We start from the raw sequence: 57,671 nt of genomic DNA on the forward strand, positions 1-57,671 counted from the left end.
GTAGCTTTTATCATAGCTGTGACGTATTTTAATCAAGAAAAAAGCATACCGATCCTTTTGTTAATTTTAGGAGCGGGGCACAGTATCATTTATTTCTTCATTAGAAAAGTAGAGTTACCTTTATCTTAAAGGAAAAGTATAAATGTACAAATAGAGGGAGAAATTCCCTCTATTTGTATGTTGATTTCTACAAGTCATTGGTAGCTTATTCATTCGTTTTTCTATAAAATAAAAATGAATGAAAAAATCGAAATATATTTTTACATAAAGGAAGGATTGGAACGTTTGAAGAAAAATAGAAAAAAGAAAAAGACACATGTTCCTGTTCGGATGAATTTGTTGTTTTTTGCCGTCTTCTTATTATTTTCTCTTCTTGTTCTTAGATTAGGACTTGTTCAAATTGTGAATGGGGAAAGCTATAAAAAAGAAGTAGAAAGAACAGAGGATGTTGTGGTAAATACGGGAGTACCAAGGGGAAAGATTTATGATCGATTCGGAAATGTAATTGTTGATAATATACCGTTAAATGCAATTACTTACACTCGTACAACTAATACATCAATAGAAGAAATGTTCGATGTTGCGACAAAGCTTTCAGCCTATATTGAAAAGGACACTAAAGAAGTCACAGAGAGAGATAAAAAGGATTACTGGCTACTCAATCATAATAAAGAGGCCGACCAAAAAGTCTCTAAAGAAGAGCTTAAAAAGCTTCAAAACAATGAAAAGCTTTCAGAAGAAGATGTGAATTCAAAGGTATATCAAATGAAACTAGACCGAATCACAGAAGAGGAGCTATCTTCATTATCAAATAAAGATTTAGAGGTAATAGCAATTTATCGAGAATTCTCAAGGGGATATGCACTAAATCCTCAAATTGTTAAAAATGAAGGTGTCACACCTGAGGAATTTGCAGTAGTAAGTGAGCATCTTAGTGAGCTTCCAGGAGTGAACACGACAACAGATTGGAAACGTTCTTATGTGTTTAATGATACGTTAAGAACAATTCTTGGAAACGTATCCTCTTCTCGTGAAGGATTACCCAAGAATTTAGTAGATTCCTATTTAGCTAGAGACTACAATCGGAATGACCGGGTAGGAAAAAGTTATATTGAGTTACAATACGAAGATATTCTTCAAGGTCAAAAAGAGCAAATTAAAAATGTAACAAAAGGTGGAAGTGTATTAGAGTCTGTTTTAATTCAAGAAGGTCAACGAGGTAAGGATATGGTGTTGACCATTGATATGGAGCTTCAGCGTGAAATCGAAAAAATCATCGAGGAAGAATTACGGAAACAAATTGTAAATCGCCATGAATCACCAAACTTAGATCGTGCCTTCGTGGTTATGATGGATCCAAATACAGGTGAAATTCTTGCAATGGCTGGAAAACAGTATGTGAAAGATTCTGAAACAGGAAAGTATGAAATGAGAGATGCTGCCCTTGGCACATTTACTTCCTCCTATGAAGTGGGATCGGTTGTTAAGGGTGCTACTGTATTGACGGGTTATATGACTGGGAAGTTAACTCCAGGAGAAACGCTTGTTGATGAACCGATCATCTTTGGTGATGATCGACCAAAAACTTCTTGGTTTAATCGTTCTGGAAGAATACCGATGACTGATCTATTTGCACTTGAGAAATCTTCAAATTCCTATATGTGGAAGATCGCTTTAAGAATAGCTGGTCAAGAGTATGTACCAAAACAAAATATCGTAAATAATCCTGAAGCGTTCGATATACTGCGAAATCACTATGCTCAATTTGGATTAGGCGTTTCAACAGGAATTGATTTACCAGGAGAATCTTCGGGTTTAATTGGTGATGTGTCTACTCAAGGGTTGTTACTCGACTTGGCTATTGGACAGTTTGATACGTATACGACGATGCAATTAGCACAGTATGTATCAACAATAGCAAATGATGGATATCGTGTTCAGCCTCATATTATGAAAGAAATTCGTGAACCAATTAATGAAAAAGATAGTCTTGGACCTATTTTATTTGAAAAAGAAACGAATGTGTTAAATCGTATTGATGCCACTCAATCTCAAATTGAGCATGTACAAAAAGGGTTCTATCGAGTGTATCATTACCCAGAAGGAACAGCTTACCATCAATTCAAAGATGCACCATATAATGCAGCTGGAAAATCTGGTACGGCAGAAACTTATGTAGATCGTAAGTTAAATTACAATACAACACTTATTGGATACGCACCATTTGATCATCCAGAAGTAGCTTATGCAACTATGGTGCCTTCCTCCCACATACAAGGAAGTGGAATAGCAGATCCTTACGTTAACAAATACATCTCAAAACGAGTCATGGATAAATATTTTGAGTTGAAGAAAGAACGAGGGGAAAAAGATAAAGAAAAAGACCCAACATCTATTGAGAAAAAAGTTGAAAATGCCGAAGAGGCAGAAGAACAACAAGGAGAACAGAGAGAGCAAAACAATTAACGATAAAACTGATTTTAATGAGAACTTCTCATTAAAATCAGTTTTTTTAATACCAGAAAAAAGACCTATTTAGTTGAAAAAATGTAATAATCAGGATAGGGTGTCCCTACATTTTCTACAAAAAAGATTAGATTTTATGAAAAAAAGATAATTTTTTTATTTTTTTTTTGTTTAAGTACATAATTTTAAAAGAATGCACAATACTAGTGTTTATAAGGGTTTAAAAGAAAAAAACACCTTATGGATACGAAGAATAAAATAGAAAAATGTCGAATTTACAAAACCTTTACAAATGGTTAAAACCCAATTAACACTCATCTATTAATCTAGTACTCGTAGGACAAAACAACCAAGTTTCTTAGGGGGAATTTAGGAATGAAAAGCTTTAAGTATCTAGCAATGTCAACAATGATTGGTTCAGCACTTCTTTTAGGAGCATGTGGTTCTCAAGGCGGTAACGGAGAAAATGGAGAACAACTTTCAGGAAATGTAAAAGTAGACGGTTCTTCTACAGTTGCTCCAATCGCAGAAGCTGTTAACGAAGAATACTCTGCAGTTCAACCAGATGTTAAAGTATCAATCGGTGTATCTGGTTCTGGTGGAGGATTCGAAAAATTCATCGCTGGTGAAACGGATCTTTCAAATGCATCTCGTCCAATTAAAGATGAAGAAAAACAAAAGCTAGAAGAAGCTGGAATAGATTTCACAGAATTCAAAGTAGCAAATGATGGTTTAACCATCGTTGTGAACAAAGAAAACGACTGGGCAGAAGACTTAACTGTTGAAGACCTTAGAAAACTTTGGTTAGAAGATGGAAAAACAAAAAAATGGTCTGATATCAACCCTGAATGGCCAGATGAAGAAGTGAAATTCTACGCTCCTGGTACTGATTCAGGTACGTATGACTATTTCCATGAAGAAATTTTAGAAGAAAAAGATATGGTGAAGAAAAACATTCAGCTTTCTGAAGATGATAACGTACTGGTACAAGGTGTAACAGGCGACAAAAACGCTATAGGATTCTTTGGATATGCTTATTACCTTGCAAATAAAGATCAACTGAAAGCTGTGAAAATTGGCGGAGTTGAGCCTAATAACGAAACAATTGAAAGCGGAGAATACACTCCACTATCTCGTCCACTATTCGTTTATGCGAAAAACGAATCAATGAAGAATAACGAAGCTGCTTATGATTACATGAAATTTACTCTAGAAAATGCAGGAGAAATGGCTGAAGCTGTTGGATATGTAAAGCTAGAAGATAGCATGTATGAAGAAGCATTAACTAAATTAGAAGAACTTAAGAAATAATTAGCTTAGTCAATGTCATGAATAACGGATGAGAAGCGAATATTTGCTTCTCATCTTGTCATGTGGATGAAAGGGGTTTACATTTTATGGGTTCAAGTTCGAATAAATCATACTCAGTTTCCGAGATGATTCAACAAAAGAGTAATAAAAAACTTACTCATACAACTGAAAAAGCTATACCGTGGATCTTATTTTGTATAGCTGGGGTGTCAGTATTAACAACCATTGGTATCGTCTTTACTCTTATTTTTGAAACCTTCGAGTTCTTTAATCGAGTATCGTTCTTTGACTTTATTACTGGAACGGAATGGTTTCCTTTCTCCATTCAGAATCCAAGCTACGGAATATTACCTTTAATCTCTGGTACATTAAAGATCACCGGAATTGCAGTATTAGTAGCCGTACCGATTGGATTGGCATCTGCCATTTATTTGAGTGAGTATGCTACGGATCGTTCAAGAAGGTTCATTAAACCGATACTAGAAATCTTAGCTGGAATCCCTACTATTGTTTATGGATTCTTTGCTTTGACATTTGTCACACCAGTATTGAAAAGTATGATCCCAACTCTTAGCATTTTTAATGCTTTAAGTCCTGGGATTGTTGTAGGAGTTATGATTATCCCGATGATTGCTTCATTATCTGAGGATGCTATGTCGTCTGTTCCAAATTCCATTCGTGAAGGTGCATTAGCTATTGGAGCGACTAAATTTGAGGTTTCAATGAAAGTTGTGCTTCCAGCGGCTGTTTCAGGGATTGTGGCATCTGTTGTTCTCGCTATTTCACGTGCAATTGGTGAAACGATGATTGTAACGGTAGCGGCAGGGGCAACACCTAACTTAACTTGGGATGTTACAGGATCGATTCAGACGATGACTGCTTACATTGTTCAAGTAAGTACAGGAGATGCTGGATATGGAACAACCATTTATTATAGTATCTATGCAGTTGGTTTCACTCTTTTTGTCTTTACATTAGGAATGAACTTACTTGCTCAATACATCTCTAAGCGCTTCAGAGAGGAGTATTAATATGAAGTATATTAATCAAGATATTGTCAATAAAAAGATGTCTTCAAGATTAAATATTAATATGGCATTTAAAGGGATATTTTTAGCTTCAACATTGTTTGGTCTTGTTGTACTGGCTGTATTACTTTATCGGGTATTCACTCAAGGAATTGGTTATCTGGATTTGGACTTCCTTATGAATATGGGCTCTAGATTTCCAGAAAAAGCAGGAATTTATGCAGCCTTTATTGGATCACTATGGTTAATGGGTGTTATTGTTCCAGTTTCATTCATATTAGCTGTTGGAACGGCTATTTATTTGGAAGAGTATGCAAAGCAAAACAAAATTAATCAATTTATAAAGATAAATATTTCAAATCTTGCTGGAGTTCCTTCAGTCGTATTCGGTTTACTAGGTCTAACGATTTTTGCTAGAGCCTTTCACTTAGGTCACAGTGTATTAGCAGCCGGGTTAACAATGAGTTTGTTAATCTTACCTGTCATCATTGTTGCTGCCCAAGAAGCCATTCGTTCTGTTCCGCGTGATCTTAGAGATGCTTCTTATGGAATGGGAGCAACCAAATGGCAAACCATTATTAGAGTTGTTTTGCCAGCCGCCATACCGGGTATCTTAACAGGAAGTATATTAGCGTTTTCTCGTGCAATTGGTGAAACCGCACCACTTGTTGTTATTGGTGTACCGACGATTTTATTATTTACACCTGGTTCTATCCTGGATACGTTTACGGCTCTTCCAATGCAGATTTATGATTGGACGAAGAGACCTCAAGAAGCGTTCCATCATGTAGCTGCTTCAGGAATTATCATCCTGTTAGTGTTACTATTATTTATGAATTCAATTGCCGTATTAATTCGTAATAAATTTCAAAATAGATATTAAAGTGTAGAGGGTTTAAATGGATGAAGGAGGCTTTACTAATGCAAACAACAGTAAAGAAAAACAATAGTACGGTTGACTTAAAAGGAAAAAAAGAACCAGTCTATCAAACGAAGCAACTAAATCTTTGGTATGGTACAAATCATGCATTGAAAAATATTGATCTTGATATTATGGAAAATGAAGTTACTGCTATTATTGGACCATCAGGTTGTGGAAAATCGACTTATATTAAAACGTTAAATCGAATGATTGAACTGATTCCATCAGTGAAAACTTCAGGAGATATCATCTACCGTGAACGAAATATTTTTGATCGAAACTATCGTGTAGAAGAATTACGTACTAAAGTAGGAATGGTGTTCCAAAAACCTAACCCATTTCCTAAGTCGATATATGACAATATTGCATACGGACCACGTATTCATGGTATTAAAAACAAGAAGATACTTGATGAAATTGTTGAAAAAAGTCTACGTGGAGCAGCTATTTGGGACGAAGTGAAGGATCGATTAAACCAAAATGCTTATAGTCTTTCTGGTGGACAGCAACAACGTATCTGTATTGCTCGTTGTCTTGCTATTGAACCTGACGTGATTTTAATGGATGAGCCTACTTCTGCGTTGGATCCTATTTCTACATTAAAAGTGGAAGAGTTAGTTCAAGAATTGAAAAAAAATTACAGTATTATTATCGTTACCCATAATATGCAACAGGCAGCACGAATTTCAGATCGTACAGCCTTCTTCCTTAACGGTGAAGTTATTGAATTCGATCAAACGGATAAAATTTTCTCAACTCCATCGGATTCGCGTACAGAGGACTATATTTCTGGACGATTCGGATAATTGATCATTCAAAAAGATGAAATGCATTCAGTTAATTCATCTTGCTTTACTAAATACAGCTATATATTGGAAGGGGTATGGATATGTCAGTTAGAGGACATTTTGATGCAAATTTAAAAGTATTGCAAGACAAACTTATGGATCTTGGTAATAGTGCAAAGGTAGCGCTTGAAAGAAGTATTAAAGCATTAGAAGAAAAGGATATTGATACGGCTTTAGCGATTATTGAGGGAGATCAAAAAGCAGATGATTTAGAGGAAGAAATCAATGATTTAGCGATCCTTCTTATTGCTAAACAGCAGCCGGTTGCAACAGATTTAAGAAGAATCATTGTTGCTATTAAAGTGGCAGCAGATCTAGAAAGAATTGCGGATTTTGCAGTGAATGTTGCCAAATCAACCATTCGAATTGGAAATGAGCCTTTAATCAAGCCAATTCATCATATAAAGGAAATGCATGCCATAGCGTCTGAAATGATTCAGCTTACTCTAGAATCATTTGTTGAAGAAGATGTTGCAAAAGCAAAGAAGATTGCGGATATGGATGATAAAGTGGATGATTTATACGGTGAAACGATCGTAGAATTGCTTACATTAAACAAAGAAAAGCCTGAATTCACGGCTCAAATCACACAGTTATCCTTTATCTGCCGTTATCTTGAAAGAGCAGCAGATCATGCAACAAACATTGCAGAAGGCGTCTTTTATTTAGTAAAAGGCCGTCGATACGATTTAAACGAATAGTGTGATAAAACAAGAAAGCTTTCCCAATAATTGGGAAAGCTTTCTTAATGTTTTATTTAGTAATAGTAGACGCTAATGCCTCTAAAGTCATTTGAGAATGAACAAGAAATTCACCGATTTGAATCTTATTAGCATAATCATTTTCTACAATATATTGTACGAAGGCTTCTTCATCTTGGATGATATTTGCTTGTTGCAACCTTTTAGCAATTTCTTCAGGTGTCATTCCAGATTCAATTACTAGAGTTAATTGGAATTTCTCACCTGCTTGTTTTTCTTCTTTTTTCTCTTTTGTAGATTCCTGTTGTTTCTGATTATTAAGTGTATCAATTTGATTTTGTAGGTCTTTTATTTGTCTTTTGTTTTCTTTCCAATCCTTTTCTTTAACAATGATATAGCCATCCTTAACAGGATTTTCTATTTCAATGAACTGCACCCCTATTAATAAAATGACAGTTACGAAGAGAATACCGGAGGAAAACGCTCTGGTTGATTGTTTGTTCATTAAATGACTCCTTACTTAGTGCTTAGAAAGAATTTGTTTTACATCCGTAATGGAAAGTGCAGATTGCTTAGCGATTTGATCCAAACTGATACCTTGCTGATGTAGTGCAATTACTTGATTTTTAACCACTTCATGAATAGGCGCTTTCTTACTAGATGAAGATTTTTTCATCTGTATCCCCCCATCCATCATGAGTTCTTCTTCTAATATACGTAATCTCTTCTTAAGCTGGTAGTTTTCTTGTAAAACATTCATAGATAACTCTTCCACTTCTTTTTCAATTGCAGCATAACGATCCTTCTGAAAAAAAGAAAGTACGAACAATAGAATTGAGATACCTAATAATCCTAGTAATAATAAATCCATTTGATCACCCTCATGTTGTTTACTTCTCTTTAGTTATAGCATAGATAACAGTCTATCTCTAGACGAGGAAAGGAATATTTTGTTGAATAGCTGAAAAAAATGTAAAAAGTTATTTTATTGATGGACTAGAAAATTGTCGGAGAATAAATGGAAACGCTTTAAACGGGATTTTTCATTTAATTTTATAAAAATATGGTGTCATTAAGGTTGGTGTAGTCGTATGTAACAAGATACGACAAAATGCGTTTATTGTAGGTTCACTGATAGGGTGGTACGATTAAATTAACGTTAATTGTCATAATATTTAGATGAATTCATATACTAATTGGTTGTTCTTTAGGAGGTATAAAATATGATTAAAGAAATTATTCAATTAAGAGAACAAGGAATGTCCTTTCGGAACATTGCTAAGGAACTAAACTCTACTGTTGGAAAAGTACAGTATGCATGGGTGAAATTTCAGAAATCAAATCAAATACCTGCAGTGACAACTGAAACAAAAATACAAAAAAAACGGGTAGGGAAGTCTACAATTGGTCGCGTGTCTTCTACAAAACCTCTACTAACTAAGCCAATGACTAATGAACTCACCATCACATATTCCACATCCTCCCGTATCTATTGTTATTGGAATATTTCCTTTACGTGGGTAAAAAAAGTGAAAGAACATTTTGATTTGGATTCAACTCAGCCACTCGTTCTCCGCTTATACGATATTACTTCTATTTCTTTTAATGGTCACAATCAACATTTTCATATGGACTCACTCGTTCCACAAACAGAAAGTGACTGGTTTATAAATGGGCTTAAGGAAAATAGGAGCTACTGTCTGGACGTTGGCTTTAAGTTACAATCAGGAGATTTTATTGCCATCACTCGTTCAAATGTTCTTCATACACCTAGAACATCTAATTTTCAAGAACAACATAGTTTGAAAGAATTAAAGGAATTTGAACAAGGATTGAGCAAAGAACCTAAATGGGTAGAGCATGTTAGCACCTACTCTTATTATGTAATGAATCAGGAGGATAAGGCATGAGCAAACATACATTAATGCTGTTCCCGGAATTTAATGAATCTCCTTTTAAGGAATTAGAAGGTGATCAAAGTTCAATAGATTACTTCTCATCCTTACTAATAGAAAACAGCCAGCTGATTCATTTTCTTCAGCGCAATAAAGGACATGCAATTCCAGTAGTCTTAAATCCACTATTATTCTCATTGTGGACAAGTGAAAAATTTGTGAAGGAAGTTCAGTCTTTGATTGAATCAAAGCTTCTTCAGTCTCAGGAGAATGAACCAGTAAATTGGCAGTTAATCTATTCTGAATGGACGAAGTGGGATAGAAACCTGGTTAACGCTTATAAGGAATTAATGATGGAAGGGAAGGCTATCGTCATCCCTACAACCATTAACACATTCCCTTTGACTCATTTTCGTACCCCCCGAGGGATGGAAGCACAAATACGAATAAGCACTCTTTTGTATAAGGAATTTCTCCAAATGGCACCTAAGTTATTTTGGTTGCCACAGGCTGCATATGTTCCTGGGATAGATTTATACCTTTTACAACAAGGGATAGAGTACACCTTTATTTCTTCCTTTTCCTATGAACAGAGTGAAAAAGAGGAAAGCTTTAAGAAATTAGTAAGGAGTCCGAGGGGGTTGAAACTCCTCCCTGTTTCAGAGGCGACCGTGACTTCCATTCACACGTCAATTCATGGATTCAAAATGCTCCGTTTTCAAAAAAACATGGAATTAGATCAACTACTGGCTCAAAATGTGAGTAATTGTTCATTGGTAGAATGGTTGGAATTTTCGTCGTCCTTATCAAGGGTTGGATTTGGGTATCTAGGAATGGAGAAACAAACACCAATTCTTACTGATACTGAAATGAAGAGTATTCGTGCAATACACCGAATGGAAGAACAATTGGAGAATTTATATTCCTCCATCACAACTGAGACAAACCACTATGTTCATCAACTCACCAGAGAATGGATGGTTTCTTTAGAAAGAAGAAATCAGGAGATTGATAAGATATCCACTCATTTTGACCAACTAAAAAACTCAATCTTGGAGGGGCATATCCAAGAACATTTGTACCTTCATCGAAAAAACATGGTGCCATATCCTACTGATGAAGTTCTTGAAAAGCTCTTTCCTGTAAAAGGAGAGAGCAGTGCACACGACAAAGCGGATTCTGTTCTGATCCTCTCCTGGGAATATCCACCTAATATTGTAGGAGGACTCTCTAGACATGTATTTGATTTAGCTAACAATCTTGTGAAAAAAGGAAAGCATGTACACGTATTAACAACAAGGTCTCACAATGCCCTTCCACTTGAAAATATGGAAGGGGTCACAGTTCACCGGGTTCACCCTTTGCACCCTTATGAAGAAGATTTTTTTAAATGGGTATTTGATTTAAATCAAGCATTTATTGACTACGCACATAGTTTAATCAAGGATGAAAAAATCACTCTTATTCATGCCCATGATTGGATTGTTTCTACATCTGCCATAAAATTAAAAGAATATTACACAATTCCTCTAATTACAACGATACATGCAACTGAACATGGTCGAAATCAAGGGATATATACTGAATTACAGCAAAAGATTCACCTTGAAGAACAGCTTCTTATCCAGGCATCTGACCACATTATTGTTTGTAGTGAACATATGAAAGAGGAGGTTAATAGTTTATTTACGGTGAAATCACCAATGGTTGTTATTCCTAATGGAGTAGAGTTAGACCAACTTGATCAAATGACTGCACTGTATTCCCATGAAAATATATCAGTACCTTACTTCTTCTCCATTGGAAGAATGGTACATGAAAAAGGGTTTGAAACGATTATTCGAGTAGCATCTTCATTGAAAGCCAGAGGGTACATGGTTTCATTTGTAATAGCAGGAAAGGGGCCGATGTTGGAACAGTATCGTCAGCTCGTTATAAATGAAAGAGTAGATGATATGGTAGAGTTCGTAGGATATATTTCTGATGAAAAGAGGAATAGCTACCTAAAAAATTGTCTTGCGGTTATCTTCCCAAGTCTGTATGAACCATTTGGAATTGTAGCTCTTGAAGCAATGGCATTTCGTAAAGGAGTAGTTGCCTCTAATATTGGTGGGCTAAAAAGCATTGTCAAACATGAGCAAACGGGGTTATTGTTTGAACCAAATGAAGAGCAAGGCTTGTTAACTCAGCTCGTTTCCCTTTTGGAATACCCTGACAAATCATCTCAATTAGGTAAGAGAGGGTATAAAATGGCAAAGTCCATGTTTAGTTGGGATCGGATAGCTGATCAAACGAAACATGTTTACGAAGATGTTCTACTTCAGGCAAAAGTCGAAGGTATTAAAAGGTGAAGGGCGTAATATTGGCTGGGGGGATAGGGAAACGACTGAGGCCCTATACCATGTCGATTGCTAAGCCGATGGTTCCGATACTAAATAAGCCTATCATTGAGTACAGTATCAATTTATTAAGAGCAAATGGAATTAAAGATATTTTCATCACAACCTATTATAAAAGTGAATCCATAAAAGAATATTTTGGAAATGGAAGAAAATTCAATGTGAAGATTACGTACTTAGAAGAAGAAAGACCTCTTGGAACAGCAGGAGGGATATTCTTGGCTAGAAAGATGCTTCGCGAACCTTTTCTTGTACTAAGTGGAGATGCATTCACTAATATGCCGTTAGATCAAGTTATTCAATTTCATTATGATAAAAAAGCAATTATGACGGTTGTATCTAAAGATGTCGATAATCCAAAAGAATATGGCCTTTGTTATACGAATTCCAATAGAAAGTTGGTAGACTTTATTGAAAAACCAACAGAATGGACCGGAAATGAAGTGAACACTGGAGTGTATATAGTAAATCCACTTCTTCTTGATAAATATATGTGTCAAGGAGCTTGTGATTTTAGTCAGGACCTCATTCCCAATCTGTTAAAAAATAATGAAGAGGTATATGTGTATAAAACAAGTGCGTATTGGCGGGATATCGGAAATCCAGAAGAATACAAAAAGGCTCGTGAAGATGTCATAAAAGGGCTTATTACACAGGATTCATGTAAAGTGAAACAAGAGCCTTCCGTGCAAATTAATTCTTTAGAACCGTTTATTACAAGAATTCAGGTGGCATGTCCTGATGTGAAAAAGCCGATTGTTTTTGCAAAGCTATTTGAAACCGTTCCTCCGTCAGTGAATAAAGATGAAATAATCATCGATCATAAGGATGGTGGACGGACAAAAATTATTAGCGATCCAAAACGAGGGTTTGTCATATATTCAAGTGCTGATAGAAGAAATCTCGCTAGAGAATTGGCTCGGTATTACGGAAAGAAAATAAAAATATGGCAAAAGGTGTAGAGGCTAATGAGGGAGAATCGAGAATTAGAAAATAAAAAACAATTTTATATTCAAGGAATAGCCTGGAGTAAAAGCCATTCTTATATATCCCTACAGTCAGACCAAGTCAATGCAGTATCTAACATGAAGGTAATCGTTAAAGAAGGAAAGGAACCTTGGGGAGAATCCCTATCCTTTGAAATAGAGAATATCACAAAATCAGAGCAGCGTTTAAAGGTTTTCTTTCTTATTGAATGGTTAGCCTGTAAGGAAGATACAATAGGTGTCCTTTCTTTGTATAAGGATACGTTTTGGAATTATAGCGGAAATCAAGTAGCTGTTACGAATATTGTTTCGTGTGCAGAATCTGTTAAGAAGTCGATTTATCCAATGAATTTAAAAGGTCTAAAACTATGGAAGAAATCATTAAATAAAGGGAGTCTTTTTTATTATCCTATTACCAATGGTCTTAATATGATGGTCTATATGCTTGATTATCGATTTAAGCCTTTTGAAGTGAAACAAGGGAAGGTTTATGCCATAGAAGGTGGCATAAAAGAAGATGTTTTAAATTTAAGTAATAGAATAAAAAACGGACTAGCATTTCCCTCAAAAAAATGATATTATAGAAAAGTCGTATGAATAGAACATGATAGTGAATGTTTGGAGGGAAATTATAATGCGTGTAAACATAACTTTAGCTTGCACTGAAACTGGTGAGCGTAACTATATTACTACTAAGAACAAGCGTAACAACCCAGACCGTCTTGAGCTAAAAAAATATTGCCCGAAATTAAAACGTGTAACTCTACACCGCGAAACAAAGTAAGCAGCCGGATTTTCTCCGCTGCTTTTTTTTATCTTTGATTTTAGCCTTTTTCGTAAGATTTCCTCGCAAAGTTTGTTGTTTTATTATATGAGTTGATCCAATTTGATGGTGAGAGGAGTTGCTTCGCTCCCTGGGTCTCGGCACACACGTAATTCCTCAGGTGTCTACGAAGTCCCTTCACCATCTATACATTTTCAAAATGAAGTATAATAAAAGTAGATAAGTGAGGTGGAAGCAAATGTTAAAAAAAGATTTGAGAAATCGCCAGCTTCAAAAGTTAAATGATCTATCTTCTTTATTATTCCAACAAAAAGTCTTTTACATAGAACAGCTTCTATATCATTCAAAAGAATGGATACATAGTAGTACAATTGCAATCACTGTTTCTAAGCACCCTGAAATCAATACATGGAATATTATAAAAAGAGGATGGGAGGAAGGGAAAACAATAGTGACTCCAAAGTGTTATCCAAAAAGTAGAGAATTGAAATTTTTTGAGTTAACTCATTTCGGCCAATTGGAAAAAACCTATTATGATTTATATGAACCAAGTCCTACAGAAACGAAAATGATACCTCTTCAGCACATTGATCTTATGATTGTCCCAGGCATTGCCTTTACTAAAACAGGCTACCGTCTTGGATTTGGGGGAGGATATTATGATCGACTCTTAACAAAATTCAAAGGAACAACTTTTTCCCTTGCCTTTAAAGAGCATATTGTAGAAGAACTTCCGATTGAATCATTTGATCTGCCTGTTGGCCAACTCCTAACAGATGGAGGAAGGATTGATTGTGGGTGTTAAACAAATTGGTTTACTAATATTCATTATCTTCATTTCCATTGGAGGGTGGAGGACAAAGAATCTAAGTTTGTCTGGAAGCTTGATGGCCCTTTTGGTTGGATGTATGATTGGGTACTCATATGGTATGGAAGGGTTACTAATTTTAGGAGTGTTTTTTCTATCTTCAAGCATATGGTCCCATTTATTCAAACAAGGGAAAATAGGAATGGAGGAAAGGCTGGCAAAATCATCAGTTAGAGATTGGCAGCAAGTTTTAGCGAATGGTGGACCGGCTGCCCTTTTCGCATTTTTATATAGTGTAACAGGAAATGATATTTGGACTTTTTCATTTGTTACTTCCATAGCTGCTGCGAATTCGGATACTTGGGCTTCTGAGATAGGGCCACTGAGTAAAGGGGACCCACTATCCATTCGTACTTTTAAACGTGTCCCTAAAGGTACTTCTGGTGCTATTTCGTTCATTGGCACAGTGGGGGCTTTGTTAGGATCTGCCATTATTTCTTTCGTGTTTTTTTTCATCCTTTATCCTTTTGATAGCAAACTTTTTTTACTGATTTCTTGTGTTGGCTTTCTTGGTAATGTAATTGATACATTATTAGGGGCATATTGGCAATTGGAAAACCAGTGCTGTGTTTGTCATCAACGAACAGAACGAAAGGAACATTGTCATCAACAAACTGCCCGAATCAAGGGGTACTCATGGTTGAATAATGAATGGGTTAATGCTTCTTCATGTTTAGTAGCAGGAGTCATCATCTTTTTCATATTAATTTAGAAGGCTGAATTCCTACTCAATGTTGATTGACAATAGGTTTAGTGAATAAACTTGTTTAAACTTATTTTATCTTTAACTTTTCTTGGATAAGGTTGTTCATTATAATCCAAACTATTAAAAGGAGGGATTGTAATGAACGGATGGATAAAGATTGTCATCGTAGGCGTTTTGGTTCTCTTTCTTGTTCCAAATCGTTATAAGTTATTAAATGTTCTTTTAGGTAATTTCCTCATTCGTAAATTTGTCGTACAGGCAGCTATGGGGATACCAGGGGTTCGTTCAAGATTTGTACAAAGTACATTTCGTTAAGAAAGACATCATAATTTGATAGGAAAAGACTGTATCAGGAGGCTTATTCGATGCCAGGATACAGTCTTTTTAGTTTACAGTATAAAAATAGGAAGGGTATAGTAATAAGAAGAACTACTTTGTTTATCATTAAAATTGAAGAAAGTAGGAAATGATTTGGATTTAAGATATAATTATTTATTTTGGAAAGTTGCCTATTACCTTGTAGAGTCCAAGGGATATCGGATATTGAATATTTCTTCCAATCAACAAGAGATTTGGTTGGAGAATACTGTAGAAAAAGATGCGGGTGTCATCAGAATCATTCAAAAAGACCTGGATTGGAGTAACTGGGTACGGCGTGATATTGAATTAACTTCCATGAACGGAGAAAAGATTCGAAAATCATTAGGTAAACGTCATTTATCTGTGAAGAACATCTATATTTCAACATTTCCTCCAGTAGATGAACATCATACCCTTTTTGATTCGCCTGTTTCTTTTAAAAAAACAACTGTTCAATCCCTCTTAGTACAAGGGGATAAAAGCTTTGAATCACTAAATGAAGATTCAGTATTCAAAAATGGGAAGTGGGAGCTTCCAGAAGAAGTAATGGAAGAAAACGTTGAATGGATAAAGGGGAGAGCACTCGCCTCTTCAGCAGATAAAATCCAAAAGGAAAAGCAATTATTTGAACGAGGAAAGCCTTTCTTTACATATCTCTTCATAGGTATTCAAATGCTGATGTTTATTCTATTAGAACTTAATGGAGGAAGTCAGAATCCCCAAACACTCATTAAATTCGGTGCAAAATATAATCCTCTTATCATTGAAGGAGAATGGTGGAGATTCATTACGCCTGTTTTTTTACATATTGGATTGTTGCATTTATTTATGAATACTTTGGCTCTCTTTTATTTAGGGACGGCAGTTGAAAAAATATTTGGGAGAACTCGATTTATTCTGCTGTATCTATTTTCAGGTGTAACAGGCTCTATTGCTAGCTTTGTGTTTACTCCAAATTTGTCAGCGGGTGCTAGTGGAGCCATCTTTGGCTGCTTCGGTGCTTTATTGTATTTTGGTGTACTTTATCCGAAGGTGTTCTTCCGTACAATGGGGATGAACATTATCACAGTCATTTTGTTGAATTTGATTTTAGGATTTACCATCCCTGGAATTGATAATGCTGGACATATTGGGGGACTCGTAGGTGGATTCCTTGCTGCTGGAATGATTAGTGTCCCAAATGTTTTTCGACCTATCAGGCAGTTTTTTATTTTAGTCATCACTGTCGTGGTTCTCTTATTAGTAGTATTAAAGGGATGGAATGTCGATCCTTCAAAGTGGGATATTCAAACAGTAAATGGTGTAGCACAAGCGAAAATTTCCAATGAGCAATGGGAAGAGGCAGAGAACATTTTAAATAAGGCCGTTGAAGAAGGATCTCCAAATGCAGAGACATATTTTTATTTATCTTATACTGAAATTAAGCTCCATAAGATAACTCGTGCACGAGAGCACTTGAGCGTTGCCTTAAATGAAAATGGGGATTTTCATGAAGCTCACTATAATCTGGCGTTAATCTTAATTGATGCAGGAGAAAAAGAAAAAGCCCTTGAGCATGCACAAAAAGCATATGAATTAAATAGGCAGAATGAACAATATGAAAAGCTGTTTAACGAATTGAAGAGGGGTTTCTAAGTAGAAGTAATTATTTGCTTTAACAACGATGCCTCTCCATTTTTATCTATTAAGAGAACTAAGAGTTCTGTTTTATCTTTTTTAATTAATAATAGGGGGATGGTGCTATCAATTGAGTCAACAGTTGTGCCATCCTTCTTTTGAATTCCTAAATAATAGTTTTTATATAAACCTTCCCACAGGTTCCCAATCAGTTTATTCCACTCACTTTGATTAAACCCTTCTAAAGGTTTGTTTTCAATCTGTGGTAATTGTGTTAAGGGTATTGATACATAGTCGTTAATGGGAATATTCATGGAACGAATTCCAGATTCCCACCAATAATCTAATTGCTGTGTGGTCACCTTATCAAGAATATTTTTCCATTCCTTTTCTTGACCTGTACTTGGATTGCGAAATGCATTTAACGGACTGAAATTAGAATCGATAACATATAAAGTGTCTTCAGACATTTTTTGAGCACTGGTATATTCTGAATCACTATCGTGTATTTCTGAGTAATGAAAAGACACTCCTTGAAGTAGACTGCTTTCTTTGCCTTTTAGAAGAGATTCCTCAACAATTTGATCTGTATTTTGTTCCCACTCGCTCATTTTTCCTTTTAACCTGCCATTAACATATAAAAAACCTACATCTTGACGTAAATAAGCAGAAGAATCGAGCTTCGAGGAAATTTTCCAATTCACCTCATAATGATCGTCTTTCTTCTCAGGTTGCAACATGAGTAAGGTAGTGGCTGATTCATACTGTACATTTTCATTAATAGGAAAAAAAATAATGCTTTCTTTTGCTTGAGGATTGTATATGAATTGAATTCCAAGAGCTACTAATCCCATGATAATGAGAAAGGGATAGGCTTCTTTAAGCTTTTGCATCATAACCTTCACTCCAGTGGTTTGTCCATTTTATTAGATAATATGAAAAGAATCATTTCATTATGTTAAGATGTATGATTTATCTTGAGATTGTCTAGGATGGTAAAGATGGAAATTCATGTCAAGTACATTAGGAGTGAAGGCTAAATGCATGAGAAAGAGAAAAAGCCTGTCTCTACTCAAATAGAAGAAAATACAAATTATCTTAAAGACTCATTGGCTGTAGATAAAAGCTTTGACGTTATTCAATTAGATTTAGAATATGCAGAGAGAAAAATGGCGATGTTCCTTGTTGATGGATTTGTTAAAGATGATATTATGCACTATCTCATGAAGCTTTTAGCAGGATTAAAAGCGGATCAATTAGAAGAAGATACACTCGAAAAACTTCTCAAAACCTACATACCTTATATTGAAATTGAGCAAGTAGACGATTTGAATCAAGTGATTGATTTAGTATTAGCTGGACCAACCGCATTGTTGGTGGACGGAATTGATAAGGTAATCATGATTGATGCAAGAACCTATCCTGTAAGAGGACCACAAGAACCAGATATTGAACGGGTGGTTAGAGGCTCCAGAGATGGATATGTTGAGACAATCGTATTTAATACTGCTTTAACGAGAAGAAGAGTACGTGATCGTTCATTGAGAATGGAATATATGCAGGTGGGAAGAAGATCGAAAACGGATATTGTCGTAAGTTATATTGAAGATATAGCAGACCCAGAACTGGTTCATAAAATAAAAGATGCACTTTCTAAAATAGATACAGACGGTTTACCAATGGGGGAAAAGACATTAGAAGAATTTATTGCGGGGCGTCATTGGAATCCTTATCCCATGGTTCGTTATACTGAAAGACCAGACACCGCTGCCGCGCATTTATATGAAGGTCATGTCATAATAATGGTTGATGGCTCTCCAAGCGTTCTCATAACTCCAACAACCTTTTGGCATCATCTCCAACACGCAGAAGAATATCGAAACAAACCATCTGTGGGTGCATATTTAAGATTTGTACGTTTTATTGCTGTGTGGAGCTCCATTTTCTTATTACCTCTTTATTATTTATTTGCTGTTCAACCAGATTTATTGCCGGAACAATTTAGTTATATAGGTCCAAATGATACAGGGGAGGTCCCTTTATTTCTTCAATTTTTAATTATCGAAATAGGGATTGATATCCTAAGGATGGCCGCTATTCATACGCCATCTTCACTTGCCACAGCACTTGGGCTGGTAGCAGCCTTGATGATTGGGCAGGTGGCAGTAGAGGTAGGATTATTTATTAATGAAGTCATTCTATACTTGGCAATCGCAGCGATTGGTACGTTTGCGACACCTAGTTATGAGATGAGCTTGGCCAATCGGTTAGTAAGGATCTTCTTATTAATGTCTACTGCATTATTTGGAGTTTATGGATTTGTAATAGCCGTTCTTCTATGGTTGATTCTACTGTCTAAAATGAAATCCTTTGATATTCCTTATATGTGGCCATTCATACCATTTAACTTCAGAGCGTTTCGAGATGTTTTTCTGCGATCTCCTATGCCACTTAAAAATAGAAGACCAAGGTTTTTGCATCCGAAAGATCCAGATCGTTAATCTTATCAAGTTTTCTTAAAGCTCTTTACGTAAAGATTGTTGCTATTTCGGATGAGAAAGTAGTAGTTGATTTCCGCTACATGGTGCTCGCTTTCCGCAGGGAAGGCGGTGAGCCTCCTCGTCGCTTGCTCTCCTGCGGGGTCTCACCTGTCTAGCTCCGGGGCTTAAGGGCTCGAGGTCATAAGCCCCGAAGCTTTTCAGACTGTCCCGCGATACCCACAGGAGTCTCGCACCTTTCGCTCCAACAACTCTTTCAGTATGTTTTTTTATTTAATCAAAAACAAAGCATTTTGCAAGCAATATTTTAAAATTCTGTTTAGTATAATTTTATATAGTCACTATTAAGCTCTGTCCCTCAACATCTTGCATATACAATGTTGAAAGAGCTATCGACAGAACAACTTATATAAAAAGCAACAATCAGTGAAAAAAATATCACAAAAAAGACCTCTATATGAATTCATTTATCATATGGAGGTTATTTATTGTCCATTAAGCGATGCCTGTATTCTATTCTAGTAACTATTTATTGAGATGACAGACAATTTATCATATACTTTAGGATGAATGGAAGAATGAGGTGTAATGATGAAAACGATTTATGATATCCAACAATTATTAAAAAAATATGGAACCATTATATATGTCGGTCAACGACTCTCAGATTTGCAACTAATGGAAGCGGAGTTAAAAGAGCTTTACCAATCTCAATTAATTGAAACGAAAGATTTTCAAATGGCGTTATTCTTGTTGAGACATGAAATCCAAATAGAAAAAGAAAAACAAGAAAAGTAAGGGTGATAGAAATGACAGAAAAATGGCTGGTCGGAGTAGACTTAGGAGGAACAACCACAAAAATTGCTTTTTTAAGTAAATATGGAGAATTGCTACATAAGTGGGAAATCCCAACGGATACATCAGATAACGGTAAAAATATTATTGTGGACATTGCTAAAGCAATTGATTTCAAGCTGGAAGAATTGGATCAACCTAAGAATAAATTAGCTGGAATCGGAATGGGAGCTCCTGGACCTGTCGATATGGCGAAAGGGATCATCTACGAGGCAGTGAATTTAGGCTGGGATAAAAACACTCCATTAAAAGATTTACTTGAAGTAGAAACAGGATTACATGCCGTTATTGATAATGATGCCAATTGTGCTGCTTTAGGAGAAATGTGGAAAGGTGCTGGAGATGGTGCAAAGGATCTTGTTTGTGTCACTCTTGGTACTGGTGTTGGTGGCGGAGTCATTACGAATGGAGATGTAGTCCATGGCGTAAAAGGAGCAGGCGGAGAAATTGGACATATCACCGTGGTGCCAAGGGGTGGATTTCAATGTAATTGCGGAAAAACTGGCTGTCTAGAAACAGTGGCTTCAGCGACAGGCGTTGTTCGCCTGGCAAATGAAGAACTAAATTCCACAACAACTGCCTCCATACTTAGAGAAATTCGAGATCGAAACGACGTGATTAGCGCAAAAGATATTTTTGATGCGGCTAGGAAAAACGATGAAGTAGCAAAGAATGTAGTAGATCAGTTAGCATTTTTCCTGGGGTTATCACTAGCAAATCTGGGAAATGTATTGAATCCTGAAAAGATTGTTTTAGGTGGCGGAGTTTCTAAAGCTGGTGATATATTACTTACTTCAGTAGTTGAGCATTTTGAGCGATTTGCATTTCCAACGGTCAGAACCTCAACAAGACTGAGCATTGCAAAGCTTGGAAATGATGCTGGAGTAATTGGGGCAGCTTGGCTTGTTAAAAATAAAATATGATAAATGAGTATAGACGGAATACTGGATAATACTAAAAAAGAGCTTCCTTATAAAAAGGAAGCTCTTTTTATGGTTAATACCACTAGGGACGTTTGACTCATTTTAGGAAAATATAGTTATTTTGAAACTTTTAATAGTTTTAAACGTCTAATAGTATGGGTAAGAGAATAACATTAAAATATTCATTTTACAGAATGAGTGTAAATTTTGGTTTGACGTTTCGTTAAAAAAGTATTAAGATGATTGATGGTTGTAAAAATGAAATACATTTTTTTCCATTTTGATTATATGAAAGTGTTACATACGAAACAGCGTTTGTAGCAAGGAGGTAAGCATAAATGAAAGTGAATAAAACACCCAAGGCTCCACTTATTGTGATTGCCGCATTCCTTCTTTGGGTTAAAACGTACATTGTATATAAAACAAGTTTTGATATAAAGATCGAAAATACAATACAAGAACTTATCTTATTGATTAATCCCTTAAGCTTCCTTTTATTTGTTTTTGGAATTGGCCTGCTGCTGAAAAAAGATAAATCCCGTACTCGTTTTATTATTATGACGAGCTTTATCCTTTCTTTTGTCTTGTATGGCAATGTGATTTTCTATCGATTCTTCGATGATTTCTTAACTCTACCTGTCTTATTTCAGACAAGTAACTTTTCTGATTTAGGTTCCAGTGCCAGTGCCATCACCGATTGGAAGGACCTTTTTTATTTTTCAGATGTCTTTTTATTAATTTTAATTATTAAATTAAAGCCCACTTGGTTTTCCTTACAGAATTACAGCCGGGCAAATAGACGTGCCTACTTCTTAGTAGCAACTGCATTGGTATTCTTTAACCTCGGCTTAGCAGAATCTGAAAGACCACAATTATTAACGAGAACCTTTGACCGCGAAATGCTGGTAAAGAACATTGGAACGTATAACTACCATATTTACGATATTTTCTTGCAATCAAAGTCATCTGCTCAAAGAGCATTAGCAGATGGGAGTGAATTAGCTGGTATTGATAACTATATTAGAGCTAATTATATTCAACCGGATAACGAAATGTTTGGTATTGCCGAAGACAAAAATTTAATTATCGTTTCTTTAGAATCACTACAAAATTTTGTGATTAACAGTGAAGTAAATGGACAAGAAATTACACCATTTCTAAATGATTTTATAGGAGAAAGCTTCTATTTTAATCAGTTTTATCACCAAACCCAACAAGGGAAGACATCTGATTCTGAGTTTCTCTTAGATAATTCACTTTACCCTCTAAATCGGGGAGCTGTATTCTTTACACACTCTGGAAATGAATTCCAATCTATGACAGAGCAACTTGGTGATAATGGATATTATACAGCGTCTATGCACGCAAATAACAAAAGCTTCTGGAATAGAGACATCATGTATAATTCGTTAGGTTATGAGCGTTATTATTCATTACCTGATTACAATGTAACAGAAGAAAATTCCGTTAACTGGGGAATGAAGGATATCCCCTTCTTTGAACAATCTGTTGAACATATGAAGGAAATGCCAAAGCCATTCAGTGCTAAGATGATAACATTAACCAATCACTATCCTTTCACTTTAGATGAAGAGGATAAACTAATTGATCCATATACTTCTAATGATGGTACAGTTAATCGTTATTTCCAAACCGTTCGATATATGGATGAAGCCGTTAAAAACTTTATAGAAGATTTAAAGGAATCAGGGCTATATGAAAACTCTGTTATTGTGATGTACGGGGATCATTATGGAATTTCAGAAAATCACAATACAGCTATGAGTCAATACCTTGGTAAGGAAGTGACACCATTCGTTAGTACTCAACTGCAGCAAGTTCCTTTAATCATTCATATACCAGGGCAAGAAGGCAAGACGATTTCAAAAATTTCTGGTCAAATTGATTTAAAACCAACCATTATGCACCTATTAGGAATTGATACAAAGAAAGATATTCAATTTGGGGCAGACATTTTCTCTAACGAACACGAAGATTTCACGATATTACGTGATGGGCGTTTTATTACAAAGGATTATGTTTACGCAGGTGATAAGTGTTGGAATAAAGAATCAGAAGAAGAGACTGAAATGGAGTACTGTGAGCCATTTAAAGAAAGAGCTATAGAAGAGCTTGATTACTCAGATAAAATTATCTATGGAGATCTTCTCCGTTTTTATAATAAAACGGAATATCGGGATAATGATTAATATGTAGAAAAAAAGCTTGCGAAGCAATTCGCAAGCTTTTTTTGTCATGATTTTTTTACCTTTTCATAAATGTAAGTAAGGACGGATAGAATAGGGGGACTCTAAATGAAAGTAAAAGTACGAAACGGCGATTCATTCTGGTATTATAGCCAATTGTTCTATATTCCTATTACACTAATCATAGATTCTAATCCCTCTTTTGAACCCAATGAGCTTAAAATTGGGGCAGAGGTCATGATACCTGGTTTTGTAGAGGAGAGGTATGTGATTCAGCAGGGAGATACCTTTTGGGCACTGGCTCAGAAACGAAACATTAGCGTAGATGCATTGTTATTATTGAATAGTCAGATCAACCCCAATCAAATACAGATAGGTACTGAGATTTCACTTCCTTCTAGAGTCGTTGGTCCTATTGTAAAAGGAAAACAATCGTACAGTTCCAAAACTTTAGAGGAAGAAACGAAAAAGCTAAAGGAAATTTATCCATTCATTAAAATCAATAACATAGGAGAAAGTGTATTAGGAAAATCACTTATTGAATTAAAAGTAGGAAATGGGCCCAAAAAAGTGCATTTTAATGCTTCGTTTCACGCAAATGAATGGATTACAACACCTATACTAATGAGTTTCATCAATGAGTATCTCTTGTCATTAACGAATGCCAATACCATTAGAGGAATTCAAACCTTACCAATCTACAGTACTGTATCAATATCTTTTGTTCCAATGGTGAACCCTGATGGAGTGGACCTAGTTCTAAATGGTCCTCCTTCAGATAGAAGAAAAGAATTAATAAAAATCAACAAAGGAAGTTCGGATTTTACAGGATGGAAAGCCAATATTAGAGGAGTGGACCTCAATAATCAGTTCCCAGCTAAATGGGAGCTGGAAAAAGAAAGAAAAGAAGAAAAAGAGCCAGCACCTCGTGATTTCCCAGGATATAAACCTCTTTCAGAGCCTGAAACAATAGCCATGGCAAAAATTGCACGACAAGAAAATTTTGAGCGAATGCTTGCTCTTCATACTCAAGGGAAAGAATTTTATTGGGGTTATGAAGGGTTAGAGCCAAAAGAATCTGTTGCTCTGGCTCAGGACTTTGAAAGGGTAAGTGGATACAAATCAGTAAGGTATATAGACAGCTATGCAGGTTATAAAGATTGGTTTATTCAAGAATTTAAAAAAGCAGGATTTACCATGGAGCTAGGGAAAGGTATTAATCCACTTCCTTTATCGCAATTTAACCCAATATATCAAGATGTGCTAGGGATATTTTTAGTAGCAATATATCGTTGGTATTAACTTTTTGGCGTTTTTTTAGGAGTGAACCTCTTCGCTTTCAGCTGAGGATTCTCTCACTACAATCAACTACTCTTAAACTGCAATACCCTTTTAAAAGTGAGACTATTTTATTTAGTAAAATAGTCTTGTGATTTCCGTCGTACAGGAGTAAAATAAATCATCAACCCATTTTAGGACTAGTGGTGACTTTTGCTGTCATGGTTTATCGTGACATTCAGAGTCATCACTTTTTGAATTTTTGTAATCTTTTTTTAATAATCTTGAAACAAATTCCTGTTTTAAACGTACTAATTACTATACATAGTTTTTGAGGAAGGAGAGAAGAAGTTGGTTAAGAGTATATGGAAATTATTTGTTCTTTTTTTTATAGGATTTATTTTATTGTCAGCTTGCCAATCTAAAGAAACAACCACTTCTCTCCCTCAAAAAAGTGAAGCACCTGTAATAAAAGAAGTGAAAATGGAGGGTCAGTCTTCAAAAGGGTTTATCGAAAATATTGATTGGGTATCTGAATCAGAAATCCTTACGGTTAAAAAAGAAGAAAACCAGACGGCCCTGTATATATATGATGTGTTTGAAGGAAGCAGCAGAAAAATATATGAAACATCTTCGTATGTTCTTTCTGCCGTTTCACCTGATAAGGAAAAGATCATTATTCATTCAGCACCAACGACGTATTCGGCAGAGCTATCCATTATAGATCTAAATGGAACCATTTTATTTCAAGATGAAATTCCCTCTTATGAGTTAACCTACTCCTGGAGCAAGTATGATGAAAGCCGATTATTAATTACGAGTTTTGCAGAAGATTGGAGCTTTCAAGTCTTTTTGCTGGACTTACAGTCAAAAACAATGGATTTATTACAAATAGATCAGCCTTTTTTACACTGGAGATCGGATGTAGAGGTATTGTTCCAAGACTGGAATGAAGAAGATATAAGTGTGTCTGCACCTTTAGTTTCAAAAAACATACTCGATAATGAAGAACAGTTGGTTGTAGAATCAAGTATCCATTTTAATGTGTTTAACAAGCAAATATTAGCGGTGGTTCCTACCAATGAAGAGGATAGATTTACCTATCAGTTTATAACGCAGGATGGAAAAGTTGATTCGCATTTCGAGGTAAGCTTATTGAGTCGATACTCTGATTGGCTCATTCCTTATTATGATATGATAGAAGACAAGGATCAATTATTGACCTTTGTAGCAAATGAACCAGGAGTCTTTGACACCTATAATGGAACATTTTCTTTAAGAAGCTGGAATGCTAAAACCGGGGAAGAAACAATTCTTTATAAAGAGCTACCTTTAGAACCAATTAAATGTTCTCCCACAGGTACCTACTGTTTATACGGGAATCAGCTTGAGAAAATAATTGATTTAAAAAATACTACTATCATTCAATTAGTTAAAGAGGAAGGGGCAAATATGTAATGGCAATCGTTGATGTTACAGTTATTCCAATCGGAACAGAATCTCCTAGTGTTAGTTCATATGTAGCTGAGGTTCACCATATCCTAAAAAAATATGAAGAAGAAGGGGAAATACATTTTCAACTTACTCCTATGAACACGATTATTGAAGGTGAATTGTCGACTTTATTAAAAGTGATTCAAGAAATACATGAGTCACCTTTCCAAAAAGGAATTCAAAGAGTGGCCACTAACATAAGAATAGATGACCGCAGGGATAAAGTTAGCACCATGGAAGGAAAGTTATCTTCGGTTCAGAGTAAATTAAACAAATAAAGTTTTAGGGTGGGTACCTAACATAGGTACCCACCCTTATTATTTTGAGAAAGGTATTTGAACTATACATTCTCTAATTCATCGTTATCTAACAGCACTGCATTTTTATCGGGATACGTTTTTTCAATATGTTGCTCACCCCAAGCACATAGCATGTCTAATGGAGCTTTTAAGGACCATCCATACTCCGTTAATTCATATTCTACTTTAGGGGGTACTTGATTATAAATGATTCTGTTGATTACTCCATCGCCTTCTAATTCTCTTAGCTGCTGAGTTAACATTTTCTGGGTAATTCCAGGCATTAATTTTTTTAGTTCACTTGTTCTCCGTTTACTTTTAATTAAATGGCATAGAATAACAACCTTCCATTTTCCTCCTATTACTTCTAGAGAGGCTTCAACTGGTATATTATATTTTTTCATTATTAACCTCCTCAATCGTATATATAAGGTACTTTAACAAAAGTTAGTTGATTTCTTCGATGCAATTAACTAGTACTTTTTCTCTAAAATAAAAAAGTGAAAGAAGAGAGTATTATTTGGATGATACAGAAAACAATTGCAGAATGATAGGGAAACTCCTTTTATGATTTCCTTTTGTTGGATGGTTTATAAAGATTTATTGTTCATGAAAGGTACTTTTAAGTATCTATGGTACATGAAGGTACCTACTTCTCAAAGCAGTAAACCTCGTTTATCATTTGTTGCAGTTCTTTTAGCTTAATACAATTATATTTTATCGCACTCTACTAAAAGGTCCATAGGGTACTTTTAAGTACCTATCGAACTTTAAAGTGCGTACTTCCATAAGATGTTGGTACCCTTCATACTGAGGTTCATGAGGAATGAAAGTAGGCGCCGATTTATTCCATCATCTGTTCTAACAACTAGGAGGTATTCTATTATGAGTTCTCATGAAAATACACTGAACCATTCTCAAGCTAAAGGAGGAACACCTGCGTTAATAGCACTTGCTATTAGTGCTTTTGGAATTGGAACGACAGAGTTCGTTCCCGTAGGATTACTGTCATCAATTGCAGATGATCTAAGCATATCCGTTACCCTTGCTGGCTTACTGATTTCTGGATACGCAATCGGGGTAGCAATTGGTGCCCCTGTTTTAACTGCTTTAACAAGTAAGATGAGTCGAAAATCACTTCTTATGTCTTTGATGATCATATTTATTATAGGTAATTCAGTAGCAGCTTTATCAACTAGTTTTGGGTTGTTACTTATTGCACGATTTATAACAGCTTTTTCTCACGGGATTTTCTTTTCAATCGGCTCTACCATTGCAGCAGATCTCGTACCTGCTCATAGACGTGCTAGTGCCATAGCCTTTATGTTTACAGGACTAACCGTTGCCACTGTAACTGGTGTACCGTTAGGCACTTTTATTGGACAAGCCTTTGGATGGAGAGCGACCTTTTGGGGAGTAGCTTTACTTGGAGTAATTGGTATTCTGGCAAGTAACATTCTTGTTCCTAAAAACTTGAAGGAAACGGCACCAGCAAAGTTTAGTGAACAAATTAAGATTTTGCGTAACGGTAAATTATTGCTTGCTTTTGCTATTACTGCTCTTGGTTACGGAGGAACTTTTGTTGCTTTCACTTTTTTAGCTCCTCTTCTTGAAGATGTAACGGGCTTTAGCTCTGAATGGGTAAGTGTTATTCTTCTGGTTTATGGAATTGCTGTCGCATTGGGAAATGTGATTGGTGGAAAAGCCTCTAACCAAAACCCACTCAAAGCTTTATTTTGGATGTTTGTCTTACAGGCTATTACATTATTTGTCTTAACGTTCGCTGCGCCATTTAAGGTGGCTGGGTTGATTGCAATCTTCTTTATGGGGATGTTTGCTTTTATGAATGTACCTGGATTGCAAATTCTGGTTGTAAGTCTGGCTGAAAAATATGTTCCAACTGCTGTTAACGTAGCATCTGCTCTTAATATTGCAGCATTTAATGTGGGAATCGCTATCGGTTCCTTTGTAGGTGGTATTATCGTAGATAGTATCGGCTTAATCCACACACCTTGGATTGGAGCCATTATGGTACTAGGAGCGGTTATATTAACAGGATGGTTAAGTAAATTAGAGCGTAAATCAGTGTGAAATAGAAAAAAGCCCTTCGGTTTGAAGGGCTTTTTTCTTAACCATTTAATTAATGACCACCTGGGTATCCAGAGTGAAGGACAGTCATAATTGTAAACCATCCAAAAACGCCTAACGTTGCTAATGAAAAGAAAATTCCCATTAGGTTTTTGTTTTTGAATGTGCTTACTACTGCAAACAAAGCTAATAAAGAAACTAATGCTGTAATAATTACAAGACCCATATATATGACCCCTTTCATCAAAGTTCGTTTTGGATATCGTATGTACAAAAATGTACTCAATAACATTTTATAGTTTTTTATTCTGTTTGTCGAGGTCAAAAGTTTGACACTTCTATGGCAAACAAATTCTAATCATTTTTTCTATTGGCGGAGACATTGATATTAATTTTTCATCCATACAAAAATATAACAATGTTTATCAAAAGCATTATTTTTAGAAAATAAATAGTTTTGATACAATAAATATATCTTAATTGGAGGTGCAGCATATGAATTGGAAACAAATGCCGTTAGGGCCCTTACAAACAAACTGTTATATCCTTTGGAGCAATCAAAAAAATTGTTTAATATTTGATCCAGGAGGTGAGGGTGAAAAGCTCATCCAATGGTTAGAGGAACAACAATTGACTCCGTTGGCGATCATCCTTACTCATGCTCATTTTGATCATATCGGGGCAGTCGATGTTCTACGAGAAAGATATAGTATACCAGCTTATATTCATGAAAAAGAAGCTCAATGGTTATTAGATCCATCCTTAAATGGGTCACAGCTCTTTATGATGGGAGAACTCATTCGTCTAAAACCTGCTGATTACATACTCACTACTGAAAAAGAACTAGTCCTTAATGAATTTTCTCTTCAATTATTTGAAACCCCGGGACATTCTCCAGGAAGTATTTCTTATTATGTACAAAAAGTTGGAATTGTATTAGCTGGGGATACATTATTTATGGGGAGTATTGGCCGTTCTGACCTGCCAGGTGGGGATCATAAAGAATTACTGAAGAGTATTCATGATAAATTATTAACTTTACCAGAGGAAACATTGGTTTTACCTGGCCATGGACCACAAACTTCAGTAAGAGATGAAATGGATTCTAATCCTTTTTTGAATGGATTTTAGGAAGTGGATAAAAAAATTCCCTTTAGCTCTGCTAAAGGGAATTTTTTTTAGTGTCCTCCTGCACCCGGAGTCATCATAAAGGTCGTCCAGTAAGTAAATCCAGCAAAGAACACTGTTAGATAGGCACCGAAAATATATATATACATACGTTCGGATAGTTTTAAATAGCTTAACATAATGAAGAATCCTGTTTGGCCTAAAAAGATTAATGATGTCGTTGGCATATGACCAAGATAAAACATAACAGCAAAAATTCCAGTCCAAAATCCAAGAACTCTGAACATACGATCCATATGTAACCCTCCTTTGCACCCTAGTCCATCATTCAATATTATAAATGAAGAGTGTACTAAAAGTAAATATCCGTTTGTTGCTAGTTTGTGACGATTACGTGATAACTACATGTAGAGCACTGATTTAACATGCTTTCTTCTTGTTTAAATTCTTCCACATTAAACAGGATTTCAAACCCGCCCTTTAATATAGAATTATGCAATCCGCATACAAAGGCAGGCTCAATAAGCGCTGTTTCCTTAAAGGGGCAGTGATGATATTGAAACGAAAATTGATTTGATTGTAGGTCCATTGAGTTAAATTCCAATGAATTGGCTAGCTCTAAAATCATTTTTAGTTTCTCAGCTTTTGTTAAAATACTCAACTCTAAACGGTGGCTTTGAAGATATTCCTTCACCATTTCTTGTCCGTATTCGTACCCAGTCTCTACGAGTATATTATAACCTGTTTGACCTAATTTCATGAGAGATCTGATGGCCACTTCACTTAAAGCGGCAAAATCTCTTTTTGGAAAAGACAATTGTACGACTTCATCAGAAGAAAAATAAAGCTTTCCAGGTCTTCCTCCTTTACCCGTTTTCTTGAGTTCAGAATGAAGAACGCGTATCTCTTCAAGCTTCGATAAGTGTAATCGTGCTACATTGGGATGAAGATCGAATTCATCAGCAATATTTTGCACAGACACCTCACGCTTCGTTTCACAAACGTACTGGTAGATAGAATACCTTGTTGGATCAGAAAGAACACCTGTAATCTTAAGTGTAGGATCCATCTTCGGGAAACACCCCATTTATTAGTAATTACCTCCATTATAAATCACATTAAATCCTCTGAACACACTCGTAGAGGCAATTCATTTCGAGAAATGTCAGTGTTAAAAAAAAGTTCACAAATATCGAGAGAAAATACTGTACAATAGTTATACAAATGATATACAATGTGTTTAACGATTAACGAATAGTAAAATTATTGAAGGAGGTTACTGAAAATGAGCAATGTAACATTTTTCACCTACCCAAGCTGCACTTCTTGTCGAAAAGCAAAGAAATGGTTAAATGCAAATTCCGTGGATTTTAGTGAGAGACACCTCTTTAGAGAAACACCGACACATGAAGAATTAGTTCAATTGTTATCCTTGACCACAGAGGGCATGGATGAAATATTAGCAACAAGAAGTCAAACCTTTAAACAGTTAGGAAAAGACGTTAATGATTTACCTCTTTCCGAAGTCATCGATCTCATCATTCAAGATCCGAAGCTACTAAGAAGACCACTACTTACGGACGGAAAAAAATTAGTGGTTGGCTACAACCCTGACGGATTGCAAAGTCTTGCTAATAAAAAGAGTATTTTAAAGAAAAGCAGCTAAAGCTAATTAGATTTGAAAAGGCAAACATTCTATGAATGTTTGCCTTTTTTGAATGGGGATAGGGTATGTGGCCATTTACTAGGATATTTGCGAAATTTAAATTTTATCGTGCGGAATTTGGAATATATTTACGATTCAGTTTATGTGCGAGCTACGGATTAATCTTTAAATCTTGGCAATATTAGGAGAGCTATTTGAATGTAGTTGCTTATATTTAGTGGGAGTTGATAATATTTTGTTGAAGTTGATTAAATGAGGATAAGGATAAAAATAAATTATAGAAAATAATGATAGTTGATAATAAAGTCTGGATTGTTGAAAATAAACTTCGAAATGTTGATAATAAAAGTTCGATTTTCGATAATAAATATTAAAAATATCCTTTGCTAAGATAGAATTCTTACAAATTCATGTTATTCTCATTTAATTTAGAAGTTAGATCTTATAAATTGACCACTCATTTGATGAATAAATGCCTAACTGAGCTATAAATTTTTAAAAATCACCATTAGTACATAATGAAGAGAACAAAAGAAACCCCGACAAGAATCTTGTCGGGGCTCATTTTGCATGTCGACTTCTTACTGGGCTAGCTGGATTCGAACCAACGCATGACGGAGTCAAAGTCCGTTGCCTTACCGCTTGGCTATAGCCCAATGAATGATTACAAATAATAGTATAACAAAATTGAAAATATCTATTCATTTTAAAAACAAAAAGAAGGAATTTGGCATTTTTTGTCGTATACCTTAAGTAACTGAAAAAGAAAGGCGGTGTGGATGTATATTTCTTTCAGTAGAATCCCTTTCAGAAGCAATGATTAGAGAAGCATTTGCCAGTGATGCAACGGATATTCACTTCATTCCAAGAACAAAGGATTACTTGATTCAGTTTAGAAAGATTGGTGTATTAGTACCTTATCAAACGATAGAACAAGATCAGGCTGAGAGAGTAATCGCTCATCTGAAATTTATGGCGTCAATGGACATTGGTGAAAAACGAAAGCCTCAAAGTGGTTCATTCAATTTGACCATTCGAAACTCTCCTATTTCTCTTAGAATCTCTACTTTACCCACCACTCATTTAAAAGAAAGTCTTGTTATTCGCATTCTTCCACAAAAATATCAAATCCCGATTGAACAGTTATCCCTATACCCCTCATCCGCAAAAAAATTACTTGCTCTTCTTATGTATTCTCATGGTTTACTGATTTTTACAGGACCAACTGGTTCAGGAAAAACCACAACATTATATTCCCTTGTTCATCATTGTTCCGTTGAGCTAAATCGAAATGTGATTACCCTTGAAGACCCGGTGGAAAAGCAATATGAAGATTTAGTTCAAATTCAAGTCAATGAAAAAGCGGGTATTACGTACTCAACTGGACTGAAAGCAATCTTACGGCACGATCCAGATATTATAATGGTTGGAGAAATACGAGATAAAGAGACAGCCGAAATTGCAATTAGAGCGGCTCTTACAGGTCACTTAGTATTGACCACAATGCACACCAAGGATGCAAGAGGTGCTGTTTATCGATTAATGGAACTTGGTATTCAGTGGCATGAAATTCAACAAACTTTAATAGGCGTTTCCGCACAAAGATTACTGAAGTTATTATGTCCAGTGTGTCGAATCGGTTGTAAAGGAATTTGCTATTGTGATGAAAGTGTAACAAGAGCATCAGTATATGAGATTGTAACAGGCAGTGCCCTTGCAAATGTTTTAAAGGAAGCAAAGGGAGAGGAAGCGATTTATCATTATCAAACCCTTCAGAGTTTAATAAATAAGGGGGTGGCATTAGGATTTGTTGAAGAGTCTGAATATAAAAAATGGATTTATGAAGAGAAGGGATGAGCAGGCTTTATTTCTTCAGAGGATGGGAGAACTCATTCAAAAAGGATACTCTTTCTCTGAAGCCATTGATTTTTTATTGTTACCAAGAGATAAAAGCAGTGAGAAACTAAAAAGGAGGATACTCAGTTCATTACAAGAAGGAGAACCAATCTCTTCAATTATTAAACATCAGTTTAACGTTCCAAGTCATGTATGTGCTCAAATCTTTTTCGCGGAGCATCATGGTCAAATGGGAATCACATTGGCAGAAGCCGGCAAATATCTTGTGAAGAGAAGAAAGAATCAACAAAAAATAAAGCAAGTCATTCAATATCCCATTTTGTTAATTTTCCTGGCCATTTTTATGATGATACTCCTTAGAAAAATTCTATTTCCTCGTTTTCAAATGTTATACACGTCCATCGGTTATGAACCTTCTACTAAACTTCAAAAATTATTAACCTTTATTGAAATCTTTCCAACCCTATTCCTCATCTTCTTCCTTATGGTGCTTGCCATAGGTTTCATCCTGTATTTGTTTGAAAAGAAAATTTCTCCGGTGAAAGTTTTAATTTTTTTAATGAAAATCCCCTATGTATCGTTTTTCTTGAAACTTGCCCATACCCATTTTTTTGCTAGAGAATTTAGCTTTTTACTAAAAAGCGGGGTTTCCATTACAGAATCACTACTCATTATAGAAAAACAGCCTTTTCGTCCAATGCTGGTTTATATTTCTAGAATCCTAATATCAGATTTGAAGGAAGGAAAGAAATTTCATGAATGTATTTCCTCCATTCCTGTTTTTCAACAGGAACTATCATTTGTCATTCATCACGGACAATCCAATGGGAGATTGGCAGAAGAATTAAGGTTGTATAGCGAGATGTGTTTTCAGGAGCTGGAAGAGAAAAGTGATCATTTAGTCAAATATATTCAGCCGGCCATCTTCAGCTTTGTAGGAATTTTCATTATGGTCATCTACTTTTCCATCATGATACCCCTATTCCAAATGATGCAAGGGATATAGATGGAGATTGTTCCCTAGAATTACCTTAACAATGAAAGTCAGTTAGTAAAGTACCCTTTGAAATAATGAAATCATATGAAGGCAATCGAAAGTAACATGGCATTTAATAGGAGGAGAACCATGCTAAAAAACGAAAAAGGATTTACATTAATTGAAATAAATAGGTGTAAGAACCTTTATTTATTCCTTAAAGTCACCCTTTTTTCTCTACTTGAGTAAATAAACCTATACGAAAAGAATGGGAGGAATTTATCGGCCTATTAGGTACATCATATTTGTGGTAAATATACAAAAAATATAAACAACAATTCGATATTTTCTGTTTTGATTTAATATAAATATTTCAGACTTTGTGATTTTTCTTACTTAAACTAACGGCAGGTTAGGGGAAAAATCCATAAAAATAAAGGGACAGAACCTGATATTTTAGGTTCTGTCCCTTTTGTTATTTTTCCTCTTTGAAAAAGCTACCCAAGGGTTGAACACCAAATTCAATTAAACAGTTTCTAAAACAGAGTCAATAGCCACCATAAAAAGCTACGTCCTACATACCTGTTTGTTTCTTACCATTGTTCATGAACCTGGTGATTTAAGAAAAGTAAATTTATTGCTGGTAGTTTTTTACTATCTAGAACTGAAAAAGTGAGAATATTAACTAGTGTAAAGCATAAATATGGAGTAATTCAACTGAATTAGGAGGGGAAAAATGGATAGTAAACAACTTATAAAGAGATGGGTGGACTCGGTAGATAATATGCGTAACGGAAAGCTCGAAAAAATTATAGGGGAGTATTTGGATGAGGCTGAAAATTACTCGAAAAGTTATTCGCCAAACGATATTCCTACTTTGTTAACTGAAAAGGTCATTAGTGGCTTAGCTTCAGAACTGAATATCGATGAAGAATCAGCTTTGACTATTATTTCATATGGAATTTATTTAATGGGGGAAGATGCAATCTCTGTGGTACATAAGTGTTTATCTAATGGAAACCCCTTTTCATTGAATAGTCTAGTATTCTTTGGAAGAAAGGCAGAAACATATTTACCAGAAATAAGGATGGAATTATTAGAACAATACGCTGAAACAGATATAGAATTTATTGAGGAGTATTTGTTAATTTTAGCTTGGATTGGTACTACTGATCAAAAAGAATTTGAATTCTTTGTCAAGTATTTAGATTTTCCTAATGAAGAAATCAGAAGTCAAGCAGTCACTACGCTATATATGATTTGCTTTAGTGAATACGGCATAAAGAAAGCATTAGATATGGCTATAAATGATGAATCTGAATTAGTGCGAAAAAATGCAGTTTCAGTTTTAAATAGCTATAAAAGATGTGGTGGAGAAGCAAAAGAGGTTGTTATCAAGTCATTAATTGGAAAAATTAAGAATGGAAATTTAGATATTGCTGAATCAGCTGCTTCTATTATTGTTGAGAAACTTTACTACTCAAGAGAAGATACTTCCTTGGAATTCTGCCCATATTTAAATCATATTATTGACCCAAAAAATAATTATCCCCATAAAACAAAGGAGATAGCAAATAGGGTTCGGGAAGAAATATCATATCAAATTCTTAAGGCTTACCGTGGGGAATAACATGGAGGAGTTAGAAAAAGTGAATTATTATATTTCTGCATCTAAAATTGCATCATTTTTTAAAACTGATTGTGAAAGACAACTATTATATTATGCTTCAAATAAGGCTAGTCCTGTCCAACAAGAAAACAATCTGTTTGTTGATCGAGGGAAGGATTGGGAAAAAAGGGTAAGAGAAACAATTAGTGAAAAGAACCAACTATTATCTGAAGAAGGCTGGAGTAAGGATAGCACAAAAAAATTAGTAGAGGTATTAACACATGTTGTAAAAGAGAGAAAAGTTAAATCCTATTTGTTTGACTCTGTTTTTACCATTCCTGAGTCATTCTACGATGAACTTGGATGTGATTCAAAGGTCTATACATTAAAGAGTATCATGCCTGATTTGGTTGAATTTGATTACAATATTACTGGTTCAGAAGTTAAGGTTAAGTTAATTGACATAAAGTCAACAGAGGAGTCTAAAATATCACATAAAGTACAAGTTGTTTTATATTCCATTATCTTAAATTCAATTATAAATATCATAAAATTGCCCTTAAAGACCACTTTAGATGTGGATGTATATTTAGATGATAGAGGAGGAGTATGGACTTACGAAGCAGAAGACTATGAAACATTTGAACTTCAAATATTTAAGGAATTCCTTATAAGTTTCTTAAAAAAAGATTTACCACATCTCTTAGAGAAAAATAGCAATGAAGTTATGTATCATGTAGACAAATCTTGCTCGGGTTGTCCCTTTCTTAAAGAATGCCAAAACGAAGCTTTAGAGAGTGAACATATATCTATTATTCCAGATATACCTAAAAGTATTACTTCATATTTAAATAAACGTGGATACTCCCCAACAATTCCTAATTTAAAGGAATTATTATCCAAGGAGGGAGAATCTTTAAAGAATACCTACTTATTTAAAAATCAAATAGATAAATTGCATTATTATTGTAATGATTTCAACATAAAAGAAATTTCGATGAGAAACAGAGACTATTATCCTTTTCCAGAAGAGCAAGATCTCTCTGTCATTTTATATATTCAAAGAGATCCATTAACAAAAAAATTCTTTGCATTTGGCATTCTACCATACAATAAGGAGAATACTGAAGTAAACAATCCTATAACTTGGGTTGTAACAACAAAAACAGAACAAGAAAAAGCTGGTCAGGAGTTCATTATATCTCTTCTTAAGGTTATGGAGGAAAATAGCGGAAAGAAGATTCATTTCTACTTTTACCATTACTCTCATTATGAACAGTTAATGGAATTCTTTAAAGAAGTAGCAATCACAAGTGATAATAATCAGGAAATTAATCAGGTTACTCAATTACTATTGTGTTTTACATCTGATAAAAGTCTTGCATCCCCTTCATCTGTTTCAGATGATACAAAAATTAACAACACATACACAATTATTACTAATGTTATTCGAGAATCGTTAGTAATCTTCACTTCATTTGATTATCCAATAGATCAAGTATGCCAGTTTTTATATAGGGCTGGTACTGAGTTTGATGTTATTCACGAAACTACTATGTGTAAACCCTTTGAGTGGGAAATCCCATACAGTGAGCCATTTAGCCATAATATAGGTTCTCAGTTTTTTTTAATTCTAAATCAAAATAAAAATAGCAATGAGAAGGATAGAATTATTAATAAGACAAGTTCATTTATAGAATCTTATCTTAAAGGTGTTAACTTTGTCGCTCAAAATATTCCTATTCTAATTCGAGCGCAGGAGGGAGATGCGCTTTTTACAGAAGCGCAAAAAATGATGCTTCCAGCCGTTGAAACATATAATAAAGAGTTAATCGCCAGGCTGATTTTCTTTACTCACCATGAATCAATGTTAAAATATAATGAAAAATTGAAGGAAAGAAGCTCTACATGGAACACACAAATAGAAGAGGGTAAAGCTCTTGAGGTGGAGTATGTAGGAAATGGAAAATTCAAAATTTGTAATTCAGAGCACACTGAACTAATCTTTCCAGGTACTTCTTGGTTTCTCACCACCCTAGACTCAGCTGGATGGTATGCATTAAATGTAGTTGATGATTTTAAATCAAATAAAAAAGCGTCAGTCTTTGAGTTTAATTATAATGAGAAACCAACCACTATAATAGATTTAAATATACTTTCATTAGATAAGATGTCACATGAAATTTTTATTGATTTAAATCAAGATACAGTAAAGAACCCTTTTCTATGGTTAAATACGCAAAAATATAAACTGTTAGAGGATACTCTAAATCCTACTAAAGGAGAGAGGTATGTCTTAGCTCCTAAATACATTGACTATACGATTAGCAAGATAATAAACCGATTAAAAGAATTAGATAAAGAGAATAATTGGAGTATTTCATTTGCTCAAGGAGATACGAGTCAACTTTACAATAAAATTTCCGACAGATCATTTTCAGATTCGTTAGATAATTTGGATTTGCTTTTACATCAGATTTTTAAAGGTAATTTTTATCAAAAACAGGCTTTTAAACGTTTTGTTGATAAAAATTATAATTTGCTAATTGGCCCACCCGGTACAGGGAAAACACATTTTATTGCTCATTGCATATTAACTTTTTGTAAGTTATTAATAAAAAATAACCAGATGTCTCATACGATAGTTGTTTCTGCGGCAACTAATGAAGCTATTGAAGGCTGCCTTCAAAAGCTACTAGAATTTATTGAAGATAAAGAAAACGAAAATTTCTATTCTTCAATAAAAGAGCAGCTGAACATACTAAAATTCGCAAAATTTAAAACTCATGTACTAATTACTAAAAGTCAACTTTCAAATATTTATATACTAGATAGAAAAGAAGATTATGAATCATTTTTTAACAAAGTCTCTAGAGAGAAGATAACAATTGTTTTTACTACTCCTTACACTTTACAAAAGGCATATGCGGATAATGCTATCCCCCCTGATTTTCAATTTCAGACTCTGATTGTTGATGAGGCATCCCAATGTAAAATTCCAGATGCACTCATGTTATTTTCTCGCTTAGAACAAGAAAAAGAAAGAATCCTTCTTGTAGGAGATCATGAACAATTACCACCTGTAATAAAAGGGGAGTATGAAGATCCTTGGGGAATAACTAAATCTATTTTTGAACTTCTCATTAATCGGGATCAACAAAAAAAAATAACAACCCAATTAAATCAAAATTTTAGATCCAATAATATTATCTTGAGACATTCAGCAAATCTGATTTATGGAAAGCATTATTTGTCTAAAGGAGAAACAGCTACCCAGACTTTAGAGCTTCAAGAAAAACTAGAAAGGGTGGAAGAGAGCGATAGCAACTTATTTATTAAACAGATACTTTCGGATGTTTCACCCTTAGTTATGTGTGAGTTAAAGGACTTTGAAGATAATGAGTATATAGCAAATCGAAAAAGTGATTTAGAATCTCTCCTCATCTATTTAACTGTTTCAGAGTTAGCTTCACATGCCAACTTAAATCAAAAGGAAATTCAACAAAAAATATTCATTATCTGTCCTCATAAGGCACAGATAACAAGTATTCGTAAGGTTTTTTCAAAGAAAGGATTAACATGCCCAACTATAGGTACAGTAGATAAGATGCAAGGACAACAAGCTGAAATTGTAATTATTAGTTATGCTGTTGCAGATAGTCACTTAATTGAGGATGAAGCCTCATTTATTTATAGTCGTAATAGATTAAATGTTGCCCTTACACGAGGAAAGAAAAAAGTGATTTTATTTTTATCAGAAAAACTTTTTCAACCCAATTATTTAGTGAAACTTGATCCACAACATCAGAAAAATATTGAATTTTTTATACGTTTAAAGCCAAGTTTTCAGGAAACTTTGCCTATGGTAATTAATGATTTTCCCGATTGGGATATAGAAAATTTTGAGCTACCTGAGGGTTCAGTAGGAATAGATGTTTATTCTAATTGGAATGATTCTTAAGGAGGGGGATAGGATGATTCAGGAGCTTAAAAACAACTTTTATTTATTAAATGTCCCTACTAATAGCCCAGAAATATATGAAAAGATACAAAACTCCATTGAATTAGTACACACTAAACAAGGATTAGGTACTTTATCTAAAGTTAATACACTTGATATTTGGGCCAACAATGTTTTTGTAAGTACTAGTAGGGATATTACAAATTCAATTCCTGAATATGAAGGTACTTTCGATTCTGTAGTAATTGCAATAACCTTGGACAGCAACATTACTATTTTGATGGCTATCCCCCATCAGGAAGAAAAATATAATAGTGTAAGGAAAATTAATCATTTTTTAGATACATTTTTTACCGAAGGTTGTTTTGCGAGACGTTTATTGGAAATATTAGAAATAAAGAATAAAAAATTCACTGAAGAATCACTATATTCTGGAAAGTCGATTCATAGAGTATGCATTGGGGAAAATCAAGTTAGTTTTCATTACGTTAATGGTGAGCTTAAGTTAATTTAGCGTATATTCAAAGTAAAGAGGGAAAAAACTTTAATATTCACATATTCAATTGCTGCCAAAGAAGCTCACAAATGTTGTTCAATTAACATTTGTGAGTTTTTTAAAGTTGGAGAAATCATGTGAAAAGCCGTACACTAAAAAATTGCTTTTGTATAAAGAAGTGTAAACAATATGCGATTTACCATTCATGAAAAAGTGAAATCCCTTCAGGTGGAAGTGGGGATGAGATCAATTCAATCATGGATCAGTTAGATCTGTTTAATCATTCACAAATAGTGGGTTTTACGATGAATAACGTGGTGTCCATAGAAGAGATTTATACTGATATTGAGCACATAAAAAGCACTTTCTTGAAATCAAATCATAGGGAAGAAATCTATAAGAAACTTGAAAATTACTTTGATTATGAATTACCTTTAGAGGATTCTTTTTAGAAGACTGTCCCATATTGGAATGATTATAAGAAAACGATAGACTATTTCGAAGAATTTAGCAGAATTGCAAATGAGAAACAAATAAAGATCTATGGAAATTTCGATTTCAAAGTGCAGTTACTAAGCGACAAGAAGTTTTGGAACATTAACCAAATTAAAAAGGGATGCTAGGCCAGCTATCCCTTAAATCTCTCTCCAATGAGTTTCTATATGAGCTCATTTTTGTCGATCAAGTCCCTAATAAGAACTATCCCTGAGATAATTAACTTTAATGTAGCATTTTGCTCTTTGAAGTCCATTTCAAAGTTATTAATCATGTTAATAATCCCTGTAATTTTTTCAGCCTATGCTAATGCATGCATGCTCTCTAGATTATTCATGAATATTTATTATTTTTTTTGTGCAGATTTGGTATTTTCATTTTTTTCTTTCCTTTCCTGATAATTGTCTTTATCTAACTCTTCCTCAAAATACAGGTCTAACACTTTTTAAACTTCTTTCTTCTTGAGCTATAACAGCCTTTATTATTCCAAGAGTGTTTGCCGACCCTATGTGTTCGGTGAATAAGGTGCCTTTACAACTAAGAGAACATATCTATAATTAGAAACATTCTCAGTAAACAAGAAAGTCGCGTGTTAAAGTTGTTTGTCAGTTTACAACATGCACCAATCCTAAATCTTGCATGAACAAGAATTTATTTTCATTTTATTGATCCTTTGTTCAAAGTCTTTACCGCATGTACACAACCACCAAGCATTCCGAGTAGTTGTACTTGTTACATCCTTTGGAGTAGTAAGGTTATTTTTTGTTGGGTGCCATAGCAATGCTATTTGGGGTTTGATTGCTGCTAAGCTGTTTCCTTCGTATGCTCGATAATTATTACAATACGGGCATCCTTTTTTCTTTGACATACGATATATAGGCTCTCGCCATTGCTGCCTACAAATAAAGCAACACCAGTGTGCGTCTTTTCCGGAAGAAGCCGTAACCTCTTGAGGACAAAAATCATTTTTTGTTATATCCCATAGCTTTGCTATATCCGGTCTGATGGTAGCTAAACAATTCCCTGCATAAACGCGCGAGCCATCACAATATGGACAACCTTTTTTGCTTGTTCGACGACCGATTGGTTCTTTCCAGTCCTGTTTACACTTTGAGCAAAACCACCATGCCTCTACCTTAGATCCAGGAAAGACTTGGTTTGGAGTGAGGGAACCATTTTTAGATGGGTGCCACATTGATGCCATTAAAGGATTATCACTTTTGAGTGAACGAACATGTCCAGCTTTATTTCCTGAGCAGAAGGGGCATGTTTGACCGTTTACTCTTTTGTTGACAATCGCATCCCATTCCTCAGAGCAATCGCTACATTTCCAATGAACACGTAGCACTGAACCTGGTAAGACATTCGTGGCGGATAAACCCCCATTTTTTTCCTCATCCCACTCCTTGGCGATATGTGGATAAAGATGAGCTAAACTTCTTTCTTTATGTTGCTTAATTGTTGAAGTCTGTATAGTAAGGGCATCCCTTTTTACATTTATGTCCATGACTGCTAAAGCTGCCTCGACATCTAACGTACCAATTGTCTCTAAAATCCTTTTCATAACAAGCGCTATATCTATTTGTTTATTAGCATTGCATTGAAACTCAGTAGAACCATAAGTTTTAATAGTAGGCAATTTCTTATTGGGACCATTATTTTCTCGAATGCGGATAAGTTTTAATAGGTGTTGAAGTTCTTTATTTTTTTGCTCATCTTTTTTTCCTCTTTCCAAATGACTGAAGTATCCATCATATTCAATACCAAAATTATCATTTAGGTATAAATCCACTTCAACTTTTTTTCCATCAATCCGCATTTTAAATTTGTTTTTACAGTTAGGGAAAATTTTCGATAGATAATAAAAGAAACACTGTTCTTGAAAGGATGTGCCATGCCCATAGTTGCATTTAGGGCACGCTCTCCCTTTTTTTCTATTGTCAATACTGGCTTCCCATTCATGAGTACATACCTGACACTTCCACCATACTTTCTTTCCTGAGACAGGAGAAATTTTACTTGGGTCAATGGATTGGTTCTTTAAAGGATGCCACTCAATCATAAGTTCAGGGCTCATGGTCTTAAAGTTATATTTCTCTGATACCTTTTGCGGTGAAACTCGAGGATAACAAACACTGCACCTATTGCCAGTAACTCTAGCGCAAACCTTATCTTCCCACTCACAACCTTTTTCACATATCCACCAAACCTTTTTATTAGACATTAGTGTAACATCATTGGGAGTTAGTGACCCATTCTGCTTGAAATTCCACTCTTTTGCTAATTCGGACCTTAAGGTGTTTAAGCAATTTTCTTCTGTAGCTTTTTTCCCTGAGCAATATGGACATTTATCACCTCTTCTTGTTCGGTTTGCTACACTGGCCCTCCACTGATGTTTCTTTTTTTTACAAATCCACCAATAGACCTTCGTAGTTGCTTTGGAAACTTCCTCTGGTTTTATGTTATTTTTCTCATAATTCCATTCTTCCGCAACATTAGGATGATTAAAAGCAAGGCTATTTTCAAGGGCTAAAAGGAAACCAGAACAATAAGGACAATTTGAACCTCTCTCCCTGTGATCTAATCTTGCTTCCCATTCATGACCTTGTTCACATAACCACCATAATTTTGCTTTAGCTAATACATCTAAATCATGAGGATTCAATCCAACATTTTTTTCCCAATTCCATTCTTTAATTAGGTTTTTGCTAAGTTTTTTTCGGACCATATATACCACCTCTTATTGAGAGGATTTGCATATATTTGAAAGAATATGTACTTCTACTAGAGGGAGAAAATATAAGATACAGCCAACTAAACTTGCGAAATCTCTTTATTCATCAATCGAGGAGCTTAATTTCACTATGACAGATTTCTTATATTGTGTAATTTGTTTAATTAGTGGGGTAAGGGAGACGTTCTGGAAAACTCCTAGTTACTATCATTAATCATCTAATTAAACCAAAATTAATGAAATGAATATACTAAGAACTCTTATGTATTTCTTATTTTTATAATACCAATTAGAGTAGCCCTACCTATGTTTTAGCATTTTTTACTTATTGAGCAATTTAAAACCTTTACGAAAAAAACCAAAAAGAGGACTAAAAATCATTGGAGAGGTTGTGATAATTCCTTTAGCTTTTATAAAAATTCGAACTTGCATTGATGTAAGCATTACTACTTTGTTAAATACTAAAAAATTTTGGTTAATATTTGATATAATAGAACAATCTGGAAAGTTAAAGGAAGGAAAGGAATATGGTGAACAGATTTGGAAGAACATAAAGTGAAGCTCAAAAGAATTGCTGTAAAAAACTTTAGATGCTTTGACGGTAATGGAGTCATCTTAGATTTATCAGATAGGTTAACAGCTCTTATTGGTCCAAATAGTGTAGGTAAAACAACTATATTTGAAGCGCTATTAAAAGTGTTTTCAAAAAATCCTATCGAACGTGTTTTTGGACCAGAAGATTTTTTTAGCAATTCATTAGAATTAAATATTGAAGTATTGCTTGAACTTCCTGATTGTAGTTTAGATTTAGATTGTATTTTTTATGAAGATACCAAAAATTATATCCTAGTAGATGTATTTGCTTTTCGTCTTACTGAGTATGATGAAGTAACTTCAACATTTACTTACTACGGTAGTCTTAATAAGAAAGAGAAACTAACCATACATGTAGATGGCCATTCTCTAAAAGACGAGGAATTAAAAAATGTTGATTTTAGGAAGATAGATAATAACGGTAAGAACTTGAGGGGAATTTTAGAGATTTTTAAGTTATCTACTGAACGCTTTTCACTTAAGGATATTTCTCAACAAGGGGAATCATTACACGAAAATCTAACCAAGTTTTTAAAGGGAAAATTTAGTCATGAAGACAAAAAAAGGTTACAAGCTGAAATTACTAAAAATGCTGAAAAAATCAACTCAGATATTAATAAAGTTTCTTTTATTGAAGAATTCTTAGAGGAATCAAGTAAAATATGGGAGGAGTTAAAAGCAAGCTCAAGTATTGACTTTAGATATACTCCTACCACCCTTGATGACTATCTGGAATATTTAAAAATAACATTAGATGGTAAGCAAATCGACGAATTAGGTGATGGTGAAAAATCACTAATTGCAATTTTATTAATGGCAACACTTCTAGAGTTCCATTCAAAATATCTATTATCTGAAGGGTATTGCAATTTAGTGCTAATAGAGGAACCAGAAAACCATGTATCTCCTCAAGTTTTAGGGAGAATAGTTCAAACTTTAGAAAAAATTGGTGAAAAGCCAAATGTCCAAGTTGTATTAACTACACATTCACCATCTATTATAAAACGTATATCACCGTTATCAATTAGGGTTATGGGTAACAAAAAGGCAGTTAAAAGGATCACTGAAACTGAGGTAGATTTGAAGTATGTTAGAGGTGCTATACAAAAATATCCAGAATTATACTTTTCAAGACTAATAGTACTAGTTGAAGGAGATAGTGAGGAAGAAATTCTTCCCGATTTCTTTAAGGAGCATAAAATTGATATTGATTTATATAATATATCAGTTGTCCCCTTAGGGGGGAGACATGTTAATCACCTGTGGAGATTAATGGAGGCATTGGAATGTAATTACATAACTCTCTTGGATTTAGATCTTGGTAAATCAACAGGAGGGTGGTCAAGGTTAGAATCTGTTGTAAAAGATATTAAAAGGTATAAGAAATTTCCTCCATATAAGAGACGAAGTGGGCATGAAAACTTAGATAGATTATTAAAGGAAATTCATTCTTATAAAATAAAAGAAGTGAAAGGGAGAAGAAATCAAGCTAAAACTTTTAGTAATATGATAAACATAATGAAAAGACTGGAGAAATATAATATTTACTTCTCTTCTCCTTTAGATTTCGATTTTCATATGTTAGAGAGGTTTGAAAAGGAATATAAAACAACTATCAATGGAGAACCCAAGTTGTCAAGCAAACAGGCAATTAATAAGATTTTTAATTTAAAGACAGGAAAAATATTAAATTATACTTGTAACCAACAAGAATTATTTAATTGGTATAATTACTTATTTCTAGGGGAAAAAGGGAAACCGACTATACACAGGCTTGCAATTGAAGAAATTAAAAAACACAACGGGTGGCACAACAAGCTACTTTCCCCTTTTGATCAACTCGTAGAAAATATTAAAAAGACTGTTAATATAAAATGAGTTAAGGTCACTAATAAAATAAAAAATAGGAATCACCTGGAGCAAAGAAGATTCGAACTTAGATTATTTCTAATGTCGAAATCGTTTTTGTCCGGGTGCTTTTTGTGCCCCTAAGATTGAACCCCATAGTCAGACAGCAATGGATAGACTCAGATTCCACAAACTCATATCCATAGAATAATAATTTTTGATTGCTAGTTTAAACATTTGAAAAGGGGCTGAATTAAGTGAATGCAGTATTGAACCATTATGAATCCTATATTGAAGTAGAAAGAAACTCTTTATTAAATGAAGATGAAAAGAGTACTGAAGAAACTCAGAAATTGATTGTAGCGATCCAGAACCAATTATTAAAAAAGAGAGAAAAATTTTACTTCAAGGAGAATTATTAAAGGATTACGTAACCGGATGGAGAGGGGGAGGGGATGGGGGAAGCCACCGTTGGCTATACCTTTAATCGTGAAACTAAGGCTTTTGAAATTGATGAATTGTTCGCATGGGTGATACCAGCTATTGATAAGATGTATCTTCAAGGCATGGGAATGAAGGCAATTGCTGATAGGTTAAACGAATTATCTCCAATACCAGATATGAAATGCTGGAATGCAAGCTTTGTAGACAGGAGGTTAACATCAAAGGCTTTTCATGGAGTAATGGCAGTAACATTTAGGGATGGAAAGACTTCTCTATTGAGATGAATTGGTGTAAGAACCTTTATTTATTTTTCACGTGCAATAATTACATGGAGTATCCTTTCTCTTCTTGAGTGAATAAACCTAAACGAGAAGAATGAGAGGGAATTATCGGCCTTTTAGGAGCATATGAGGGGGCTTTAGACCTTTAGACCTTTAGACCTTCCGTTAAAGGGCCAAATTATTGAATACCATTCGCAATGCTCCTTTACAATGTAAAAACCAATACAAATACCTTTTATCCAATAATAAATTTATTCCGATATCTACTTCGTGTAAAATACATAAGGTGTTATGGTAGAATATGTCTATATTAATTTTTGTGTAGGAAGAAGGTCCTGAGATGGCAAAGAAATATTATAAAAATGTTGAAGCATTAAAATCTGTAGATGAATTACTGTCAGCAGCAGACCGTTCGTTAAGTACTTCAAGAGTTATTTTTACACCAGCTTCTACAGTACCACCAACATTAAAAAAATCCTTAATCGCAGTAGCAGGTACAGGAGCATTCGCAGCTGCTAGTGCTGGTACGATTGGTGCTACCGGGGCAGGGGTCGCAAGTCTTACTGGAGCAGGACTTGCATCCGGTGGACTAGGTACAGTTGGGGCGATAGGTGCGGGCGCATTACTAGCACCAATGGTAATACCGGCAGCTATATTAAGTGGATTTGGTTATTTATTTTTTAAAAACAAAAAAAATAAAGAGCTTCGTGAAAAAATGGAGTATCGTTTGAAAAGGGCAGTGACAAAACAAAATGAAATCATTCTAAAATTAAAACTATATATTCGGAAACTTGAAGAAGCGACTGCTGATCTTTTAGAAGAAAATATGAAGCTCCGTCAAAAAATTGATGAATTAACTGCTGTAAATGAAGCATTAATGAGTGAAATTAATAAAATGATGAGTGATTTATCAGCAGCATAAGGCGGGATAACATGAATAAGGACCAACAAGAAATTTTAGATGTTTTAAATCATAATCGTAATCAATCTGAAAAGTTGTTAGATGAAATGAAATCTAATGTAATTACATTATCAAAAGAGGCTATGCAAGATAACGAACGCTCTAAGGCTTCCATATCTTCAACAGAAGATGTGATTCAACGCTCATTACAAATTCTCTCAAGTCGTGGGATATCAGTAGATTTACCAATAACTCAGTTTGAAGGGAAAGTTCCTAAACAATCAAATAAAGAATATTATAAACGTGATTGGAAAGAGATAGTTAAAGAGGCGCATACAAATGGATTTCAAGATACAACAATAGAAGACTTATTAACTCCACAAGAAATCACCGAGGCTGATTTAGAGTATATAGAAGTGAAAAAAGCATTTAGTCAAAAGACGCGCCTAAATAAAACTGACATATCGTTTTTACTTTTAGCAGTTGCGCTACAATGTGTTAGACAATATATTTTCGCTAACGATAAATTTCGCTTTAACACTGCTAAGGATGCTGATAAAGCTATTAAAAGGCCATTAAAAAATATCACTCCTAATGAATGGAAAGAATTCTTACTGGGACCTGTACCATATGATGCGGTAACAAGACTTGATCCCTATTCTAATAGTACTGGACTAAGTGCAAATACACATCGTTATCGCACTCTAGGACATGATCCTATACTTGGATGGGTGTTTGGACCAGTTAATATTTTATCTCGATCTTTAACTAAAACTGATATTATTTCTACTTATGAAATAATAGGTGGTAAAATAGGTCCACTATATAATGGGATGACAATGGGGGCAATGCAAGCCGCCATTAAAAAGGCTGGAGAGGGAAAATACAATCTTCCTGCGGCTGTTGTTAAACAAGCAATTCATTTTGGCTCAGACTATTTTACAAAACAAGGTTTGCCATTGCCATTTGTTAGTTCTCTTGACAATAATCTCTCTCAAAAGCTAATACAACAATATAGTCTAGATACTTATTGTTTGACACGTGGTGCGTCTATGTCAATGTTTATTAACTCCCTAATGGGGCTTATTCACCAACTGTTTTATAATGAGAAAAAACATGGTTCAAAGGAGCTTTATGAAGTAAGAACGCGTAAAGTTTTACTTATTGCCAATACAATAGCATCATCAAGCAATATAATATATGTGGCACTGTCGAAAGAGTTGAAAAAGCTAGATTTAGGAGGAATACTTGTGACAATTTACCGTATCATTTCCGATCTATCATTTATCAGCAGAATAAAGAAGGAATTTATGCTTGAGCAGTTTGATAAAAGTATTTCAAAGGAACTAGATATTTTAGATAGTGAGCTTAGTAAAGTGTAATAGTGATAACTAGAATAGATATTATAGCACTCTAACATGAGAAGAAGTCTTATTAACAAAAGGGTGCATTATTTGAATAAGAATAATTAGCAAATGTAACAATGAGCAGAAAATATAATGATTATTGAATAAAAGGAAAATATCGTAATTAATGTATATTATGGTTTTAATATAATAAATTGGAGGGAGGTGCTCTAAATACTAATATACGAGATAAACAAATTTATTCAAACACATCAAATAGTATCGTTTATTATTTTTGTTATTATTTTATATCTGCTTAAAAAGAGATTTTGGTCAAGTAATCAAAAAGTGGACGAAATCATTTATTGTATTCTTAACAATAGTACAGATGGGGCAATACGTTGTTTAGAGACTAATAAAGGTGGAATTTGGTCAAAATCTCAAACAGGTGAGACTGCAATGGAATTAGCGATACTAAAAAATAATAAATATATTGTTGCCTATTTAATTAAATATGGTTCAATCCCTAATGCAAAAGAAATGAAAACTGCTATTAACAATGAAAATGAAGTAATTATTGAAATGGTGAGGACTGGAAAGCATTTAAATATTATAAAGGAATATGAGTTGAATAAGGGAGTTGTATGAATAGAAGTACCTGAATTTTGGGTGCTTTTTATTTTGCAGTACTCTAAGTCAATCTTATTCTTACTTCATGAAATGGAAATGATAATCGTCTTACTGATCATATCCATTTTGCTTTTCATTTCCATCCCGAATGTGCTTTATTACAAAAATATCCAATTTTGCAGAAGTTTGAGATATAATAATACTAAATGGTTGAAGGGGTGAATGAAATAAGAAAACTAGAGGGTTTGAGAGTTTGCTGGCTTATTCTAGACGGAAGAAAAATTGAAATTGATTATTATGATAAAAAAGGTTACATTTTGGCATTTGCAAGTACATACGAGGAAGATGGAGATAAGGATCGCACTACAATGGGAAAATCCAAAAGTAGAAAGAGAGCAATTCATTCAGCCGTCACTACACTAATCAAGGAAATTGAAAGGGATGACTGATCTATGACTGAAACTGAGAAGGCCCTCGTTGCACTTTTAAGAAGAGATGAGAAGTGGGAAAATATATTCGCTTTTATAGTGGAGCTAGAAAACGAAAGTCCGAGAAGAGCAAAGCTTCTTTCTAATCTATTCGATGAGTTAATTGATTTTGCTAAGAGCTTAGACGAGGATGAAAGTGCAAATTAAATAATCTGGTGTTGTTTTACTATGAATTAGTTCCTACCAACCTGAGTACAGTTCCCTATTTATTTGAACATGAAAGAGACAGCATGCGTTCATTATTAAAGAGTTATAAATTAGGAGTGATGAAGTGGGTCTCTTTTTATACCAGGGGCAAGAAGAGGATCATTACACTCATTTATTAATGTGCATACTTGATTTTGATCATAACTCTTTAATACAGTTCCTTCAATTATTAATACCACAATCTAAAGATTTCAAATTCGAAGACCTATCCATACATACTCGAAGAAAAAAATGCCCTCATCTCCCTAAGGCACACGAATATATCATAGGAATAGCTCCATATCAGAGTGGACTACCCAACAACATACTTGAAGATAATTCAGGATCAATTCCAGATGCCTGGATCTGTGGAGAGAACTTTAATTTATTGTTTGAGTTCAAAATCAGAGGGACATTGGATGAAGGACAAATAGCAGCTCATAAAAAATTATTAAGCAAAGATGAAGTAGAAGTCCTAAAGTTAACGTGGGATGACGTAATGAATTGTTTAAACGCAGTAGATGCAAAAGACCCTATTCAGAAATACTTAATTGATAATTTTCTAATTTTAGAGAGTAATTTTAAGTCGAAAAGACGCTCATCCGGTATGCCTAGAGAAATAATAAGTAATAAAAAGAGAGAGAACGAACTCTTTTTTACAATCACCGGCAGCAAGAATCACAAACCTTACATCATTGAACAGCACTATAAGGGACAAAAGGTAAAAATTAATGATCAATGTTTAGGCATACAAGAGGCTAGAAGGTTTATTGCTGAATACGTTATTAAAAACTTTGAAGCCCTTCCATTAAGAAAAATAGATGCCTTTACCGAAATCAGCGATTTTTGTATTGCTCCTGGGAGAACAGAAAATAAAAATCAATGGAACCAGTGGCGATTAGGAGCCTTTGCTCAACTACCTTGAAAGTAGTATTGGAGTTTATAGATATGTGAGAAGTGAAATTCAATTGTAACGAAACTTTAAATTTGTTATCAGTTAGAGATGGTAAAGAAGATTGGATGTATAAAGAACTAAATGAAGAGCGAGCAAGATTTTTTTGAGTGACTTCTTTAAGTCTTGAAAAATTCCAAGATGAAATTTAGAGTTTTAGCTTTAATGAATAGTAAATGCAGAAGTAATACATTAAGCTCTATCCGATCACAATTGGGAACGAATAGAGCTTTCATTAATGAATTACAATTCAAAAAAAATTAAACATTTTGAACTGGTTTTTTACGTCACTATTTTCGATAATCTTTTCAACTTACAATTATTGAAAACTTACAAACAATAACTCAAAAAATCAGTCATCCAATCATACCGTTTGCATACATCCCAGCAAAGATGTAAAGCGTATTTAGAATAATACCAGTAATACCCATCCACCTACCGGATTCATTTTGAGGGTCATATTTTCCCAAGCCAATGATACTTAGAATAAGACCTAAAAATGGAATAAAAAGAAAAATAGAAAAGAAAACCGAAATAATACCTACAATAAACCCCCATTTACAGAAACCGTTTCTAGGTAGTTTAACTGAATTTTTTGTCATATTTTATCACCCCGAATTTATTATCCTTATAAATGCATGGGGTGTAAATAGAAAAAAGTAAATATTCAATTGGTAAATTATAAAATCAAAAGAATTAAAAAATATCCAAGAAACAAATCAAAGGGAAAACGTAATTAAGCCATAAGTGAAAAATTCCATCCTACCAATCTAATAGATTGTCAAAACAAATGGGCATTCTGGACATCAACTGCGGCCAATTTAAGTGCCCAGGTCACGGTAAGTACTGGTACGACTATGAATCTTTATTTCCTTATCCATTACGATATTAATAATGTTGCTAATTTAGCCACCGATCAAATTGTAATGTTATTTGATAACTGAATTCTTTTTATCGTAAATAAGAATTCAATTTTATTGATAAGAAAGGTTGAATTCTATCCATTGCAAGTACATACGAGGAAGACGGGGAAAAGGAATGTACCATGATGGGCAAGTCAAAAAGTAGAAAGAAAGCAATTCATTTAGCCGTCACCTCACTGATAAATGAAATTGAGAGGGATGAATGATCTATGAATGAAACTGAGAAGGCCTCATTACACTTATGAGAAAAGATGAGCAATGGGAAAGTATTTTTACCTTTATTGTCGAGCTAGAAAAAGGAAGTCCGAAAAGAGGAAAGCTGCTTTCTAACCTATGATGAATTAATTGATTTCATTAATGACTTAGATGAGGTGGACCCAATAAATCTCCTTACGTTTGAGGTTGTAATAGTTTTTTCGCACAAAGGGCTGCTTTTCTATTATTCAATTATCGGGCAGTTTAATGTAATAAGATTTCATGCATATTGATATTTTTCACGAGTTCCTCATTATTCTATGCTATTTATTTAATAAATGGAATAAACCCCCAGGTGTTTTCTTTATAATGTTTATATTCATTACTAAACGTTTGTAGTAAAATCTCTTCTTCAACCTTAGTTCTATACATGTAGATAAAAATTATTCCTAACGGAAAAATAAATAAAGAGTAAATATTATTCATAGATAGCCCTATCCCAAGATATGCAATCACAGACCCAAAGTAACTTGGGTGCCTAAAGTATTTATAAGGACCTGCTTTTATCAGTCTGTGATTTTCCTTTATTCTGATATTTCCATTGAAAAATTCACCTAAGATATAAATTGAATAATGTCTAAATATTACTCCTGATAATGTTATAACCAGACCAGTTAAACTAATGAATGGAATATCAATGTAGCCGTAACCATTTATTATTAAAAAGAAAGAAACTAAAAAAAATAAAATCGTACCAGCATCTAACAATAATGAAGAGCCCCTATTATTAACTGGCCCATCTTTTTTGGAATGGTTTAAAAAGACTAAACCCTCTCCAATAAGCCAAAAAAATATAGATATGATTAATGGAATATTATGAAACATATTCATCCTCCTAGCTAAATAACTTAAATCCAAGCTTTTTTGAAGCCCATTCAAACCTTCTAAAGTGCGAAGAAGCAGTATTCGCATCAATTAAAACGGGAATTATTTTTCTTTTACCGAAAGTTACCTCCTCTGCTAATATTATAGGTTTAAAACCCATAACTTTTAGTTTTTTTAAGAGTCTGGTATCTATATTACCGAGATAATAATCAGGATTATGCCTTTTATAATGGTCATAGATACCGAGTAAAATATCTTTAAAGAAGTTCTTACCACGATATTCATTTATAATAACGATCTTTCCTATTTGGAAAATCCTTTTATTAAGAAGCTTGTTCATTTTTGGTAGTTTCACATAAGAGAAGTGTAGTTCTTCTGATTGCTTAAACAAGGAACACTCAAATCCTCCAATTGGAGTTTTATTATCAGAATACAAAATATATATTTCAGCATTTTCTTTATAAATTGAAGTAGGTACTTCAATTTCTCTGTGCACTTCTGCAACGATATTTTTAAATAAATTTATCTCTTCTTTCGTCCTCGCTACTATAAACAGTGTAATTCCTCCTAAATATTGTTCAAGTTTCAATACAAACAACCAATTAAAAATACTTTCAAATCGAGATCTACAACTCTTTTGTTTCTGCCTAAACAACCAATTTCTGTTGAGAAAAGGTCTACGTATCCATATCAGTTAAAATGACATGATATAAATAACAATCAATAGAATGAGTAATTCGATCTGGACTTATCTACTATTGAATCTCTCTTTTTCTCTTCAGCCATACTTTAATTGATTTGTCGATAATTATTAAATACTTATTGCAAATGGTAATTCCGAAAATTAATAATAAAATAACGCATAAAGTGAATATCTGTAATTTTCCATGTTCAAGATAATCCAATATCCCAAGTAGAACATGTGGAATGTATCCTGTAATTACCGCTATCGCACCTGATATAATTACTTGTAGCTTTGATTCAAGCCAATATCTAGCGTATGCCATATATATAGTTGCTACCCAGGCTAGGGTTTCTGAAATGAGTAATATCAACCATTTGTATTCCATTAGTAGAGTCATGATATTTCCTGGGTTGAGTTTTCTTCAAGCGTTTTTTTATTATTAATCGTCCAATTTTGAAGAGTTATTTTGAAACAATTAAAACATATCTTCCTATTGAAGTTGTTAAATCTTTTCTCAACAGATTTTTGACTCCAAGTTACTAATTTTGGAGATTGTATCGAACAGGATTCGCATATATTTATTTTGAATTTCCCCTTCCTATGTATCTGCTTTTGTTTGTAAATATAATGTTTCTTTATTTGTTGGATAGAATTTTTCTAACTGGTTGTATATAGAGATATTAGAGATAGCGTTTTGAACATCAACAATAATAGGGACCAATGATGTATTTTTATATTTTATTGTGCTCCCTAACTTAAATACAGTTGAGGGTGAGACCTTCTGTATAACATGGCAAAATACAGAGTCAATTACAGCTATGTAGTATTTGCAATGATTATTTCTTGCAAGTTCTAGAATAGTTAACATCATCAATTGCAAGTTCTTAATTCCACGATATTTTTTAGCAATTGCGAACTTTTCAATCTCAATCACATATCCACTGTTTCCTTTAATCATATTGATTTCACGAAACTTAAAAACATCATCAATTGTAGAGTCATTATTATAAGGTCTCAAAGATAAAGTCCCTATATATTCTTTATAATTGCTTATTAGGAATCGTTCCACTTGCCCTAATTGACATTCTAATTCAAAACCTTTTTCTTGCCAGGCGGGTATCCAAATAGAATCAAATATTCGCATTTCTTCATTTGTTTCAACTTTTTTATACATAATACCTCCACAAAAAGTAATGGTTATATTTTACTATAAATACCCAATATTTAGAATTTTTAGTTTTAGACATATTTCGCTAAAAAATATGTTTCTAAGAAATTTTTAATGTTATATTCTTTTTTTTATATGATATTTTCACATGATAGAACAAATGACATAAGGAGTAGATGAATTTATCATTACTTCAAAAGAAAACTTAATAAAATTGTATAGGGTGAGTTGTTAATAAGAATGGGAGCAGCAATGAAGCTACAGCTGAAAGTGAAGAATAGTGCTAAATAAATTGAATTTGTTTTTTTAATAAGAATATTGTTGAAATAAGATATTCAAAAATAAAATATAGAACTCATTACGAGTAAACGAAAATATAATTAAACCCACAAAGTTGATGTGTATGCTTCAACTTTGTGGGTCATTTATCTCAATATTAAAATTCGTTTTCATGTGTGTAAGTTTAGGTATTACTTAAGTTTTTTTCTCGATAATTAGCAATCAAATAGCATATTAAACAAGTAACTAGAAATGGAACAAAGAAAGCTGTAACAGCTAAATGTACAAAAGGTACGGTATCACTATGTGCAAATACTTGTGTAATTTCCTCATTTTCAAATATTTCAGTAACAAAATCCAATGCTAATATATCGACTGATATATAGATACCTACAAGTAATATAGTCAAGGATGCTCCTACATATTTCATTGTACTTTTAAATATAGTGGCTTTAGCATAAAGAGCCATATATAGCCAGGCAATAGGAAATACGATAAATGGGATCCACCACTTTGCATTACTTAGAAATTGCTCAGTAGCTACTCCAAAAATTAATGGAACCAATAGTAGCCATAAGAATAACGCCTTTTTATCTTTTTTTGAAACCCTAGTAAATTCCAAGAGAAACAAAGCTCCCATAGGATAAATAATAAATTCAGCAACAGAATGAGATATAGGAAGCCACTTTAGTAAGGTCAATGATAATAAAAAGGTAATAATGCATATGCCTATTAACTTTCTTATTGAGTTCTCATAGCTAACATTTATCCAAACAAATAAACAACCAAGAATGATTAATAAAGGTTCAGAAAGTGTGTTTAGCGAAGAAAATTGTTGTGCCAATAGACCAACGGTGATCAATAGACCAAAGATAACTGTAAACAACTGTTTATCAAAACTAAGCTTTCTAAAACTCTCCAAAACATTGATTCCTCCCCGTTAGGTAATTTTTACTAATATATGCTTGGCAACATCTTTAATGTTTATTTTTCAGGAAAAAAGTAATGAAAGTAATAAGAAACTTTAATGAAGGATACAAAAGTTAATTACTTCTCTGGTGACGATTATGTCATTTCTAATATAGTAGCTTTTGGGGAAGTTGTATAAAAAATAGGAATGACGAGAAGAATAGAGCCCCTAAATCGTATGTAAGAATTAATCTGCGCCTCTATCCTTATGATGTTCACGCAATGATCTTCTCGGAAAATGCTCTTGCCTTATAACAACAAAGTAAATAATCGAAAAGAATTCTTTCGTGTTTCTTTAAAGGAAATAGAAAAGGTTGTGTGCGAGCATTACAATATACCAGTCGAAATCACAAAGCTCGGAATAGCTAGCTCAAGAATATAGTGAAACTATTTTGATTGAAAGAAAGTCCCAGGAACAAACTGCATCAAACAGAGATGTATCTTTACTTCTTTTTGTATTTCTGAATATGTACGTACTAATAATCCGTATGGAATCATCAAGTTTATAACTTCCTTTTTTCTATAATTCTACAATATATGATAAATATCAGTTATATTTTAGAATGCTAACATAAAAACGAGAATTTTAATGGTAGAATTAACCTATATAGTATTTACATAGTGAGGTGTTCCCATTATGTTTGTAGATTATTACAAACTTTTAGGTATTGATAAAGTTGCTTGTGAAAAGGAAATTAAAAAGGCTTATAGACAAAAATCAAAAATATACCACCCTGATTCCGGAGGAGATGAAAGGGACTTTATATCATTAACAAAAGCATACGAAACCTTAATGGATGCTTCCTTGAGAAGATCTTATGATCTTGCCTATACCAGTTATTATTCACATTCATCAGCAAAACAAAAAGAACAAACTAGGTCAAACGAAAGCGAACAAAAATCAAATAATAACAACCACTACAGTAAATCTGCAAATAGTTCTCGCTCCTCGAAATCTCAGGATTCCTATAACAATCAGCAAGCAGAGAATAAAAAAAGCCAGTCGAATACTAACAATCGCACCAAGGAAGATTTTTCAGAACGTTTTTCCAATTCGGCTAACACTGATCCTACTAATAACAACAAACAAGAGAAAGGTAATAAAGAGAAAAATCATAAATATAGATGGGGATTCTGGACCTTTGCTGCGGCCAATCTCGTCTTAGTTTTAGGAATCATTTTCCTAATAAATATTTTAAACTCCCAGGATACAAGGATTTTTAGCTTAATTAATACTATAGAAGAATTGGAATCTGACCAAGAATCGCTAATATTGGAAAGAGATGAATTAGTTACTAATCTTAAAGCGGCCAACTCGTATGTCCAAGAGGAGTTATCAAAATTACAGGAAGAACAACAGGATAGAGACGTAGCTCCAATTGTTGAAGAAAGAGAACCTGAAACAGCATTGGAGGAAGAAGGAGCGAGTGACTCAAGTGAAG

At 34.1% G+C, this 57,671-nt stretch carries 55 protein-coding genes and 1 tRNA gene (2 of these 56 cut by a window edge); 41 read left to right on the top strand and 15 right to left on the bottom strand.

Translation table 11 applies throughout. The features are described from left to right. From IQI_RS04485 to phoU, 7 genes are all read left to right on the top strand, one after another. Positions 1-129, top strand: partial view of an MFS transporter gene (locus IQI_RS04485; RefSeq protein WP_064091487.1) — the 3' end only. Its footprint begins 1,089 nt before the window's first position; the window shows 129 of its 1,218 coding nt (coding positions 1,090-1,218); its start codon lies beyond the left edge, outside the window; its stop codon occupies positions 127-129. Positions 130-234: 105 nt separating this feature from the next. Beyond that, positions 235-2,466 (top strand): peptidoglycan D,D-transpeptidase FtsI family protein, encoded by a 2,232-nt coding sequence (locus IQI_RS04490; RefSeq protein ID WP_156509834.1) that lies wholly within the window; start codon positions 235-237, stop codon positions 2,464-2,466. Positions 2,467-2,841: 375 nt separating this feature from the next. Next, positions 2,842-3,777 carry a PstS family phosphate ABC transporter substrate-binding protein gene (locus IQI_RS04495; RefSeq protein WP_064091488.1) on the top strand — a complete coding sequence of 312 codons (936 nt, stop codon included), beginning with the start codon at positions 2,842-2,844 and terminating at the stop codon, positions 3,775-3,777. Between the two features lie 125 nt (positions 3,778-3,902). Further along, on the top strand, positions 3,903-4,808 hold the full coding sequence (pstC, locus tag IQI_RS04500; protein ID WP_408006996.1) for a phosphate ABC transporter permease subunit PstC: 906 nt from the start codon (positions 3,903-3,905) through the stop codon (positions 4,806-4,808). A gap of 1 nt (position 4,809) precedes the next feature. Next, on the top strand, positions 4,810-5,688 hold the full coding sequence (gene pstA, locus IQI_RS04505) for a phosphate ABC transporter permease PstA (protein ID WP_064091490.1): 879 nt from the start codon (positions 4,810-4,812) through the stop codon (positions 5,686-5,688). A gap of 38 nt (positions 5,689-5,726) precedes the next feature. After that, positions 5,727-6,533: a phosphate ABC transporter ATP-binding protein PstB gene (pstB, locus tag IQI_RS04510; protein WP_064091491.1), complete on the top strand. Its 807-nt coding sequence runs from the start codon at positions 5,727-5,729 to the stop codon at positions 6,531-6,533. A gap of 83 nt (positions 6,534-6,616) precedes the next feature. Next, positions 6,617-7,276, top strand: a complete 660-nt coding sequence (phoU, locus tag IQI_RS04515; protein WP_064091492.1) for a phosphate signaling complex protein PhoU — start codon at positions 6,617-6,619, stop codon at positions 7,274-7,276. A 52-nt stretch (positions 7,277-7,328) separates the two neighbouring features. On the opposite strand, the gene IQI_RS04520 is transcribed toward phoU, so the two are convergent. After that, a complete protein-coding gene (locus IQI_RS04520) occupies positions 7,329-7,781 on the bottom strand; it encodes an endolytic transglycosylase MltG (protein ID WP_064091493.1) in 453 nt (150 codons plus the stop codon). A 15-nt stretch (positions 7,782-7,796) separates the two neighbouring features. Further along, the gene (locus IQI_RS04525) at positions 7,797-8,147 is read right to left on the bottom strand and encodes a helix-turn-helix domain-containing protein (RefSeq protein WP_064091494.1); all 351 of its coding nucleotides are present in this window, start codon (positions 8,145-8,147) and stop codon (positions 7,797-7,799) included. A gap of 352 nt (positions 8,148-8,499) precedes the next feature. On the opposite strand from IQI_RS04525, the gene IQI_RS04530 reads away from it, so the two are divergent. The 9 genes from IQI_RS04530 (at position 8,500) to IQI_RS04565 (ending at position 16,909) form a co-directional block, all read left to right on the top strand. Continuing rightward, positions 8,500-9,186, top strand: coding sequence for a DUF4912 domain-containing protein (locus IQI_RS04530; RefSeq protein ID WP_064091495.1), 687 nt, complete (start codon positions 8,500-8,502; stop codon positions 9,184-9,186). Continuing rightward, the gene (locus IQI_RS20235; protein WP_082892577.1) at positions 9,183-11,522 is read left to right on the top strand and encodes a glycosyltransferase; all 2,340 of its coding nucleotides are present in this window, start codon (positions 9,183-9,185) and stop codon (positions 11,520-11,522) included. The genes IQI_RS04530 and IQI_RS20235 overlap by 4 nt, the downstream gene beginning before the upstream one ends. Continuing rightward, positions 11,519-12,532: a nucleotidyltransferase family protein gene (locus IQI_RS04540; RefSeq protein ID WP_082892578.1), complete on the top strand. Its 1,014-nt coding sequence runs from the start codon at positions 11,519-11,521 to the stop codon at positions 12,530-12,532. The genes IQI_RS20235 and IQI_RS04540 overlap by 4 nt, the downstream gene beginning before the upstream one ends. Before the next feature lie 6 nt (positions 12,533-12,538). After that, the gene (locus IQI_RS04545; protein ID WP_064091497.1) at positions 12,539-13,132 is read left to right on the top strand and encodes a hypothetical protein; all 594 of its coding nucleotides are present in this window, start codon (positions 12,539-12,541) and stop codon (positions 13,130-13,132) included. 58 nt (positions 13,133-13,190) lie between these two features. Further along, complete coding sequence (gene rpmG / locus IQI_RS04550; RefSeq protein WP_064091498.1) at positions 13,191-13,340, top strand: 50S ribosomal protein L33; 150 nt, start codon at positions 13,191-13,193, stop codon at positions 13,338-13,340. Between the two features lie 238 nt (positions 13,341-13,578). Then, on the top strand, positions 13,579-14,145 hold the full coding sequence (locus IQI_RS04555) for a 5-formyltetrahydrofolate cyclo-ligase (protein WP_064091499.1): 567 nt from the start codon (positions 13,579-13,581) through the stop codon (positions 14,143-14,145). Continuing rightward, entirely contained in the window at positions 14,135-14,920 is a 786-nt protein-coding gene (locus tag IQI_RS04560; RefSeq protein WP_231893383.1) for a DUF92 domain-containing protein, read from the top strand. The genes IQI_RS04555 and IQI_RS04560 overlap by 11 nt, the downstream gene beginning before the upstream one ends. A gap of 132 nt (positions 14,921-15,052) precedes the next feature. Further along, complete coding sequence (locus IQI_RS20795; protein WP_197489707.1) at positions 15,053-15,229, top strand: hypothetical protein; 177 nt, start codon at positions 15,053-15,055, stop codon at positions 15,227-15,229. A 156-nt stretch (positions 15,230-15,385) separates the two neighbouring features. Next, complete coding sequence (locus IQI_RS04565; protein ID WP_064091501.1) at positions 15,386-16,909, top strand: rhomboid family intramembrane serine protease; 1,524 nt, start codon at positions 15,386-15,388, stop codon at positions 16,907-16,909. On the opposite strand, the gene IQI_RS04570 is transcribed toward IQI_RS04565, so the two are convergent. Then, a complete protein-coding gene (locus IQI_RS04570; RefSeq protein ID WP_082892579.1) occupies positions 16,906-17,787 on the bottom strand; it encodes a hypothetical protein in 882 nt (293 codons plus the stop codon). The two genes, IQI_RS04565 and IQI_RS04570, sit on opposite strands and share 4 nt — an antisense overlap. A 144-nt stretch (positions 17,788-17,931) precedes the next feature. On the opposite strand from IQI_RS04570, the gene IQI_RS04575 reads away from it, so the two are divergent. The 7 genes from IQI_RS04575 (at position 17,932) to IQI_RS04605 (ending at position 26,424) form a co-directional block, all read left to right on the top strand. Beyond that, positions 17,932-19,392, top strand: coding sequence for a spore germination protein (locus IQI_RS04575; RefSeq protein ID WP_064091502.1), 1,461 nt, complete (start codon positions 17,932-17,934; stop codon positions 19,390-19,392). A 588-nt stretch (positions 19,393-19,980) separates the two neighbouring features. Then, positions 19,981-20,187 carry a YqgQ family protein gene (locus tag IQI_RS04580; RefSeq protein WP_064091503.1) on the top strand — a complete coding sequence of 69 codons (207 nt, stop codon included), beginning with the start codon at positions 19,981-19,983 and terminating at the stop codon, positions 20,185-20,187. 11 nt (positions 20,188-20,198) lie between these two features. Continuing rightward, complete coding sequence (locus IQI_RS04585; RefSeq protein ID WP_064091504.1) at positions 20,199-21,167, top strand: ROK family glucokinase; 969 nt, start codon at positions 20,199-20,201, stop codon at positions 21,165-21,167. A gap of 338 nt (positions 21,168-21,505) precedes the next feature. After that, positions 21,506-23,377 (top strand): LTA synthase family protein, encoded by a 1,872-nt coding sequence (locus tag IQI_RS04590; protein WP_064091505.1) that lies wholly within the window; start codon positions 21,506-21,508, stop codon positions 23,375-23,377. 105 nt (positions 23,378-23,482) lie between these two features. Then, on the top strand, positions 23,483-24,676 hold the full coding sequence (locus tag IQI_RS04595) for a M14 family metallopeptidase (RefSeq protein ID WP_064091506.1): 1,194 nt from the start codon (positions 23,483-23,485) through the stop codon (positions 24,674-24,676). 327 nt (positions 24,677-25,003) lie between these two features. After that, positions 25,004-26,110, top strand: a complete 1,107-nt coding sequence (locus IQI_RS04600) for a YqgU-like beta propeller domain-containing protein (RefSeq protein WP_064091507.1) — start codon at positions 25,004-25,006, stop codon at positions 26,108-26,110. After that, positions 26,110-26,424 (top strand): MTH1187 family thiamine-binding protein, encoded by a 315-nt coding sequence (locus tag IQI_RS04605; RefSeq protein WP_064091508.1) that lies wholly within the window; start codon positions 26,110-26,112, stop codon positions 26,422-26,424. Before IQI_RS04600 ends, IQI_RS04605 begins: the two co-directional genes overlap by 1 nt. A gap of 62 nt (positions 26,425-26,486) precedes the next feature. Here IQI_RS04605 and IQI_RS04610 read toward each other — a convergent pair whose 3' ends face one another. Then, positions 26,487-26,849 (bottom strand): winged helix-turn-helix transcriptional regulator, encoded by a 363-nt coding sequence (locus IQI_RS04610; protein ID WP_064091509.1) that lies wholly within the window; start codon positions 26,847-26,849, stop codon positions 26,487-26,489. Between the two features lie 481 nt (positions 26,850-27,330). Between IQI_RS04610 and IQI_RS04615 the strand changes: the two genes are divergently transcribed. Then, on the top strand, positions 27,331-28,536 hold the full coding sequence (locus IQI_RS04615; RefSeq protein WP_064091510.1) for an MFS transporter: 1,206 nt from the start codon (positions 27,331-27,333) through the stop codon (positions 28,534-28,536). A gap of 49 nt (positions 28,537-28,585) precedes the next feature. Here IQI_RS04615 and IQI_RS20135 read toward each other — a convergent pair whose 3' ends face one another. Continuing rightward, positions 28,586-28,759 carry a DUF2759 domain-containing protein gene (locus tag IQI_RS20135; RefSeq protein ID WP_064498965.1) on the bottom strand — a complete coding sequence of 58 codons (174 nt, stop codon included), beginning with the start codon at positions 28,757-28,759 and terminating at the stop codon, positions 28,586-28,588. Between the two features lie 269 nt (positions 28,760-29,028). On the opposite strand from IQI_RS20135, the gene IQI_RS04620 reads away from it, so the two are divergent. Continuing rightward, complete coding sequence (locus tag IQI_RS04620; protein WP_064091511.1) at positions 29,029-29,664, top strand: MBL fold metallo-hydrolase; 636 nt, start codon at positions 29,029-29,031, stop codon at positions 29,662-29,664. A 47-nt stretch (positions 29,665-29,711) separates the two neighbouring features. Here IQI_RS04620 and IQI_RS04625 read toward each other — a convergent pair whose 3' ends face one another. Both IQI_RS04625 and IQI_RS04630 read right to left on the bottom strand, forming a co-directional pair. Continuing rightward, positions 29,712-29,957 carry a DUF2626 domain-containing protein gene (locus IQI_RS04625; RefSeq protein WP_064091512.1) on the bottom strand — a complete coding sequence of 82 codons (246 nt, stop codon included), beginning with the start codon at positions 29,955-29,957 and terminating at the stop codon, positions 29,712-29,714. Between the two features lie 80 nt (positions 29,958-30,037). After that, positions 30,038-30,730, bottom strand: a complete 693-nt coding sequence (locus IQI_RS04630) for a helix-turn-helix transcriptional regulator (protein WP_064091609.1) — start codon at positions 30,728-30,730, stop codon at positions 30,038-30,040. Positions 30,731-30,946: 216 nt separating this feature from the next. On the opposite strand from IQI_RS04630, the gene IQI_RS04635 reads away from it, so the two are divergent. Then, entirely contained in the window at positions 30,947-31,327 is a 381-nt protein-coding gene (locus IQI_RS04635) for a Spx/MgsR family RNA polymerase-binding regulatory protein (RefSeq protein WP_064091513.1), read from the top strand. 584 nt (positions 31,328-31,911) lie between these two features. Here the strand turns inward: IQI_RS04635 and IQI_RS04640 are convergent. Next, positions 31,912-31,983: transfer RNA gene (locus IQI_RS04640), tRNA-Gln, on the bottom strand. Between the two features lie 127 nt (positions 31,984-32,110). Here IQI_RS04640 and comGA point away from each other — a divergent pair. From comGA to IQI_RS04665, 5 genes are all read left to right on the top strand, one after another. Next, on the top strand, positions 32,111-33,184 hold the full coding sequence (gene comGA, locus IQI_RS04645) for a competence type IV pilus ATPase ComGA (RefSeq protein WP_456238910.1): 1,074 nt from the start codon (positions 32,111-32,113) through the stop codon (positions 33,182-33,184). Further along, positions 33,135-34,190 carry a competence type IV pilus assembly protein ComGB gene (comGB, locus tag IQI_RS04650; protein ID WP_064091515.1) on the top strand — a complete coding sequence of 352 codons (1,056 nt, stop codon included), beginning with the start codon at positions 33,135-33,137 and terminating at the stop codon, positions 34,188-34,190. The genes comGA and comGB overlap by 50 nt, the downstream gene beginning before the upstream one ends. 706 nt (positions 34,191-34,896) lie before the next feature. Continuing rightward, the gene (locus IQI_RS04655; RefSeq protein ID WP_064091516.1) at positions 34,897-35,790 is read left to right on the top strand and encodes a HEAT repeat domain-containing protein; all 894 of its coding nucleotides are present in this window, start codon (positions 34,897-34,899) and stop codon (positions 35,788-35,790) included. A 1-nt stretch (position 35,791) separates the two neighbouring features. Then, positions 35,792-39,730 carry a DEAD/DEAH box helicase gene (locus IQI_RS04660; RefSeq protein WP_064091517.1) on the top strand — a complete coding sequence of 1,313 codons (3,939 nt, stop codon included), beginning with the start codon at positions 35,792-35,794 and terminating at the stop codon, positions 39,728-39,730. A 13-nt stretch (positions 39,731-39,743) separates the two neighbouring features. After that, a complete protein-coding gene (locus IQI_RS04665; RefSeq protein ID WP_064091518.1) occupies positions 39,744-40,244 on the top strand; it encodes a hypothetical protein in 501 nt (166 codons plus the stop codon). Between the two features lie 1,105 nt (positions 40,245-41,349). On the opposite strand, the gene IQI_RS04675 is transcribed toward IQI_RS04665, so the two are convergent. Continuing rightward, the gene (locus tag IQI_RS04675) at positions 41,350-43,449 is read right to left on the bottom strand and encodes a zinc-ribbon domain-containing protein (RefSeq protein ID WP_064091520.1); all 2,100 of its coding nucleotides are present in this window, start codon (positions 43,447-43,449) and stop codon (positions 41,350-41,352) included. A gap of 546 nt (positions 43,450-43,995) precedes the next feature. Here IQI_RS04675 and IQI_RS04680 point away from each other — a divergent pair. The 9 genes from IQI_RS04680 to IQI_RS04715 all read left to right on the top strand — a co-directional run bounded on the left by IQI_RS04680 (position 43,996) and on the right by IQI_RS04715 (position 51,098). After that, positions 43,996-45,927, top strand: a complete 1,932-nt coding sequence (locus IQI_RS04680; protein WP_064091521.1) for an ATP-dependent nuclease — start codon at positions 43,996-43,998, stop codon at positions 45,925-45,927. A gap of 227 nt (positions 45,928-46,154) precedes the next feature. Continuing rightward, positions 46,155-46,319, top strand: coding sequence for a hypothetical protein (locus tag IQI_RS20515; RefSeq protein WP_156509835.1), 165 nt, complete (start codon positions 46,155-46,157; stop codon positions 46,317-46,319). A 33-nt stretch (positions 46,320-46,352) separates the two neighbouring features. After that, on the top strand, positions 46,353-46,625 hold the full coding sequence (locus IQI_RS04685) for a recombinase family protein (protein WP_064091522.1): 273 nt from the start codon (positions 46,353-46,355) through the stop codon (positions 46,623-46,625). A gap of 337 nt (positions 46,626-46,962) precedes the next feature. Next, positions 46,963-47,544 carry a hypothetical protein gene (locus IQI_RS04690; RefSeq protein WP_064091523.1) on the top strand — a complete coding sequence of 194 codons (582 nt, stop codon included), beginning with the start codon at positions 46,963-46,965 and terminating at the stop codon, positions 47,542-47,544. Positions 47,545-47,555: 11 nt separating this feature from the next. Continuing rightward, positions 47,556-48,905 (top strand): hypothetical protein, encoded by a 1,350-nt coding sequence (locus IQI_RS04695; protein WP_064091524.1) that lies wholly within the window; start codon positions 47,556-47,558, stop codon positions 48,903-48,905. A 423-nt stretch (positions 48,906-49,328) separates the two neighbouring features. Next, the gene (locus IQI_RS04700; protein WP_064091525.1) at positions 49,329-49,517 is read left to right on the top strand and encodes a hypothetical protein; all 189 of its coding nucleotides are present in this window, start codon (positions 49,329-49,331) and stop codon (positions 49,515-49,517) included. Between the two features lie 200 nt (positions 49,518-49,717). Further along, on the top strand, positions 49,718-49,948 hold the full coding sequence (locus IQI_RS04705; RefSeq protein WP_156509836.1) for a hypothetical protein: 231 nt from the start codon (positions 49,718-49,720) through the stop codon (positions 49,946-49,948). A gap of 3 nt (positions 49,949-49,951) precedes the next feature. Continuing rightward, a complete protein-coding gene (locus IQI_RS04710; protein WP_064091527.1) occupies positions 49,952-50,134 on the top strand; it encodes a hypothetical protein in 183 nt (60 codons plus the stop codon). Between the two features lie 124 nt (positions 50,135-50,258). Next, positions 50,259-51,098 (top strand): hypothetical protein, encoded by an 840-nt coding sequence (locus IQI_RS04715; protein WP_064091528.1) that lies wholly within the window; start codon positions 50,259-50,261, stop codon positions 51,096-51,098. A gap of 383 nt (positions 51,099-51,481) precedes the next feature. Here the strand turns inward: IQI_RS04715 and IQI_RS04720 are convergent, their stop codons facing one another. The 6 genes from IQI_RS04720 to IQI_RS04745 all read right to left on the bottom strand — a co-directional run bounded on the left by IQI_RS04720 (position 51,482) and on the right by IQI_RS04745 (position 56,182). Then, positions 51,482-51,727 (bottom strand): DUF4190 domain-containing protein, encoded by a 246-nt coding sequence (locus IQI_RS04720; protein WP_064091529.1) that lies wholly within the window; start codon positions 51,725-51,727, stop codon positions 51,482-51,484. Between the two features lie 843 nt (positions 51,728-52,570). Continuing rightward, positions 52,571-53,128, bottom strand: coding sequence for a methyltransferase family protein (locus IQI_RS04725; protein WP_064091530.1), 558 nt, complete (start codon positions 53,126-53,128; stop codon positions 52,571-52,573). A gap of 10 nt (positions 53,129-53,138) precedes the next feature. Further along, positions 53,139-53,717 carry a hypothetical protein gene (locus tag IQI_RS04730; protein ID WP_064091531.1) on the bottom strand — a complete coding sequence of 193 codons (579 nt, stop codon included), beginning with the start codon at positions 53,715-53,717 and terminating at the stop codon, positions 53,139-53,141. A gap of 166 nt (positions 53,718-53,883) precedes the next feature. Beyond that, positions 53,884-54,210, bottom strand: a complete 327-nt coding sequence (locus IQI_RS04735; protein ID WP_064091532.1) for a hypothetical protein — start codon at positions 54,208-54,210, stop codon at positions 53,884-53,886. A 201-nt stretch (positions 54,211-54,411) separates the two neighbouring features. Beyond that, positions 54,412-54,987, bottom strand: a complete 576-nt coding sequence (locus IQI_RS04740) for a GNAT family N-acetyltransferase (RefSeq protein WP_064091533.1) — start codon at positions 54,985-54,987, stop codon at positions 54,412-54,414. A 457-nt stretch (positions 54,988-55,444) separates the two neighbouring features. Then, a complete protein-coding gene (locus IQI_RS04745) occupies positions 55,445-56,182 on the bottom strand; it encodes a hypothetical protein (RefSeq protein ID WP_064091534.1) in 738 nt (245 codons plus the stop codon). Positions 56,183-56,866: 684 nt separating this feature from the next. On the opposite strand from IQI_RS04745, the gene IQI_RS04750 reads away from it, so the two are divergent. Next, positions 56,867-57,671 carry the 5' portion of a J domain-containing protein gene (locus IQI_RS04750; protein ID WP_064091535.1) on the top strand. 422 nt of this gene lie beyond the right edge of the window, so the window shows 805 of its 1,227 coding nt (coding positions 1-805); its start codon is at positions 56,867-56,869; the stop codon falls past the right edge of the window.

The sequence above is a fragment of the Rossellomorea aquimaris TF-12 genome (assembly GCF_001648555.1).
Classification (GTDB): domain Bacteria; phylum Bacillota; class Bacilli; order Bacillales; family Bacillaceae_B; genus Rossellomorea; species Rossellomorea aquimaris.

Excerpts from the sequence above, each read along its gene's own strand:
- IQI_RS04490 (WP_156509834.1), top strand. The coding sequence starts at position 235 with ATGAATGAAAAAATCGAAATATATTTTTACATAAAGGAAGGATTGGAA.
- IQI_RS04495 (WP_064091488.1), top strand. The coding sequence starts at position 2,842 with ATGAAAAGCTTTAAGTATCTAGCAATGTCAACAATGATTGGTTCAGCA.
- pstC (WP_408006996.1), top strand. The coding sequence starts at position 3,903 with ATGATTCAACAAAAGAGTAATAAAAAACTTACTCATACAACTGAAAAA.
- pstA (WP_064091490.1), top strand. The coding sequence starts at position 4,810 with ATGAAGTATATTAATCAAGATATTGTCAATAAAAAGATGTCTTCAAGA.
- pstB (WP_064091491.1), top strand. The coding sequence starts at position 5,727 with ATGCAAACAACAGTAAAGAAAAACAATAGTACGGTTGACTTAAAAGGA.
- phoU (WP_064091492.1), top strand. The coding sequence starts at position 6,617 with ATGTCAGTTAGAGGACATTTTGATGCAAATTTAAAAGTATTGCAAGAC.
- IQI_RS04520 (WP_064091493.1), bottom strand. The coding sequence starts at position 7,781 with ATGAACAAACAATCAACCAGAGCGTTTTCCTCCGGTATTCTCTTCGTA.
- IQI_RS04525 (WP_064091494.1), bottom strand. The coding sequence starts at position 8,147 with ATGGATTTATTATTACTAGGATTATTAGGTATCTCAATTCTATTGTTC.
- IQI_RS04530 (WP_064091495.1), top strand. The coding sequence starts at position 8,500 with ATGATTAAAGAAATTATTCAATTAAGAGAACAAGGAATGTCCTTTCGG.
- IQI_RS20235 (WP_082892577.1), top strand. The coding sequence starts at position 9,183 with ATGAGCAAACATACATTAATGCTGTTCCCGGAATTTAATGAATCTCCT.
- IQI_RS04545 (WP_064091497.1), top strand. The coding sequence starts at position 12,539 with ATGAGGGAGAATCGAGAATTAGAAAATAAAAAACAATTTTATATTCAA.
- rpmG (WP_064091498.1), top strand. The coding sequence starts at position 13,191 with ATGCGTGTAAACATAACTTTAGCTTGCACTGAAACTGGTGAGCGTAAC.
- IQI_RS04555 (WP_064091499.1), top strand. The coding sequence starts at position 13,579 with ATGTTAAAAAAAGATTTGAGAAATCGCCAGCTTCAAAAGTTAAATGAT.
- IQI_RS20795 (WP_197489707.1), top strand. The coding sequence starts at position 15,053 with ATGAACGGATGGATAAAGATTGTCATCGTAGGCGTTTTGGTTCTCTTT.
- IQI_RS04570 (WP_082892579.1), bottom strand. The coding sequence starts at position 17,787 with ATGATGCAAAAGCTTAAAGAAGCCTATCCCTTTCTCATTATCATGGGA.
- IQI_RS04575 (WP_064091502.1), top strand. The coding sequence starts at position 17,932 with ATGCATGAGAAAGAGAAAAAGCCTGTCTCTACTCAAATAGAAGAAAAT.
- IQI_RS04580 (WP_064091503.1), top strand. The coding sequence starts at position 19,981 with ATGAAAACGATTTATGATATCCAACAATTATTAAAAAAATATGGAACC.
- IQI_RS04585 (WP_064091504.1), top strand. The coding sequence starts at position 20,199 with ATGACAGAAAAATGGCTGGTCGGAGTAGACTTAGGAGGAACAACCACA.
- IQI_RS04590 (WP_064091505.1), top strand. The coding sequence starts at position 21,506 with ATGAAAGTGAATAAAACACCCAAGGCTCCACTTATTGTGATTGCCGCA.
- IQI_RS04595 (WP_064091506.1), top strand. The coding sequence starts at position 23,483 with ATGAAAGTAAAAGTACGAAACGGCGATTCATTCTGGTATTATAGCCAA.
- IQI_RS04605 (WP_064091508.1), top strand. The coding sequence starts at position 26,110 with ATGGCAATCGTTGATGTTACAGTTATTCCAATCGGAACAGAATCTCCT.
- IQI_RS04610 (WP_064091509.1), bottom strand. The coding sequence starts at position 26,849 with ATGAAAAAATATAATATACCAGTTGAAGCCTCTCTAGAAGTAATAGGA.
- IQI_RS04615 (WP_064091510.1), top strand. The coding sequence starts at position 27,331 with ATGAGTTCTCATGAAAATACACTGAACCATTCTCAAGCTAAAGGAGGA.
- IQI_RS20135 (WP_064498965.1), bottom strand. The coding sequence starts at position 28,759 with ATGGGTCTTGTAATTATTACAGCATTAGTTTCTTTATTAGCTTTGTTT.
- IQI_RS04620 (WP_064091511.1), top strand. The coding sequence starts at position 29,029 with ATGAATTGGAAACAAATGCCGTTAGGGCCCTTACAAACAAACTGTTAT.
- IQI_RS04625 (WP_064091512.1), bottom strand. The coding sequence starts at position 29,957 with ATGGATCGTATGTTCAGAGTTCTTGGATTTTGGACTGGAATTTTTGCT.
- IQI_RS04630 (WP_064091609.1), bottom strand. The coding sequence starts at position 30,730 with ATGGATCCTACACTTAAGATTACAGGTGTTCTTTCTGATCCAACAAGG.
- IQI_RS04635 (WP_064091513.1), top strand. The coding sequence starts at position 30,947 with ATGAGCAATGTAACATTTTTCACCTACCCAAGCTGCACTTCTTGTCGA.
- IQI_RS04655 (WP_064091516.1), top strand. The coding sequence starts at position 34,897 with ATGGATAGTAAACAACTTATAAAGAGATGGGTGGACTCGGTAGATAAT.
- IQI_RS04660 (WP_064091517.1), top strand. The coding sequence starts at position 35,792 with ATGGAGGAGTTAGAAAAAGTGAATTATTATATTTCTGCATCTAAAATT.
- IQI_RS04665 (WP_064091518.1), top strand. The coding sequence starts at position 39,744 with ATGATTCAGGAGCTTAAAAACAACTTTTATTTATTAAATGTCCCTACT.
- IQI_RS04675 (WP_064091520.1), bottom strand. The coding sequence starts at position 43,449 with ATGGTCCGAAAAAAACTTAGCAAAAACCTAATTAAAGAATGGAATTGG.
- IQI_RS04685 (WP_064091522.1), top strand. The coding sequence starts at position 46,353 with ATGGGGGAAGCCACCGTTGGCTATACCTTTAATCGTGAAACTAAGGCT.
- IQI_RS04690 (WP_064091523.1), top strand. The coding sequence starts at position 46,963 with ATGGCAAAGAAATATTATAAAAATGTTGAAGCATTAAAATCTGTAGAT.
- IQI_RS04695 (WP_064091524.1), top strand. The coding sequence starts at position 47,556 with ATGAATAAGGACCAACAAGAAATTTTAGATGTTTTAAATCATAATCGT.
- IQI_RS04700 (WP_064091525.1), top strand. The coding sequence starts at position 49,329 with ATGGAATTAGCGATACTAAAAAATAATAAATATATTGTTGCCTATTTA.
- IQI_RS04710 (WP_064091527.1), top strand. The coding sequence starts at position 49,952 with ATGACTGAAACTGAGAAGGCCCTCGTTGCACTTTTAAGAAGAGATGAG.
- IQI_RS04720 (WP_064091529.1), bottom strand. The coding sequence starts at position 51,727 with ATGACAAAAAATTCAGTTAAACTACCTAGAAACGGTTTCTGTAAATGG.
- IQI_RS04725 (WP_064091530.1), bottom strand. The coding sequence starts at position 53,128 with ATGTTTCATAATATTCCATTAATCATATCTATATTTTTTTGGCTTATT.
- IQI_RS04735 (WP_064091532.1), bottom strand. The coding sequence starts at position 54,210 with ATGACTCTACTAATGGAATACAAATGGTTGATATTACTCATTTCAGAA.
- IQI_RS04740 (WP_064091533.1), bottom strand. The coding sequence starts at position 54,987 with ATGTATAAAAAAGTTGAAACAAATGAAGAAATGCGAATATTTGATTCT.